Raw genomic sequence first — 56,317 nt, forward strand, 5'->3', positions numbered from 1 at the left:
TGGTCGCCGCCGGCGCCCACGCCGCGGCGCTGGCCGCCGGGCCGCGGACGTTCTACACCGCGCCGATCAAGGCGCTGGTGAGCGAGAAGTTCTTCGACCTGTGCGCGATCTTCGGCACCGCCAACGTCGGCATGATGACCGGCGACGCCGCCGTGAACTCGGAGGCGCCGATCGTCTGCTGCACGGCCGAGGTGCTGGCCAACATCGCCCTGCGGGACGGTCCCGACTCGGACGTGCGGCAGGTCGTGATGGACGAGTTCCACTTCTACGCCGACCCGGACCGCGGCTGGGCCTGGCAGGTGCCGCTGATCGAGCTGCCGAAGGCGCAGTTCCTGCTCATGTCCGCGACGCTCGGCGACGTCAGCCGGTTCGAGCGGGACCTGACCCGGCGCACCGGCCGGGAGACGGCGACCGTCCGCAGCGCCGTCCGCCCGGTGCCGCTGTTCTACTCGTACCGGCTGACTCCGCTGCACGAGACGATCGAGGACCTGCTCTACACCAAGCAGGCCCCGGTATACGTGGTGCACTTCACCCAGGCGGCCGCCGTCGAGCGGGCGTCGGCGCTGATGAGCATCAACGTCTCCACCAGGGCGGAGAAGGACGCGATCGCCGCCGAGATCGGCAACTTCCGGTTCACCACCGGCTTCGGCCGCAACCTGTCCCGGTTCGTCCGGCACGGGATCGGCGTGCACCACGCCGGGATGCTGCCCAAGTATCGCCGGCTGGTGGAGCGGCTCGCCCAGGCCGGCCTGCTCAAGGTCGTCTGCGGCACCGACACGCTCGGCGTCGGGGTCAACGTTCCGATCCGGACGGTGCTGTTCACCGCACTGTCCAAGTACGACGGTCAGAAGGTGCGGCTGCTCAAGGCCCGCGAGTTCCACCAGATCGCCGGCCGCGCGGGCCGGGCCGGCTACGACACGGTCGGCAACGTGGTCGTGCAGGCTCCCGAGCACGTCATCGAGAACGAGAAGGCGCTCGCGAAGGCCGGCGACGACCCGAAGAAGCGGCGCAAGGTGGTGCGCAAGAAGCCGCCGGAGGGCTCGATCGGCTGGGGCGAGCCGACCTTCCAGCGCCTGGTCGAGGCCGAGCCCGAGCCGCTGACGTCGAGCTTCACCGTCAACCACGCGATGCTGCTGAACGTGATCGGCCGTCCCGGCGACGCGTTCGCCGCGATGCGTCACCTGCTGGAGGACAACCACGAGGACCGGCCAGTCCAGCGCAGGCTGATCCGCCGGGCCATCGCGATCTATCGGGCGCTGCTGGCCGCCGGCGTCGTGGAGAAGCTGGCCGAGCCCGACGAGCAGGGCCGCACGATCCGGCTGACCGTCGACCTGCAGCTGGACTTCGCGCTCAACCAGCCGCTGTCCCCGCTCGCGCTCGGCGCCATCGACCTGCTCGACCGCGAGGACCCCGCCTACCCGCTGGACGTCCTGTCGGTCATTGAGTCCACTTTGGAGGACCCACGGCAGGTGCTGTCCGCGCAGCAGTTCAAGGCCCGCGGCGAGGCCGTGGCCGCGATGAAGGCCGAGGGCATCGAGTACGACGAGCGCATGGCGCTCCTGGAGGACGTCTCCCACCCCAAGCCGCTCGCGGAGCTGCTGCACGCCGCGTACGAGACCTACCGGCGTGGCCACCCGTGGGTCGCGGACTACCGGCTCTCCCCCAAGTCCGTGGCGCGCGACATGTACGAGCGGGCGATGACGTTCGTCGAGTACGTCGCCTTCTACCAGCTCGCTCGCGGCGAGGGCCTCGTGCTGCGCTACCTCGCGGACGCGTACAAGGCGCTGCGCCAGACCGTGCCGGAGGAGGCGAAGACCGAGGAGCTCGCCGACCTCACCGAGTGGCTGGGTGAGCTGGTGCGCCAGGTCGACTCGAGCCTGCTCGACGAGTGGGAGAAGCTGACGAACCCGGACGCCGAACCGGAGTCCACTTCGGACGACCAGGCGCCCGCGGTCACCACGAACACGCGGGCGTTCCGGGTACTGGTGCGCAACGCCCTGTTCCACCGCGTGCAGCTCGCCGCCCGCCAGGACTACGACGCGCTCGGTGCGCTGGACGCCGAGTCCGGCTGGGACGCCGACGCGTGGGCGGACGCGATCGAGCCGTACTTCGACCTGCACGAGGAGATCCGCACCGGCTCGGACGCGCGCGGGCCGCGTTTCCTCGTCATCGAGCAGGAACCCGAACGCTGGCTCGTCCGCCAGATCTTCGACGACCCCGCCGGCGACCACGACTGGGGCTTCACCGCGGAGATCGACCTGGCGGGCTCCGACGAGCAGGGCAGCGCCGCGGTGGTGATCACCGCCGCGGGTCAGCTCTGAGGAGTCAGTTCCGCGCGTGCTCGGTGAACCAGCCGACGGCGAGCTCGGCGACCTGGCCCAGCGCGCCCGGTTCCTCGAACAGGTGGCTCGCGCCAGGCACGACGGCGAGCTCGGTCCGGCAGCGCATCCGTTCTCGCGCCTGGACGTTGAGCTCCAGCACCTGCTCGTCGCGTCCGCCCACGATCAGCAGGGTGGGCGCGTCCACGGCGGCCAGCCCGTCGCCCGCGAGGTCGGGCCGCCCGCCCCGGGAGACCACCGCGGACACCTTCACGTCCGGTGCCGCGGCCGCCCGCAGGGCCGCCGCCGCACCCGTACTCGCGCCGAACAGGCCGATCGGCAGCCCGGCGAGCCGTGGGTCGTCCCGCACGAGCGCGACCGTCGCGCGCAGCCGGGACGCCAGCCGGTCGATGTCGAACACGTTCGCCCGGTCGCCGGCCTCGGTCGCGTCGAGGAGGTCGACGAGCACGGTGCCGAACCCGGCTTCGTGCAGCGTCGCGGCGACCGACCGGTTGCGCGGGCTGCGCCGCCCGCTGCCGCTGCCGTGCGCGAAGACCACCATGCCCGCCGGCCGCGGTGGCACGATCAGGTCGCCGGGCAGGTGGCCGGCGACGACGACCTGTTCATCGATGCGTTGCGCGTCCTCAGTGGACCGCCCGGCGGGTTGGGCCGCCGCGGCGAGCAGGTCGCGCACCTCCTCGTCACCGACCTGCCGGAAGTCGTCGTACCACTGCCCCACCGCGAGGAAGCGGCGCGGCGTCATGCCGCACACGACGTCGTCGGCTATCTCACGCAGGCGCGCCACCGTGTCGGCGGGCGCGACCGGGACCACGAGCACGATCCGCCGCGCGCCGAGCCGGCGCGTCACGCGGATCGCGGCGACGACCGTGGCGCCGGTGGCGATGCCGTCGTCGACGACGATCACCGTGCGCCCCTCTAGGCTCGGCCGCGGACCCGGCCGAAGCGTGGTGGCCCGCCGCTCGATCTCCGCGCGCTCGCGTGCGATCTGCTCGTCGAGATCCGGCCAGGACAGCCCCAGCTCGGCCAGCACGGCCTCGTTCCGGACGGTCACGCCGTCCTCGCCGACGGCGCCGACCGCGAGTTCCGGGCGCTGCGGCGCGCCGATCTTGCGCACGAGCACGATGTCGAGCGGGGCGTCGAGCGCGGCCGCGATCTCGGCGGCGACGGGCACGCCGCCGCGCGGAAGGCCGACCACGACGGGGTTCGCCGCGCGGAGATCAGTCAGGTGCTCGCCGAGCCTGCGGCCGGCGTCCACCCGATCCCGGAAGCGCATGACGTCACCTCCACGTTTCAGTGTCCCCCGTGGCACCCGGCGGCTAAACCCCTCGGTTTCCTTGCCGGTCACGACGGCGATCACTAGAATCGAACCTATGAGCGATATCTGCTCGTGCCCGTACTGCGGGCGCCCGGCCGTCGGCGACGACGCCGAAGACGTGGACCACACCGAGGCCGCACCCGACGACGCGTACTCCCGCGAGGCCAACCTGACGCCGGTGAGCCGCCGCCGCGAGGCCGCGAGCCTCCGTTAGGGCTTGCGCGCCTCGACCAGGTCGTCGAAGTCGCGGGCCACTACGGCTGCTCCTCGAGCCAGGTGCCGACCAGGTAGGCCTCGATGGAGTCCGGGCGGTCACGACCCTCGGCCCGGTGCACGGCGAGCAGGTCGAGCACCTCGTCGCGGGTGAACCAGCGGGCCTCGAGCAGCTCGTCGTGGTCGACGGCCACCGCGTCGGACTCGGCGACCGCCCGGAAGCCGACCATCAGCCCGGATGGGAACGGCCACGCCTGGGACGCCTGGTAGCGCACGGACGAGACGGGCACGCCGGCCTCCTCCACCAGCTCGCGGCGTACGGCGTCCTCGAGGCTCTCGCCGATCTCGACGAAGCCGGCGAGCGTGGAGTAGGCGTTGGGCGCGGCGCCCCGGTGCCGGGCGAGCAGCACGCGGCGGGGCGCGGCGGGTGCCTCGACGAGCATGATCACCGCGGGCTCGATGCGGGGGAACAGCAGCCGCTCGCACGTGCGGCAGAAGCGCTGATGACCGGCGTGGCGGATCTCGGTGGGCGTGCCGCAGGCGCCGCAGAAGCGCTGGTTGCGGGCCCAGTGCAGCATCCCCCGCGCGTAGGCGAGGGTGGCCGCGTCCTCGGCGTCGAGCGTCCGGAACAACGCGCGCACGTCGGTGACGGCATCCGCCTCCGCGGCGCGCAGTGCCGCCGACTCGTCCAAATCGGACAGGTCGACGGCGAACACGCCCGCCTCGCCGTCCGTGCCGAGAAAGACCGCGTCGGGCCCGGCCTCGACCGTGACGGGCCGCCCGTGTGCGGTGAGGCAGGCGTCGCGACGGAAGGCCAGGGCGCGCGTGCCCGGGCGCGCCCGCACGCGGGCCACCCAGTCCGGATCACCGCGGCGGGCCCCGGCGCGATCGAGCTGCAACCCGTTGTAAGGCAAGGTGTCGTTAGCTCGCACGCGTGCAACCCTAGGCTCATGGAGATCGACCCGAACTGTGCCGTCGCCCACGGGCAGGGGGACGCCATCGCGCACGGCTACGAGAGCGCCACGCCCGAGACACGCACGCTGGTGGCGGTGTTCGCCTCGCCGGTGGCGCACTTCCTCATCCGCTACGGCCGGGACCTCGGCTACCACACCACGCTGGTGGAACCGGAACGCGGTCGCGTGACGAACGACGAGAACGCGGAGACGACCGTCCTGACCGCCCTCCCGCCGAGCATCGACGGCGACACGGACGTCATCGTCACCGACCACCACCGGCCTGAGCTGGGCGTCTTCCTGCGGGACGCGCTGGCACTCGACGTGCGGTGGGTCGGCATCATGGGCAGCCCCCGGCATCCGGGACCGCACCTCTCCGCGCTCAAGGAGCTCGGGGTGGCGGACGAGGACATCGCCCGGGTGCACCGGCCGATCGGGTTGAACATCGGGTCGCGGACGCCGGCGGAGATCGCCATCGCGACCCTGGCGGGGTTGATCGCGGACCGGAACGGCAAGCCGGGCGGGTTCGACTTCTGACCTGTCGACAGCCCTCGGTCGCTCGCGGCGATCTTGTCGGGCGTCGCCCCTGCGCTGGATTCTCGGGGGCCGGAGCCGTCGTCGATCTTGCTCTTGGTGCGTCCTCGCTGGTGAGACCGCTCGTGGAGTTGGCCAAGCGGACGCGGCCGGAGGATGGCCTTCGCCTTGCTCGTCACAGCTTGTTGCCTGTACTTGGGTGGCGAGGTAACTTGCTAAGCGCTTGCTTACCTACCCCCCACGTTGGAGGAACAGCACTGTGGCCCACTCCCGTGTCGCGATCGTGACCGGTGCCGCTCGGGGCATCGGGGCGGCGGTCGCCCAGCGACTTGCGCAGGACGGAAACGCCGTCGGCGTCGTCGATCTCGACGAAGGGTCCTGCGCCGCCACCGTCGAGGCGATCACGAACAAGGGCGGCCAGGCGATCGGGATCGGCGCCGATGTCACCGATGCCGCGGCCGTGCAGCAGGCCGTCGAGAGGGTGGCGGGCGAGCTCGGGGCGCCCACCATCCTCGTCAACAACGCCGGGATCACACGCGACAACCTGCTGTTCAAGATGACCGAGACTGACTGGGACTCGGTCCTCGGCGTGCACCTGCGCGGCGCCTTCCTCATGAGCCGCGAGGTCCAGAAACACCAGACCGAGCAGGGCTGGGGCCGCATCGTCAACCTCTCCAGCACCTCCGCCCTCGGCAACCGCGGGCAGGCCAACTACTCCGCCGCCAAGGCCGGCATGCAAGGGTTCACCAAGACGCTCGCCATCGAGCTCGGCAAGTTCGGGGTGACCGCCAACGCGATCGCGCCGGGGTTCATCGAGACCGAGATGACCGCGGCCACCGCGAAGCGGCTGGAGATCGACTTCGAGGACATGAAGAAGGCCGCCGCGGCCGCCACCCCGGTGCAGCGCGTCGGCCAGCCGGGCGACATCGCCGCGCTGGTCTCCTTCCTCGCGGGCGAGGAGTCCGGCTTCATCTCCGGCCAGGTGATCTACGTGGCCGGCGGACCCAGGGACTGAGGACATGCGCACCTTCGCGAACCTCGACGAGCTCGCCGGCGCCAAGGGCGAGCTCCTCGGCACCGGCGACTGGCTCGAGATCACCCAGGACCGGATCGACCAGTTCGCCGACGCCACCGGTGACCACCAGTGGATCCACGTCGACGCGGACAAGGCCAAGGCCGGGCCGTTCGGCACCACGATCGCCCACGGGTACCTGACGCTGAGCCTGATCCCCATGCTGGGCAAGCAGATCTACTCGGTCGACGGCATCAAGATGGGCATCAACTACGGCCTCGGCAAGGTCCGCTTCCCGTCCGTCGTGCCGGTCGGGTCGCGGGTGCGGGCCAACGTCGAGCTGGTCGACATCGTCGACAAGGCGCAGGGCAAGCAGGTGACCGTCCGGACGACGATCGAGATCGAGGGTGGCGAAAAACCCGCCTGCGTCGCCGAGTCGATTGCGTTGTACGTGCCGTGACCCCCGACCGGCTGCGCGAGCTGACACGCGAGTTCCTGGCCGCCAACGATCCGTCCGCCATGGACCGGATGGACTTCCTGCGGGCACGCTTCGACGCGGGCCTCGCCTGGGTGCACTTCCCCGAGGGGCTGGGCGGGCTCGGCCTCGCCCGGGAGATGCAGAACGTCGTCGAGGCCGAGCTCGCCGGCACGCCCGACAACGACCCGCGCCGGATCGGCATCGGGCTCGGCATGGCCGCTCCGACGATCCTCGCCTTCGGCACCGGCGAACTGAAGAAGCGCCTCATGCGTCCACTGTGGACCGGCGAGGAAGTGTGGTGCCAGCTGTTCTCCGAGCCGGGCGCCGGCTCCGACCTCGCCGCGGCGGGCACGCGGGCGGTGCGCGACACCAAGGACGGCGTGGACGGCTGGCGGGTCACCGGCCAGAAGGTGTGGACCTCCAGCGCGCACACCGCGAAGTGGGCGATCCTGCTCGCCCGCACCGACCCGGACCTGCCCAAGCACGCCGGCCTGTCCTACTTCGTCCTCGACATGACCCAGCCGGGCGTCGAGGTGCGGCCGTTGCGCCAGATCACCGGCGAGGCCGAGTTCAACGAAGTGTTCATGACCGACGCGTGGATCCCGGACACCGACCGGCTCGGCGAGGTCGGCGAGGGCTGGAAGGTCGCGCAGACCACGCTGATGAACGAGCGCGTCGCGATCGGCGGCCGGCCGACGCCGCCCGAGGGCGGCATGATCGGCACGGTCGCGAACACGTGGCGGGAGCACCCCGAGGTGCGCACGCCGGAAATGCACGACCGGCTGCTCGACCTGTGGGTCCAGTCGGAGGCGTTCCGGCTGGCCGGAATCCGGCTGCGCCAGCAGCTCGCGGTCGGCTCCCCCGGCCCGGAGGGCTCGGCCATGAAGCTCGCGTTCGCGCGGCTCGCGCAGCAGCTGTCCGGCCTCGAGCTCGAGATGCTCGGCGAGGAGGGCCTGCGCTACGACGACTGGACGCTGCGCCGGCCGGACATGGTCGACTTCACCGGGCGCGAGGCCGGCTACCGGTACCTGCGGGCGAAGGGGAACTCGATCGAGGGTGGCACCTCCGAGGTGCTGCGCAACATCATCGCCGAGCGCGTGCTCGGGCTGCCCGCCGAGACGCGGGTCGACACCAAGGTCGCCTGGAAGGACCTGCCGCGGTGAGTGCTCCAGTGAACCTGCTCTACACCGACATCGAGGATCAGCTCCGCGCGAGCGTGCGGGACCTGCTGACCGACCGCGCGCAGCCGGCGTCCATCCTGGCCCGCTGCGAGACCGACAAGCCGTACGACCTGGACCTGTGGCGCACGCTCACCGGTGAGCTCGGCGCCGGCTCGCTGCACGTGCCCGAGGAGCTCGGCGGTCAGGGCGCGTCCACGCGCGAGATGGCCGTGGTGATGGAGGAGCTCGGCCGCTCGGTCGCGCCGGTGCCGTTCCTCGGCAGCGCGGTGCTGGCCACGACCGCGCTGCTCGGCGTCGAGGCGACCGACGCGGTGCGCGAGCTGCTCGACGCGCTCGGCGCCGGCCGCTCGGTCGGCGCGCTCGCGGTCTCGCTCGGCACGGCCCCGGCCGGACCGTTCCCGTCCACTGTGGAGTACGACGGCGACACGCTGCGCGGCTCGGTCCGCTCGGTCGGCGACGCGCTCGCCGCGGACGTGCTGGTCGTGCCGGCTACCGGACCGGAGGGCCCACGGCTGTTCTCGGTGCCGGTCGGTCAGGCGGGGGTCACCGTGGCACCGGTGGTGTCGCTCGACCTCACCCGCCCGGTCGCGGACGTCTCGTTCGACGGCGCCACCGCCACCGCGCTCCCGGGTGTTGCGGAACCCGCGCTGGACGGTGCACTGTGGACGGCCGCCGCGCTGCTGGCGTCCGAGGAGGTCGGCGTGACCGACTGGTGCCTGACGACCACGGTGGCCTACCTCAAGGAGCGCCACCAGTTCGGCCGGCCGGTCGGCTCGTTCCAGGCGCTCAAGCACCGGCTCGCCGACCTGTTCCAGGAGCTCGCGCTGGCCCGTGCCGCGGCCCGGGCGGCGGCCGCCACGCCGGGCACGTCCGACGAGGCGCGGCTCGCCGCGAGCCTCGCGAACTCGCTGTGCTCGACGGTCGCGGTGCACGCGGCGGAGGAATGCGTGCAGCTGCACGGCGGCATCGGCATGACGTGGGAGCACCCGGCGCACCTGTACCTCAAGCGCGCCAAGGCCGACCAGCTCGCGCTCGGCACGCCGGGCCGGCACCGCCGGCTGCTCGCCCCGCTCGCGAACCTGCCGGCGTGACCCAGCTGCCGATCCCGGACGAGCTGTGGCCGGACATCCGGCCGGCGGCGGCGCGCCGGCTGATGGCCGCGGCGGTCGAGTCGTTCGCCGAGCGCGGCTATCACGCGACGACGACCCGGGACATCGCGACCGCGGCCGGGATGAGTCCCGCGGCGCTGTACGTGCACTTCCCGGCGAAGTCGTCGGTGCTGTTCGCGATCAGCCGCAGCGGTCACGAGCGAACGCTCGCGATGGTCGAGTCGATCGTGTCCGCCGACCCCGATCCGGTCGTCACGATGCGCGCGCTGGTGGAGAAGTTCGTCGCCTGGCACGCGAAGCGGCACGTCGTCGCCCGGGTGGTGCAGCACGAGCTGCACGCGCTGCCGCCCGCCGACTACGAGCTGGTCGCGGACCTGCGGCGGCGCACCGAGCGGCTCGTCCGGGAGGTGATCACACGCGGCGTCGAGCAGGGCGCGTTCGCGGTGCCCGACGTGCGGACGGCGGCGCGGGCGGTGCTGTCGCTGGGCATCGACGTCGCCCGCTGGTACACCCCGGTCAGCAAGCCGACGCCGGCGATGCTCGGCCGGCAGTACGCCGATCTCGTGCTGAGCATGCTCGGCCACCGGGGATAACAGGGAACAGGACAGTCCGTTCGTCGGTGCCGCGAGTGATCTACGTCATGCTTCGCTGGCCCCATGAGGGCCGTGTCGCGCACGTTCAGCGTTGTTGCCGGAACCGCCGCCGTCATGCTCGCCGCACCGGCGCTCGCCTGGGCGACCCCACCGCCCGCCCTGCCGGCGAACTTCACCGCCGCGGACGGCAAGTGGCAGCCGGCCTTCGACTACGACGGCGATGGCTGCTACCCCACCCCCGCGATCGGCCCGGACGGCACGCTGAACCCGGGCCTGAACCCGTCCGGCGCGCTGAACGGCAACTGCCACGACCGGTCGGACCTGGACAACACCAACTCGTACTCGCGGTCCACGTGCAACAACGGCTGGTGCGCGTACCTCTACGACCTGTACTTCGAAAAGGACCAGGCGGTCGCGGGCTGGGACCCGTTCGGCCACCGGCACGACATCGAGCACGTCGTGGTGTGGGTCAACGGCGACGCGGCCAAGTACGTGTCGGTGTCCCGGCACGGCGACTACGACACCTACCCCAGCTCGCAGGTCGGCTTCCAGGGCACGCACGCGAAGGTCGTCTACCACAAGGACGGCGCGACGACGCACTGCTTCCGGCTCGCCGGTATGAACGAGCAGCCGGAGAACGACTACGGCACGTGGCAGTACCCGGACCTGGTGAGCTGGGGCGGCTACCCGGCCGGCATCCGGGCCAAGCTGACCTCCGCCGACTTCGGCGAGGCGAGCCTGGGCATCAAGGACAGCGCGTTCGCGAACAACCTCGCCGAGGCCAAGCCGTCCGGCATCCCGTTCAACCCGAACGCGTGACCGCCTCTCCGAAGTCGACCCTTGTGGTCACCTTGGCCTGATGCCCTCCAGGTCCGCACGCACGTGTGGCTGGATGCGTCCCGTTCCCCTTGGGTGCGGTTGCGAGGCATTACATTTGCGTTCGTGGACGTTGAGGCGGAGCGGCTGGTCGCGGCCATTGATGTCGGCGGCACCTCGATCAAGGCCGCGCTGGTCGCCGAGGACCTGCGCGTCGTGCACGCCCACCGCACCCCGACCCCAAGGGTGGACGGCAGCGTGGACGTCGGGCAGATCGCCGCGCTGATCGAGGAGCTGCGGACGACCGCCGGTGCCGCCGTGGTGTGCGGGGTGGGGGTCGCGGCGCCGGGGATCATCGACGAGGAGCACGGCATCGCGCGGGCCGCGGTCAACCTCGGCTGGCGCGAGCTGCCGCTGCGCGCGCTGCTGTCCGAGGCCGCCGGCATGCCGGTCGCGCTCGGCCACGACGTGCGGACCGGCGGGCTCGCCGAGTTCACCGTCGGCGCGGCGACCGGGGTGCGCAACGCGATGTTCATGCCGATCGGCACGGGCATCGCGGCGGCCGTGCTGGTCGACGGCCACCGGCTGGACGCGGACGGCTACGCGGGCGAGATCGGCCACGTCGTCGTCGATCCACAAGGGACTATTTGTGGCTGTGGCGTCCGCGGCTGTCTGGAGACCGTCGCCTCCGCCATGCACATCGCGCGCCGCTACGGCGAGGTGAGTGGCAAGCCGGTGACCCGGGCCGCGGACGTCGCCGAGGCGGTACGGGCCGGCGACCCGCATGCGGTGGCCGTGTGGGACCGCGCGATCGAGGGGCTCGCCGCCGCGCTGACGATCGCGAGCACGCTGTTCGCCCCGGAGATCGTGGCGATCGGCGGCGGTCTCGCGGAGTCCGGCGACACGCTGCTGGCCCCGCTACGGGAGGCGCTGGTCGGGCGGACGACCTTCCAGCGGGTGCCGAAGATCGTGCCGGCCTCGCTGGGCGACAACGCGGGCTGCATCGGGTCGGCGATCATGGCCTGGAAGACCGTCACGTGATCCTGACCGTCACGCTGAACGCGGCGCTCGACGTCACCTACCACGTGCCGGCCCTGGTGCCCGGCGCCACGCATCGCGCGTCGCCGACCGGCACGCGGGCCGGGGGCAAGGGGGTCAACGTGGCCCGGGTGCTGCACGCGCTCGGCCACGACGTGCAGGCCACCGGGTTCGCCGGCGGCGACACCGGCGCGGCGATCCGGGCCGACCTCGCCGCGTCCGGGATCCGGGAGGCGTTCGTCGAGCCGTCCGCGGCGGCCCGCCGGACGGTGACCGTCGTGTCCGAACAGGACGGTACGGCGACGGCGTTCAACGAGCCCGGACCTCGCTTGTCCATCGAGGACTGGACCTGGTTCGTGGGCCGGTACCACGAGCTGGCCTCGCGCGCGGACGTCGTGGTGCTGTCCGGCAGCCTGCCGCCCGGACTGCCCGACCACGCCTACGCGCAGTTGCTCGGGGCGACGCCCGTGCCGGCGATCCTGGACACCTCGGGCGCGCCGCTGCTCGAGGGCGCCGCCGCGCGGCCGCACGTCGTGAAGCCCAACGCCGACGAGCTGGCCGTCACCGGCGAGGCCGACCCGCTCGCGGCGGCGCGGCGGCTGCGCTCCGCCGGTGCCGGCGCGGTGGTCGCCTCCCGGGGTGCGGACGGCCTGGTCGCGGTCACCGGAGAGGGCTGCTGGCGCGCGGCCGCGCCGGAACCGCTGCACGGCAACCCGACCGGCGCGGGCGACGCCTGCGTGGCCGCGCTCGCGGGTGGAGTCGCGGCCGGCGCGCCGTGGCCGGCCGTGCTCGCGGACGCGGTCGCGCTGTCGGCCGCCGCGGTGGCTCGCCCGCTGGCCGGTGACGTGGACACGACGACCTACCGGCGGCTGGTGCGTCTGGTTTCGGTGGAGGAACTCGATGCTGACCTCGACCGCTGAGATCGTCGGCGCCGCGGCCGACGCCGGCCGCGGGGTGGGCGCGTTCAACGTCATCCAGCTCGAGCACGCGTCGGCACTCGTCGCCGGCGCGGAGTCGGCCGGGACGCCGGTGGTGTTGCAGATCAGCGAGAACGCGGTGCGCTACCACGGTTCGCTGGAGCCGCTGGCCCTCGCCACGCTGGCGGTGGCACGGGCCTCGTCGGTGCCGGTGGCGGTGCACCTGGACCACGCGACGGACGTGTCGCTCGTGCACGAGGCGGTGCGGCTGGGGTTCGGCTCGGTCATGTACGACGCGTCCACGATGTCCTATGCGGACAATGTGGCGTCTACTTCGGACGTTGTGGCACGCTGCCATGCGGCGGGCGTCTACGTGGAGGCGGAGCTGGGCGAGGTGGGCGGCAAGGACGGCGTGCACGCGCCGGGCGCGCGGACGGATCCCGCGGACGCCCGGGCCTACGTGGCGTCGACGGGCATCGACGCGCTGGCGGTGGCCGTAGGCACGTCACACGCGATGCTGACCCGCGACGCGGCGATCGACCTGGACCTGATCGCCCGCCTGCACGAGACGGTGCCGGTCCCGCTGGTACTGCACGGCTCCTCGGGTGTCCCCGACGCGGACCTCACCCGCGCGGTGCGGGCCGGCATGACAAAGATCAACATCGCGACGCAGCTGAACAAGACGTTCACGGCCGCGGTCCGCGGGTACCTCGCCGCACACCCGGACGTGGTGGACACCCGCAAGTACCTGGCCGCCGCCCGAACCGCGGTGACCGCGGAGGTGGCCCGGCTGCTGGGCGTGCTCGGGGCGTGACAACGGCGCCATCCGCGGCCCGAAGTTGTCCACAGGCCCCGACGGAACGCCTTGACCAGCCCATTTCCCGATAGAATGGACCTGAGGGGGTGCCCCCGGAGCGGGTGGGGCCGCGATCCACGGGGCCGCGTCTGACGGCCCGTTCTCGGCGGTTAGAAGTTCCATCTCGCCGGCAGGTCCGCGCCGCAGACCGCGCAGATGAAGTCGCCGTCCTTGACCAGGTTGCGTTCGCCGCACGCGGGGCAGCGCCGAAAGATCACCGGGTCCGTGAACTCGCCCGGGTGCGGCACGCCCGCGCGTTCGAGTGCGGCGGCGACGGCGGGCCACGAGTCCGGGTCCGGGCAGTAGCCCGTCGACTGGTTGCTGACCTCGCGCACCGTCCACCCGCCGCCGTCACGGCCGAAGGCGATCTCACCGGCGCTCAGCACCTCCCTGCCGGCGGCGCAGGCCACGTGCTCGCTGCGGCGCGGCGCCAGGCGCAGGACGCCCAGGAGGTCGACGACGAACGTGAACGGCTCCGTCGCCTCGGCGCCGTGCGCGGTCAACCACGACGCCAGGTCAGCCGGTGTCGTGATAGGGCGTCCTGCGGTGTCCGGGCGCACCGAGGCCAGCACCTCGTCCGGGCCGATGTAGCGGTACACGCGCGGCACGGTAGCGGATTGGCGCTTATATGCTTTCTCATCTATATTGACGGCATGGCATCTATATTCGAGGTGCTGGCCGAGCCCCGCCGCCGGGAGATTCTCGACATCCTTCGCGGCGGCGAGCGGCCGGTCGGTGACCTGGTCGAGCGGCTCGCGCTGACCCAGCCCACGGTGTCCAAGCACCTTCGCGTGCTGCGCGGCGCCGGCTTGGTGGAGGTGCGGCAGGACGCGCAGCGCCGCCTGTACCGCCTGCGCCTGGAGCCGCTCACCGAGATCGACGCGTGGCTGGCGCCCTACCGTCGCATGTGGACGGACTCCCTGGATGCCCTGGAACGGCACCTCGACGAGATGGAGGACCAGTGACCGAACGAGCGACCCTGCAGACGATCGACGGGAAGCCCGTGCTGCGCTTCGAGCGGCGGCTGCGCCACTCCCCCGCCAAGGTCTGGCGCGCCGTCAGTGAACCGGCCGAGATGGCCCACTGGTTCCCCGCGAAGGTCGAGACCGAGTTGCGGCCCGGCGCGCCGATGCGGTTCGTCTTCCCGGACGAAGCTCCGGTGGACGACGGCGGGGACGGCGAGGTGCTCGAGGTCGACCCGGAGAAGGTCTACATGTTCCGCTGGAACGCCGACGTGCTGCGCATCGAGCTGGTCCCGGACGGCGACGGCTGCCTGCTGGTGTTCACCCACACCATCGGCGGCGGTCCGACCGGGCGGCTCGGTGCCGGCCGGACCGCGGCCGGGTGGGACCAGTGCCTCGAACAGCTCGTGGCCCGGCTCGGCGGGACCGTGGCCGAACCCCGGACCGACTGGCTCACGCCGATGTCCGGCTATATCAAGGAGTTCGGTCTCGACGAGGGCACCGTCCACGAGACCGGCGACGGCTGGGAGCTACGCTTCGCGCGCGATCTCGTGTGGAAGCCGCCCGCCGACGTGTGGGCGCTGATCGTCGAGGATGCCGCTCCCGGGCCCGGCGGCGAGCCGCCGCTGCGCGCCACCAACGGGTACGTGCCCCCCGGGCGGCTCACCGAGGTCGACGAGCCACGCGTACTGGAGTACGAGTGGCTGCACGGCGGCACGCCCGCCGGCACCGTGCGCTGGGAGATCGTCTCCGACGAGAAGCTCGGCGTGCGCGTCGAGCTCACGCAGACCGTCCCGGCGCGGCTGGCCGACGTGCGCGCGACCGCGCTCGGCGCCTGGCACGTGCAGCTCGAGCTGTTCTTCGGCGCCATCCACGGCGAGATCCGCCCGTGGCCGGCGGACCGCGCCGAGGAGCTCGCGAAGGAGTACGCCGACCGCCTCTAGACGGCCGCGATCGCCTCCCGCCACAGGGCCAGGCCCTCGTCGACCTGGTCGGCGGTGACCACCAGCGGCGGGATCATCCGGACCACGTTGCCGGCCGCGCCGCAGGTCAGCAGCAGCAGCCCGGCGGCCGCGGCGGCCTGCTGCACGCGGGCGGCCGTGGCCGCGTCCGGCTCGCCGTCGCGGTCGACGAACTCGTTGCCCAGCATCAGGCCCAGGCCGCGGACATCGCCGATGGCCGGCACGTCCGCCGCGACCTTGGCGAGGCCCTCGCGCAGCCGCGCGCCCATCTTGTCGGCGTTCTCGACCAGGCCCTCGGACTGCACGACGTCGAGCGTGGCGAGCGCCGCCGCACACGCGACCGCGTTGCCGCCGTACGTCCCGCCCTGCGAGCCCGGCCACGCCTTGGCCATGAGGTCGCGCGGCGCGGCGATCGCCGACAGCGGGAAGCCGCTCGCCAGGCCCTTCGCCGTGATGAGCACGTCAGGCCGCACGCCGAAGTGCTGGTGGCCCCAGAACTTCCCGGTCCGCCCGAAGCCGGTCTGCACCTCGTCGATGACGAGCAGGATGCCGTGCCGGTCGGCGCGCTCGCGCAGACCCTGCAGGAACTCGGTGTTCGCCGGCACGTAACCACCCTCGCCGAGCACCGGCTCGACGAAGAACGCCGCGGTCTCCGCGGGCGAGGAGATCGTGGCCAGCACGTAGTCGAGCTCGCGCAGCGCGAACCGGGTCGCCTCCTGCTCCGACCAGCCGTACCGGTAGGCGGTGGGGAATGGCGCGACGGTGACACCGGCCATCAGCGGCGCGAAGCCGGCGCGGAACTTGGTCGCGGACGTCGTCATCGAGGCGGCGCCGATCGTGCGCCCGTGGAAGGAGCCGTGGAAGACCACGACGTTCGCGCGGCCGGTCGAATGGCGCGCCAGCCGCAGCGCCGCCTCGACGGCCTCGCTGCCGGAGTTGACGTAGAACATCGTGTCGAGGCCCTCGGGGAGGACCGCGCCCAGCCGCTCGGACAGGGTCAGCAGCGGCCGGTGCATGACCGTCGTGTACTGGCCGTGGATCAGCTTGGCCGCCTGCTCCTGGACCGCCCTGACGACCTTTGGGTGGCAGTGGCCGGTGCTCGTCACGCCGATGCCCGCGGTGAAGTCGAGATACCGGCGCCCGTCCTCGCCGTAGAGGTACACGCCCTCACCGCGTTCGGCGAGCACGGGCGTCGCCTGCTTGAGAATCGGGGACAGCTCAGCCATCAGCACTCCTCGTCCGGGATTGTCGACAATCCTACGGGGGAGCCTAGGCTAGTGACCTCGGGCGATCCACTCCTCCAGGTGAGGCGCCTCGGCCCCGATCGTGGTGTCGTCCCCGTGGCCGGTGTGCACGACGGTCTCAGGCGGCAGTGTCAGCAGCCGCTCGCGGATCGAATGGACGATCGTCGGGAAGTCCGAGTAGGACCGGCCCGTGGCGCCGGGCCCGCCGTTGAACAGCGTGTCGCCGGTGAACACGACGCCGAGCTCGGGCACGTGCAGGCAGATCGCCCCCGGCGCGTGGCCGGGCGTGTGCAGCACTCGGACGTCCGTGCCCGCGACGCGCAGCGTGTCGAGGTCGGTGAGCTCGGCGGACGGTCGCGTGTCGGGGTGCGCGAGCCGCCAGAGAGGGTCGTCGGCCGGATGCAGCAGGACCGGCGCGCCGACCTTGGCCGAGAGCGCGGGCGCGGCGTTGACGTGGTCGTCGTGCGCGTGCGTGCAGACGATCGCGACGATCTCGCGTCCGTTCGCGGCGACGGCGATGGCCTCGGCATCGTGGGCGGCGTCGACGACCAGGGCCTGCTCGTCGTCGCCGAGGAGCCAGACGTTGTTGTCGACATCCCAGCTGCCGCCGTCGAGGTTGAACGTGCCGGAGGTGACGATCTTCTCGATCCGGGCCGGCACTAGAAGACCACCACCGAGCGCAGCACATCGCCGTCGTGCATCTTGGTGAACGCCTCCTCGACCTGGTCGAGCGCGATGGTCTCGGTGACGAACGCGTCGAGGTCGAGCCGGCCCTGGCGGTAGAGGTCGATCAGGTACGGGAAGTCGCGCGAGGGCAGGCAGTCGCCGTACCAGCTGGACTTGAGCGAACCGCCGCGCGAGAAGAAGTCGATCATCGGCATGTCGAGCCGCATGTCCGGCGTGGGGACGCCGACCAGCACGACCGTGCCGGCGAGGTCGCGGGCGTAGAAGGCCTGCTTCCAGGTCTCGGGACGGCCGACCGCTTCGATCACGACGTCCGCGCCGAAACCACCGGTGAGCTCCTGGACGGCCTCGACGACGTCGGCGTCCTTGGCGTCGACCGTGTGCGTGGCGCCGAACTTCCTGGCCCACTCGAGCTTGCGCTCGTCGAGGTCGATCGCGATGATCTTCGTAGCGCCGGCGATCGAGGCGCCCGCGACCGCCGCACTGCCGACACCGCCGCAGCCGATGACCGCGACGCTGTCACCGCGCGTCACGCCGCCGGTGTTCACCGCGGCGCCGAGGCCGGCCATGATCCCGCAGCCGAGCAGCCCCGCGGCGGCGGGGCTGGCCTCCGGGTCCACCTTGGTGCACTGTCCGCTGTGGACGAGCGTCTTCTCGGCGAAGGCGCCGATGCCCAGTGCCGGCGAGAGCTTCGTGCCGTCGGTGAGCGTCATCGGCTGCTCGGCGTTGAAGGTGGCGAAGCAGTACCAGGGGCGGCCGCGCAGGCAGGCGCGGCAGGTGCCGCAGACGGCGCGCCAGTTGAGGATGACGTAGTCGCCGGGCGCCAGGTCGGTCACGCCCTCGCCGACGGACTCGACGGTGCCGGCGGCTTCGTGGCCGAGGAGGAAGGGGAACTCGTCGTTGATGCCGCCCTCGCGGTAGTGCAGGTCGGTGTGGCAGACGCCGCAGGCCTGGACCCTGACCACCGCCTCGCCCGGCCCAGGATCGGGCACGACGATCGTCTCGATCTCGACGGGCGCGCCCTTCGCCCTGGCGATGACGCCCCGAACCTCCTGAGCCATGTGCCACCTCGTCTCCGTGCACCGATACGTAGGTGTACTTCTACCAGGCCGGCGGCGCCGGTTGTCGGGCCGAGTTTCGCGACCAGCCGGAATTCGGCGCCTCCCGGGTTGTCCACAGAGTCGCACCTCGGCGGGTGAATCTTGTCGGTGGGCCGGTGAGGTGGTGATCGGGGGCCGGAGGCCAGGTGGTTGGCTGCGCCGTGGATCAGCGGCGACCTGGCCCGAATGTGGCTCGCGGCCGGCGGGGATGCTCGGCTTCGTTGCTCGGCTCCGCCTCCGTTGTGCGGTTGGCGCTCAACCGCTCACCAGGGGCAGCAGGTTGGGGCGCCAGACGCCGTCGTGTTCTCTTGCTGTCTTCAGGCGTTCCCCGGGGACCTCGCCGTAGGTCGTTGTCCGCTGCCTTGCCGGGCGGCCTGCCTTGTGTGCCAGCGCTTCCAGATCGGCGATCGTCTTGTAGCTGCCGTTCTCCGAGCCTGCCATCCGGCTGATCGTTTCCTCCATCAGCGTGCCGCCCAGGTCGTTCACGCCGCCGCGCAGCACGTCCACCACGCCCTGCTCCCCCAGTTTCACCCAGCTCGTCTGGATGTTGGCGATTCGCCCGTGCAGCAGCAGGCGCGCCAGGGCGTGAACCGCGCGGTTCTCCAGGTGCGTCGGGCCGGGGCGGGCTATGCCGGCCAGGTAAAGGGGGGCGTTGGTGTGGACGAACGGCAACAGGACGAACTCCGTGAAGCCGCCCGTCCGTTCCTGCAGTTCCCGGATCAGTTTGAGGTGTGCGACCCAGTGCGACGGGTTGTCGACATGGCCGTACATCATCGTCGAGGTCGTCGGCATACCCAGGTCGTGTGCCGTCGTCACGACCTCGATCCACGCGTCAGTCGGGAGTTTCCCCTTTGTCAGGATCCACCGCACGTCATCGTCCAGGATCTCTGCCGCGGTGCCCGGTAACGAGTCCACTCCGGACTCTCGGGCAGCCGTCAGCCAGTCGCGGATGGACATGTTCGTGCGCGACGCGCCGTTCACGACCTCCATCGGGGAGAAGGCGTGTACGTGCAGGCCCGGCGCGCGCTTCTTGACCTCCGCCGCGATGTTGAAGTACGCCGTTCCGGGCAGGTCCGGGTGGATGCCACCCTGCATGCAGACCTCGGTGGCGCCCACCGTCCACGCCTGGACCGCCCGCTGGCCTACCTGGTCCAGCGACAGGGTGTAGGCGTCGCTGTCCGTACGGCGCTGGGCGAACGCGCAGAAGCGGCAGCCCGTGTAGCACACGTTCGTGAAGTTGATGTTGCGGGTGACCACGTACGTCACCTCGTCCCCGACGGCGTCGGCGCGCACGGCGTCTGCCAGGGAAGCCAGGGCCTCGATCTCCGCCCCCGGGGACGCCGACAGCAGCGTGAGCGAGTCCTCATCGGACAGTCCACTCGGGTCGGACTCGGCGTGCCGCAGCGCGGCGGCGAACGACGAGCGGAGGCGGTCCGCCGGGCCCGAGGCGCGCGACGGCAGTGACGTCACCCGCGCGCGCAGCTCCTCCCAGTCCCCGTACACCGAGTCGAAGTCGTCGCGCCGGTCGCCCGTGCGGCCCACCGTGTCGATCGAGGCGTGCAGGTCCGTGCGGCCCGAGTCGGCCAGCGCGACCTCCGGCTCCTGCCAGGGGCGGCCCACCGGTGTCGCGCCCGGGACGGCCAGGCCGGTCACCGGGTCGGCCAGCGCGGCGACGTGACCGGCCACCCGCGGATCCAGCCACGGCTCGCCCCGCCGGACGTACTCGGGGTAGATCGGCAGCCGTTCGGCCAGCCGGAAGCCGGCCGCCGAGGTGTGCTCGGTCAGCTCGTCCAGGCCAGGCCACGGACGCTCCGGGTTGACGTGGTCGATGGTCAGCGGCGACACGCCACCCCAGTCGTCGACCCCGGCGCGCACCAGCAACGAGTACTCGCCGCCGATCAGGTTCGGGGGCGCCTGGATGCGCATCTTCGGGCCGAGCACCAGCCGTGCGACGGCGACCGTCGCGGCAAGCTCGGCTGCCTCGACGTCCGCCATGCCGGCCATCGCCGTGTCCGGCTTCGCACGGAAGTTCTGCACGATGACTTCCTGGATGCCGCCGTACTGCCGCGCGACCCGCCGGATCGCGAACAGCGAGTCGACCCGCTCGGCCGGCGTCTCGCCGATCCCGATCAAGATGCCGGTGGTGAACGGCACGTTGCTGCGCCCCGCGTCCTCCAGCACCCGCAACCGCACCGCCGGTTCCTTGTCCGGCGAGCCGTAGTGCGCGCCGCCCTTTTCCGACCACAGCCGCGTCGCCGTGGTCTCCAGCATCATGCCCATCGACGCCGACACCGGCTTCAGCCGCTGGAAGTCGCTCCACGACAGCACGCCGGGGTTCAGGTGCGGCAGCACCCCGGTCTCCTCGAGCACCTTGATCGACATGGCCCGGACGTACGAGAGCGTGTCCGGGTAGCCGGCCTCCTCGAGCCACTCCCGCGCGGCGTGCCACCGGTCCTCGGGCCGGTCGCCGAGCGTGAACAGCACCTCCGTGCATCCCAGCTCCGCGCCCCGGCGAGCGATGTCGAGCACCTCCTCCGGGCTGAGGAACGCGGCCGGCACGCGGCCCGGCACGGTGGCGAACGTGCAGTAATGGCAACGGTCGCGACACAGCTTGGTCAGCGGCACGAATACGCTGCGCGAGAACGTGATCACGCCCGGCCTGCCGGTCGCCTCGAGGCCGGCGTCCCGGACCCGCGACGCGGCCGCGAACAGCTGCTCGAGCTGCTCACCGCGCGCGTGTAGAAGCGTCTCGGCCTCGGTGCGGTCGAGCGCCACCCCGTCGCGGGCGCGGCGCAGCGCCCGCCGGATGGCTGACTCACTCGGCACGAAACCCTCGGTCACGGACACCCCTCCTGCTCGCGCGTGGCTGCCGTGCCCCCAAGCTAGCCCTCGCGGCCGACATCCCCGGCGTGATGGTCGTCGCTCTCTCAACGACAACCTCGCCTCGCCCGAGATCATTCCGGCCGCGACACCGATCGGCTCGGTGCCCAGCAGGACGCGGGTCGAGCCGCAGAGGCATCGTTGGTAGCGAACCCGGCCCTCGCTGGTGAGGCGGCTCGAGGCGGTGCGGATGGCGGCCGGACCGATCGCCACGCCGCCGCGCAGCGCCGCCGCGCCGGCCGGCTGCTCCCCCACCTGCGCCAACCGCGACGCCGTGCGCCGCCACCGGGCACGGGCCGCCGCCCACTGACATGCTCCTGACGTGTGCGGGCCGGCGGCGTACTCCCCCGGGCGTAGCCGCGGAGTCCACGCGGCGCTGACGACTTCCACAGCCGATGGGAGGAGTCTGAGGGCCGGAGGTGGAACCATGAACACCGCGATTCGTGCCATGGGCCGCTCGCTGGGGCGGAGCTGGGCCGAGGGCACCAGGATGGAGCACATCGCGTTCGTCGTCGGCGGGGTGTTGTTCGCGAGCGGGCTCGCGCACGTGGTCTATCTGCTCGCGACCGGCGCGTCGTGGGTCGGACCGGTCTCGCTGCGCAAGGCGGCGACCTTCGGGCTGTCGTTCGGCCTCACGCTGGCCACGGTCACGTGGGCCACGCATTTCGTCCGGCAGAACCCGGTCATGCGGCGGGTGCTGCTCGGCGGGTTCACGCTGGCGTGCGTGCTCGAGACGTTCCTCGTGTCGCTGCAGGCGTGGCGCGGCGTGCCGTCGCACTTCAACTTCCAGACGCCGTTCGACGCGGCCGTCGCCGGCATGCTGGCGTTCGGCGGCCTGCTGATCGTCGTGCTCGTGCTGGCGTTCACGCTGTCGGCGTTCCGCGGTGTCGGCCAGAACTCGCCGAGCATGCGGCTGGCCCTGCGATACGGGTTCGTCGTGCTGGCCGCGGCGATGGGCATCGGTGCGGCGATGATCGCGGTCGGCGTGCCGCTGTCGCGGGCCGACCCGCAGGCCGCGTTCGACACGGGCGGTTTTCTCAAGCCGGCCCACGCGGTCACGATGCACGCGATCCTCGTGCTGCCCGGGCTCGCCTGGCTGCTGACGTTCACGTCGTGGGCGGAGTCCGTGCGGATGCGGATCGTGCGGCTCGGCATCGCCGGTTATACGCTCGTCGGTGCGGTCGTGATCGTGGAGTCGATCGCGAGGGTGTCGCCACTGGACGCGCCTCTCGTGCCGACGCTGCTGTCGCTGGCCGGACTCCTCGCGCTGGTCGCGGCGGGCCTGGTCGCGTGCTACGGCGCGCTGTACCGCCGGACTGTCGACAGGGGCGGACAATTCCCGACATCAGTGCACGAATCAGTAACCTGAGGAGATGCCGACGAGGAAGTCGAAGACCGGCCGGACACAGCAGCAGCGCAGCGCCGCGATGCGCCGTCGCCTGCTCGACGCCACCGTCGACTGCCTCGTCCGCTACGGCTACTCCGGCACCACGACGACCCGGGTCACCGAGCTCGCGGGGGTGACCCGGGGCGCGCAGGTGCATCACTTCCCCACCCGCGCGGACCTCGTCTCCGCCGCGGTCCGCCACCTCGCCGCCCGGCGCACCGAGCTCGCCTTCGAGAAGATCGACGCGGTCCGCGACGCGCCCGACCCGCTCGACGCCGGGCTCGACCTGATGTGGGAGATCCACCAGGGCCCGATCCAGTACGCGACTGTCGAGATGTGGGTCGCGGCCCGTACCGACCCCGAGCTGCGCGAGCAGCTGACGGCCGTGGAGCCGGAAGCCCGCGCGGCGCTGATGGAGTTCTCCGCGGCCGCGTTCGGCCGCTACGCCGACAACCCCCGGTTCCGGCACGTCATGTACACCGCGTTGGACACCGTCCGCGGCATCCTCCTACTTGGACTGTCCAACCCGGACAAGGGCCAGCTGGACATGTGGTGGAAGCGTGCCAAGGCGGACCTGCGGCTGCTGATCGACACCGCGCTCGGTCAGCCGGACCGCAGCAACGGGGCGAGGTAGGCGCGGGCGAACGCGCGGACCTCGTCGTCGCTGGACAGCGGGATCGCGCCGTCGGGCATGAGGGTGAACGAGATAGCCAGGCGGACGAACACTTCCGCGATGCCGGCCGGGGTGCGGTCTGCCACCGGCGCGTCCGGGGCCTGGCGCACGAGGAAGTCCCGCGCCGCGGCGACGACCAGGGCGCCGTTGGTGGTCAGGTACGGCAGCAGGGCCTCCGGGTCGGCGGACAGCAGGCGGTTGAGCAGCCGGTCCTCGCGCGCGTAACGCACGCCGACGACGAAGCCCGCCACGAGCCGTTCCTCAGGCGACGCCAGGCCGGCGACCGCCTCCGCGATGCTGCTGAAGAACCGCCGCGACTCGCGGACCAGGACCGCCTGCACGAGCGCGTCCTTGCCGTCGAATCGGCGGTACAGCGTCGCGCGGGAGACGCCGGCCCGCCGCGCGACGACGTCGACGTTCGTGCGCCGCAGGCCGTAGGCGAGGAACTCCGCGAACGCGGCGTCCAGAATGGACTCTCCCACTGCGTCGGTGTCCGGCTCGGCCAGGACGAGCTCCAGCAGGCTCATCCGCTCGGCCCGACCCCGGCGCGGGCGTAGCCCTGGCGGGCGCGCTCGGTGTACTTCAGCCGCGGCGGCACCACGCGCCAGGCGGTACTCACCGCGCGCCGGAACCGCCGGTGGCGGCGCTCGTCGCGCTCGGTCCACCGCTCACCGATGCGCTCGCGCACCGCGGGCGGCAGCGTGCCGACCGACAGCCACCACAACGGCTTCGCCGTCGGCTTGCGCGCGAGCCGGTACAGCGGCGTCGGCACGAGCGGGAACGTCGCCGGCGGTTCCTTCGCGAACTCGATCAGCCCGCGCGCGGCCGGCGTGATCACCAGCTCCTCCCGGCACATCCGGTCGAAGTACTCGAGGAAGCTCGCCCAGTCCGGCGGCACCGCCCGGTCGCTCACGCCGTACGCCCGGTACACCTGCCGGGACTCCGCGTAGAGCTGCTCCTTCTCCGCCCACGTCATCGGGTGGTCGAACAGGTCGATCATCTGGAAAAGCGCGTCGAAGATCGTCGCGTGCGCCCAGAAGTACACCTCCGGGTCGAGTGCGTGATAGCGCTTCCCGTGGCCGTCGACACCCTTGATGTGCGTGTGGTAGTCGCGGATCTTGCGAGCGGTGCGCGCGCCGTGCGGCCAGTCGAACGTGACGCCCTGGATCTCCGGCACCGAGCGCAGCACGCGCTCCCACGGCTCGTTGAAGAAGTCCGAGTGCTGCTCCACGCCGGCGCCGAGCCCGGGATGCATGAGCTGCAGCAGGCCGGCCTTGACCAGCAGCAGGTACCCGCGCACCTCGCCCGCCCAGCGCCAGTGCAGCGAGCCCGGCCCCGGCAGCTCGACCGCGGGCTCGGCCCGCGCGGATGCGGTCACGACGGCCTCCTCGACGAGTCGATGAGACATTCGTGAATCTTTGTATCACATCCCGGGTCGGTCAGGCGGCCTTGTAGTCGTAGAAGCCGCGGCCGCTCTTCTTGCCGAGCAGGCCGGCGTCGACCATGCGCAGCAGCAGCGGCGGGGGTGAGTACAGGGGCTCCTTGAACTCGGCGTACATCGACTCGGCGATGGCCTTGGTCGTGTCCAGGCCGATCAGGTCGGTCAGCGCCAGCGGGCCCATCGGGTGCGCGCAGCCCTGGACCATGCCGGTGTCGATGTCCTCCGCCGACGCGAAGCCGGACTCGAGCATGCGGATCGCCGACAGCAGGTAGGGCACGAGCAGGGCGTTGACCACGAAGCCCGCGCGGTCCTGGGAGAGGATGACCTCCTTGCCCAGCACGTTCTCCACGAACGCGTCCGCCCGCTCCTTCGTCGTCTCGCCGGTGAGCAGCGACGGCACGAGCTCGACGAGCTTGAGCACGGGTACCGGGTTGAAGAAGTGGATGCCGATGACCTGCTGGGGCCGCGACGTGGCCATGCCCAGCTTCATGATCGGGATGGACGACGTGTTCGAGGCGAAGATCGCGTCCGCGTCGGTGATCACCTTGTCCAGCGTGCGAAACACCTCGGTCTTGATCTGCTCGCTCTCCGCCACGGCCTCGACGACGAGCTGCCGGTCGGCGAAGTCGCCGATGTCCGCGGTGAACCGCATGCGGCCGAGGGCGTCGTCGCGGTCGGCCTCGGCCAGCTTGCCGTTGCGCACTGCCCGCCCGAGGGACTTCTCGACGCGGGCCCGGCCCGCGGCCAGCGCGTCCTGGTTCACCTCGTTCACCACGACGTCAAGCCCCGCGCGGGCACAGACCTCCGCGATGCCCGACCCCATCAGCCCGCAGCCGACAACCCCGACCCGCACTAGTCCGCCTCCCCGAGATTCAAACCCTTGGTCGCCTTGTGCGACGGAATGTACTGCCTGGTCACGTACTTGTGGCTGGGTTGTGTCACTTTCCCCTGAGGTGCGGTTGGGAAGCCCACGGCCCGGTCGATCCACATGCCCTCCACGATTCAGACGTTTCGCCGGTACTGACCACCGACCTCGAAGAAGGCATCGGTGATCTGGCCGAGCGTGCACACCCTAGCCGCGTCCATCAGCACGCCGAAGACGTTCTCGTCGGCCGCAACCGCGTCACGCAGCCGGCGCAGGGCCTCCCGCGCCTCCCCGGCGTTCTTCTGCTGGAACCCCCGCGTGCGGTCGACCTGCGAGCGCTTCTCCTCCTCGGTGGCGCGGGCGAGCTCGATCGTGGGCAGGTCCTCGGCGTTGTCCTTGCTCGGCAGGAACGTGTTGACGCCGACGAGCGGCAGCGAGCCGTCGTGCTTGCGCTGCTCGTAGAGCATCGACTCGTCCTGGATGCGGCCGCGCTGGTAGCCGGTCTCCATCGCGCCAAGCACGCCGCCGCGCTCCGAGAGCCGCTCGAACTCGGCCAGCACGGCCTCCTCGACGAGGTCGGTCAGCTCGTCGATGACGAACGAGCCCTGCAGCGGGTTCTCGTTCTTCGACAGACCCCACTCCTTGTTGATGATCAGCTGGATGGCCATCGCGCGGCGCACCGAGCTCTCCGTCGGCGTGGTGATCGCCTCGTCGTAGGCGTTGGTGTGCAACGAGTTGCAGTTGTCGTACAGCGCGCACAGCGCCTGCAGCGTGGTGCGGATGTCGTTGAAGTGCATCTCCTGCGCGTGCAGCGAGCGGCCGGAGGTCTGCACGTGGTACTTGAACTTCTGCGAGCGCTCGTTCGCGCCGTAGCGCTCCCTCATGGCCACGGCCCAGATCCGCCGGGCGACCCGGCCGATCACGCTGTACTCGGCGTCGAGGCCGTTGGAGAAGAAGAACGACAGGTTCGGCGCGAAGTCGTCGATGTCCATGCCTCGGGCGAGATAGGACTCGACGTAGGTGAACCCGTTGGCCAGGGTGAAGGCCAGCTGGCTGATGGGGTTCGCGCCGGCCTCGGCGATGTGGTAGCCGGAGATCGACACCGAGTAGAAGTTTCGGACCTTGTTGGCGATGAACCACTCCTGGATGTCCGCCATCATCCGCAGGCTGAACTCCGTGGAGAAGATGCACGTGTTCTGGCCCTGGTCCTCCTTGAGGATGTCGGCCTGGACCGTGCCGCGGACGTTGGCGAGCGCCCACGCGGTCAGCTCCGCCCGCTCTTCGTCGGAGGGCTGGCGGCCGTGCTCCGCCGCGAACTTGTCGACCGTCTGGTCGATCGCGGTGTTGAGGAAGAAAGCGAGGATCGTCGGCGCCGGACCGTTGATCGTCATCGAGACCGATGTGGACGGTGCGGTCAGGTCGAAGCCGTCGTAGAGCACCTTCATGTCGTCGAGCGTCGCGATCGAGACGCCCGAGGTGCCGATCTTGCCGTAGATGTCCGGCGGGGTGTCCGGGTCGTGCCCGTAGAGGGTGACCGAGTCGAACGCCGTCGACAGGCGGGTGGCCTCGGAGCCCTCGGACAGGTAGCGGAAGCGGCGGTTCGTGCGGAACGCGTCGCCCTCGCCGGCGAACATGCGGGCCGGGTCCTCACCGTCGCGCTTGAACGGGAACACGCCGGCCGTGAACGGGAAGTGGCCCGGCAGGTTCTCCTTGCGCAGGAAGCGCAGCAGCGAGCCGTCGTCGTCGAACCGGGGCAGCGCCACCCGCGGCACCCGGGTGCCGGAGAGCGTCTCGCGCCACAGCTTGGTGTGCAGCTCCTTGTCGCGCACGCGCACGACGAGCTCGTCGCCGGTGTAGTCGTCCTTGACCTGGTCCCAGCGGTCGAGCAGGTCGGCGGTGTCGCGGTCGACGCGCCGCTTCGCCTCCTTCACGAGCCGGTCGATGTCCGACGTGGACGCGCCGGCCCGGTCGAGGGCCGTCCGGGCGTGGCTGAGCGCGGACTCCTCGCGTATCGCGGCCACCTGCTCGTCGGTGTGCGCGTGGTACGCGCGCACGGTCTCGGCGATGTCCGCGAGGTAGCGCACCCGCTGCGGCGGCACGACCGTCGCCGCCCGGGTGGACACCTTGCCCTCCGGGCGGGCGAGTGTCGGCTCGCCGGCCGCCAGCCCACGGTCGGCGAGCAGGTCGCGCAGGTGGTGGTAGAGGGCCGTGACGCCGTCGTCGTTGAAGGTGGCGGCGCTGGTGCCGTAGACCGGCATGTCCTCCCACGACTCGCCGAAGGCCTCGCGGTTACGGACCAGCTGGCGAGCGACGTCGCGGCGGGCGTCCTCCGCGCCGCGGCGCTCGAACTTGTTGATGGCCACGACGTCGGCGAAGTCCAGCATGTCGATCTTCTCGAGCTGGGAGGCGGCGCCGAACTCGGGCGTCATCACGTACAGCGAGGTGTCGACGAACGGGACGATGGCGGCGTCACCCTGGCCGATGCCGGGTGTCTCGACGATGACCAGGTCGTTGCCGGCCGCCTTGGCCGCGGCGATCGCGTCGGTGAGGTGCTCGGGTACCTCGGTGACCGCGCCACGCGTGGCCATCGAGCGGAAGTACACCGAATCGCCGTCCCCGCCCGGGACACCGGCGATGCCACCCAGCGTGTTCATCCGGATCCGGTCGCCGAGCAGCGCGCCGCCCCCGCGGCGGCGGCTCGGGTCGACCGCGAGCACGGCGATGCGCAGCTTGTCCTGCTGGTCGAGGCGGAAGCGGCGGACGAGCTCGTCGGTGAGCGAGGACTTGCCGGACCCGCCGGTGCCGGTGATGCCGAGGACCGGGACCCGGCGGCGCTCCCCGGCCTCGCGGACCTGCTCGAGGGTGGCCTCGGCGAGCTTGCCGGCCTCGAGCTTGGTGATGACCTGGGCGAGCGCGTCGTGCTGGCCGGCGTACAGCGCGTCGAGGGAGGGCTCGGGCCGGTCGGCGAGGTCGGTGTCGCAGGCCTCGATCATGGAGTTGATCATCCGGGCGAGGCCCATCTCCTGGCCGTCGTCGGGGGAGAAGATGCGGGCGACGCCGCGCTGGTGGAGCAGGTCGATCTCCTGGCGGACGATCACGCCACCCCCGCCGCCGAAGACCTTGATGTGGCCGGCGCCGTGCTCGTTCAGCAGCTCGACGAGGTAGGTGAAGTACTCGACATGGCCGCCCTGGTAGGCGCTGATGGCCACGCCTTGCACGTCCTCCTGGATGGCAGCGCGCACGACCTCGCGGACGGAGCGGTTGTGGCCGAGGTGGATCACCTCGGCGCCCTGCGACTGGAGGATGCGGCGCATGATGTTGATCGCCGCGTCGTGCCCGTCGAACAGGCTCGCGGCGGTGACGAACCGGACGGGGTGCACGGGGCGGTGCAGCGCTCGGGTGGCCATAAGAATAGTTTGATGTCCTACTTTCCTACGTGCAACCAATGTGGTACGCGTCTCGTCAGCCGGTCATCAGGATCCGCGCTCGACCTGCGATGATGTCGCGATGGTTCCGGAATCGGTCCGCCGCATGCTCGATGACGACCTCGCGTCACGCTCGCTGGGCATGACACTCGTCGACGCCGGCACGGGCTACGCGGTCGTCCGCATGACGATCACCGACACCATGGTCAACGGGCACGACATCGCCCACGGCGGATACGTCTTCCTGCTCGCCGACACGGCCTTCGCGTGCGCGTGCAACAGCCACGGCCCGGTGACGGTCGCCGCGGGTGCCGACATCACGTTCGTGGCCTCCGCCCGCCTGGGCGACGAGCTGGAGGCCCGCGCGGAGGAACGCGTGGTCTACGGCCGCAGCGGCATCTGCGACGTGACCGTCCGCCGCGGCGACGAGGTGGTGGCCGAGTTCCGCGGCCGCAGCCGGACGCTGCGCGGCTAACCGAGGATCGCTGCGGCGAGCGTGTGCAGGCCTTTCTCCAGGCGCACGGTCTCGCCACGCTCGAGCAGCCGGAGGATCGGCTCCGCCTGCAGGCCGGCGAGCAGCAGGTCGGCGAGCAGCGGGGCGTCGAGATCCGGCCGCTCCGCCGCGATCAGCTCGCTGATGTGGCCGTGCCAGAACGTGTAGACGGGGTGGTCCCCGCCGTGCGCGCGCGGCGCGACCTCTTGCCCGAGTGCGGCCAACAGGCCCTTGTTGCGACCGATGACGTCGACTACCGCGGACAGGAACGCCAGCAGCCGCTCCCGTGGCGAGGCGCCCGGGCCCAGCGGCGGCGGGCCGGTCTCGACCTCGTCGCGCAGGCCGAGCGCGCGTTCCTGCATGAGCGCGATCATCAGGCCCATCCGGCTGCCGAAGCGGTGGAACACGGTGCCCTTGCCGACCCCGGCCGCCGCCGCGACCTGCTCCATCGTGACCTCCTCCGGGCGGTGCCGGGAGAGCAACTCCTCGGTCGCACGCAGGATCGCGCGCCGGTTGCGTGCCGCGTCCACACGTTCCTTGACCATGCCACCCTCACGCTCGACAAGTGGACCGATGGTCCAGTACGGTAAGTTGACCGCGAGTCCAGTTGAGGAGGATAGCGTGCGGCGAGTCCGCTATCACGAATACGGCGGCCCTGAGGTGCTGCGTGTCGAGGAGGCCGAGGTCCCCGAACCGGGCCCAGGCCAGGTGTGCATCCGGGTGTCGGCGATCGGCGCCAACTTCGTCGACGCCAAGTTCCGTCGTGGTGCGGGCGCGATCTTCCAGCGACCGTTGCCCGCCACCCTGACGGGAGACGTCGTGGGCACCGTCGAGGCCGTCGGCACGGACGCGGATCCGGGGCTGGCAGGCAGGCGAGTCGCGGCGCTGTCGCCGGACGCGTTCGCCGACCAGGTACTGGCCGACGTCGCGGACCTCGTCGTCGTGCCTGACGGGCTCGACGACGCCGCGGCGAGCATGCTCCCGTCCGCGGCGCCGGTGGCCCTGGGCACGTTGCTGGCCGGCGGCCTCACGCCGGGCGCGACCGTGCTGGTCCACGCCGCGGCCGGCAACATCGGCCATCTCGCCACCCAGCTCGCGAAGCTGCGCGGCGCGGGGACGGTCATCGGGACGGCCGGATCCCCCGCCAAGCTCGACTTCGTCCGGGCGCACGGCGCGGACGTCGCCGTCGACTACACCGACGACGCCTGGCCGAACGCGGTACGCGCCGCCGCCCCGGGCGGGGTGGACGTCGTCCTCGACTCCGTCGGCGGGACGACGACCCTGCGCGGTGTCGAGTTGCTGGCTCCGTTCGGCCGGCTCGTGGTCTACGGTGCGGCGCAGGGCGTCGTGGACGTACCGGTGCGCAGCCTGTACACGATGCGGTCGGTCACCGGCTTCTCGTTGCTCGCGTGGCAGAAGGCCCGGCCCGCGGAGTACGCCGACGCGATGACCGAGCTGGCCGGGCTGCTCGGTACCGGCAAGCTTCGCTACACCGTCCACATCAGACTCCCGCTCGCGGAGGCGGCCGAGGCCCACCGGCTTCTCGACGCGCGCGCTCAGCTCGGCCGGATCCTGCTCGTACCCTGAGCGGTCAAGTCCGCGCCGCGGCGATCTTCAGGACCGCGCCGGACCGCGCCGGCGGTCAGGTCAGCGCGAGGAACACCGCGCCGCCCACGAGCGGCCCCAGCAGCGCGCCGACCGCGACCTGCGTGGCCGTGTGGTCCGCCACCGCCACGCGCGCCCAGCACACCAGGGCCACGAGCAACGCCAGCAGCAGGAACCACGGCCCGTAGACGAACGACAGCATCGCGACCGCTCCCCCGGCGACAGTCGCGTGCACGGACACCTTCCACCAGCGCGTGATCACCAGGCAGACCGCCAACGTGATGATCATCGCCCACGCCAGCGCCACCAGCTCCCGCGGCGCCCCGGCGACGAGCATGACGACCATCCCGGCGAGCGCGGACGCCAGGCACACCAGCAGCGGCACCGTGCGGTGCGCCCGGTCACGCACCCAGTGACCGTCCCACCGGCCGCGCCGCGCGCCGTGCACGAGGAAGGCCATCGGCAGCACGCAGAAGAAGATCGCGACCACCGCGATCCAGCCGAGCGTGGCCGGCACGTCGTATCCGGTCGCGTGCCACGCCACGGCGAGCGGCAGCGCCACCGCCACGACGGCCGGCGACAGCAGCTCGGTCACGACGAGCGCGGTGCGACGCGCGGTAATGTCCATGGTGGTTGATGATTCCCTGCCCGAGGAGCGTCGATGAACGCCGGTGACACCGCCCCCGACTTCGAGTTGCCGGACGAGACCGGCAATCCCCGCAAGCTGAGCGGGTTCCTGGAGACCGGACCGGTGGTGCTGTTCTTCTACCCGGCCGCGATGACCAAGGGCTGCACGGTCGAGAGCTGCCACTTCCGCGACCTGGCCGCCGAGTTCGAGGCGGTCAAGGCCCACCGGGTCGGCATCAGCCCCGACGACGTGGCGAAGCAGCAGGCGTTCAGCGCGAAGCACGACTTCGACTTCCCGCTGCTGTCCGACCCGGACGGCACGGTGGCGAAGCAGTTCGGCGTGCGGCGCTCGTTCGGCCCGCTGCTGACCCGCCGCCAGACGTTCGTGATCGACACCGACCGCACGGTGCTGGAGGTCGTCAAGAGCGAGCTCCGCATGGCCGTGCACGCCGACCGCGCCCTCGAGGTCCTCCGCGCCCGCTAGTCAGTCGTAGATCGCGTCCTTGGGGATCGCCGAGTCGTTCTTCAGGGCCTCGAACAGCTGCTGGGACTTGTTCTCGTCCCACTGGGTCGCCGAGCCGTCCGTCACCGGGACCGTCGTGGTGACCGTGCCGCCGTCGCCGATGCCGCCCATCGCGAAGCCCAGGCCCGCAAGGTTGTGCAGGTGGTCGCCGTCGTCGACGGTCAGCGCGTCCGGCAGCTCGGTCAGCAGCGGGATCACGTCGAACGGGTTCAGGAACGTGGCCGGGCTCGAGATCTCCGCCGCCAGGGCGCCGATGAACTTCCGCTGGTTCGCGACCCGGTCGAGGTCCGACCTCGGCGTCGCCGCGCTCTTGCGGGTGCGGACGAAAGCCAGCGCCTTCGGGCCGTCCAGGACCTGCTTCCCGGCCTTGATCGTCACGCCGGTCGCGTTGTCGTGGATCGTCTTCGGCACGTCGATCTCGACGCCGCCGACCGCGTCGACCATGTTCGCGAAGCCGGCGAAGTTGATCTCGGCGTAGTGGTCGATGCGCAGCCCCGTCGCCTGCTCGACGGTTTGCACGAGCAGCTTCGGCCCACCCAGCGCGAACGCGGCGTTGATCTTGCTGACGCCGTGTCCGGGGATCTCCACGTTGGAGTCACGCGGCAGGCTGACCAGCGTCGCGGGCGTGTCGTTGTCGGGGAGGTGCGCGACGAGCATCGTGTCGGTGCGCTGACCGCCCGCGTCACCGGTGACGAGCTTCTTCTTCTCCTCCGGCGTGAGCCCCTCGCGGCTGTCCGACCCGACGATCAGCCAGTTCGTCCCGGCCGCCTCCGCGGGCCGGCCCGGGTAGTCGGCGAGCGCGGCGACGCGGTTGAGCGACGTGTCGAGCCAGAAGTACGTGCCACCGAGGATCACGAGCAGGATCAGCAGGATGATGCCGATCGTGCGGCCGGGACGGCGGCGCTTGCGCAGCCGCCGTGGGTGCGATGGCGGGTAGCCCTCACCGTAGGAGGGGCCGTAGTCGTCGGGTGGCTGCCCGTCGTAGCGGCCCGGTGGGCGCCGGTTCGGCGGCGCCTCCCTCGGCGGCATGGGCAGCGCCCTGGTCTCGTGGTACGCCGGCCGCCGGCCGGGGGCAGCCGGGCGCCCTTGACCTGGCGCGCCGTACCCGGGCCGTCGTGGCGTTCCCTGGTGGCCGTAGCTCATCTCCCCACCTTCCCGTCGATACCCAAGACGTGGGGATCGCCGTCGAGGTTGCCCAGTGGTACGCGGGACACCGTAGGGGACAAACGTCAAATGGGAATCCCCAACCCGCCGGGACACGGCTTGGCCAGGGCACTTGCGATGATGTGGTCCACCTCGGTGATACCCAGCACGCCCAGCGTGAACCGTCGGACCAGTAACCGCCACTCGCGTGGCCGGCGGAGCATGGCGTGTCCCTCGTCGCGCACGTCGAAGCGGCACACCGCGTCGGTGACCTCCTTGGCGCGCACCGCGTAGGCGTACGACAGCTTCGGGTCGGTGACGGTGTCCCGGTCGCCGTGCGCGATCAGCACGGTTCGGCCGGCGAGCTGGTCGACCGCCTCGTTCTCGGGGGTCCACGGCGCGAGCGCGCACACGGCCGCCACCGCGGGGTCCCCGGCCACGTGCAGCGCCACCCGCCCGCCCATCGAGTGACCGACCAGCACGACGGGCGCGCCCGGATGAACCCGCTGGATCTCGTCGAGCGCCCAGCGGGCATCCGCGACCGGATCGAGGTCCGGCGCGTTCCAGCCGCGGTACCTGTTGCGCAGCGCCCAAACGGCGAGACCCGCGTGGTGGCCGGCGGCTCGCAGGTCGCGGGCGAACGGGAGCATGCGCAGGTAGGCCGGGCGCAGCCGGTGGGACCGTGCCTTGCTGGTCTCCTGGCCGCCGTGCAGGACGAGGACGACCGCGGTCGCGTCGCCGCCGAAGCGCCGCAGGCCGGGCGCCGTCACGTGGCGACCCGGCGGGACTCGACGAGCGCCGCGATGCCGTCCAGCACCCGGCGCAGCCCGAACTCGAACGGGTCCTCCGCCCGCTCGAGGTCCTCGTCGCGCCACACACCGGTGAGCGCCGGGTACGTGGCCGGGTCGAGGTGGCCGCCGATCAGCGGCGCGAAGCCGCCCCCGGAGCCGCGTGCCGCCCGCGTGTCGCCGGCCAGCTGCTGCGCCACACCGCGGACGTAGCCCGCGACCAGGCCGACCACCGCCATCCGCTCGCCGCCGGAGAGGTCGGAGCCCTCGAGCACGCGGAGGACAGCGTCGAGCGCGGCGGCTTGGTTGGGCCCCATCGCGCCACGGGTCAGCACGGCACGCAGCAGCCACGGGTGGCGGCGGTAGCCCTCGAGGCTCGCGCGGGCGTAGCGCTCGAGCCCGTCGCGCCAGCCGGTTGCCCCGCTCACCGCCGGGGCCTCGCCCATGACGGCATCGAGCATGAGGTCCTGCAGCTCCGCCTTGGCCGGGACGTACCGGTAGAGGGACATGGTCCCGATGCCGAGCCGGTCGGCGACGCGGCGCATGGACACGCCGTCGAGGCCCCCGGCGTCGGCGAGCTCGACCGCGGCGGCGACGATCCGCTCGAGCGTCATGCCCGGCTTTCGCCCGCGACTCGGCGGCGGCTTGGTGCCCCAGAGCAGCTCCATGCTGCGCGCGGCGGTGGCCGGGCCACCGAAGCTCGCCGCGGCCGTGTCGTCCTCGGTCATCTCGATCTCATCGTATGGTGCTAAATTCGCGTACACTGTACTCACTTTTGGGATGGCGCGACCACGTGGCGGGCTTCCGCTGACTACGCTCCTGGCGTGACCGTGGCGGGTGTGCTGCTGGCGGCCGGGGCCGGGCGGCGGTTCGGGCTGCCGAAGGCACTCGTGCGGCACCGCGGGAGGCTGTTCGTGGAGCAGGCGGCGCAGGTGCTGCACGACGGCGGGTGCGATCCGGTGGTCGTGGTGCTGGGGGCGTCCGCGGCCGAGGTCCGGGCGGCGGCGTCGCTGCCCGGTTCCTCTCTTGTGGACAATCCAGAGTGGACGAGCGGGATGGGCTCGTCGCTGCGGGTGGGCCTGGCGGCGCTCGCGTCGGCCACGGCCGAGGCCGCGGTGATCCTCCCTGTGGACACGCCGGGCGTGACGGCCGCGGCGGTGCGCCGTTTCGTGGCCCTGGCCTCCCCCGACGCGCTGGCGCGGGCGACCTACGACGGCCGCCCGGGCCACCCGGTGCTGATCGGCCGCTCCCGCTGGGCCGACGTCGCGGCCATGGCGACCGGGGACGCGGGGGCGCGGGAGTACCTGGCCGCGCACCCGCCGCTGGCAGTCCCGTGCGAGGACATCGCCGCGGGTGAGGACGTGGACCGCCCGTCGGACCTGCCCGGCTGACGCCGGACTCCGGTCAGGCCGGGCCGATCAGGCGGCGGCCGCCTGAGTCGAGAACTGGGTCCGGTACAGGTCCGCGTACCTGCCCTCCGCCGCCAGCAGGGTCTCGTGGTCGCCGCGTTCCACGATGCGGCCGTCCTCCACCACGAGGATCTGGTCGGCCGCGCGAATCGTCGACAGGCGGTGCGCGATGACGATCGCCGTGCGACCGGCGAGCGCCGAGGTCAGCGCCTCCTGCACCGCGACCTCCGACTCCGAGTCCAGGTGTGCGGTCGCCTCGTCGAGGATCACCACCCTGGGCTGCGCGATCAGCAGGCGCGCGATCGTCAGCCGCTGGCGTTCGCCGCCGGACAGGCGGTAGCCGCGCTCGCCCACGACCGTCTCCAGGCCGTCCGGCAGCGACTCGACGAGGTCCGCCAGCCGCGCCTGGGTCAGCGCCGCCCAGATCTCCTCGTCGGTCGCGGACGGCCGCGGGTAGGCGACGTTCGCCCGGATCGTGTCGTGGAACAGGTGACCGTCCTGGGTCACCACGCCGACCGTGTCGCGCAGCGAGTCGAACGACAGCTCCCGTACGTCCACATCGGACAGCCGGACCGCGCCGGACTCCACGTCGTAGAGCCGGGGCACCAGCGACGCGATCGTCGACTTGCCCGCCCCGGACGGCCCGACCAGCGCGACCATCTGGCCCGCCTCGGCCTGGAACGACACCCCGTGCAGCACTTCCTGGCCGCCCCGCTGGTCGAGGACCGCGACCTCCTCGAGCGAGGCCAGCGACACCTTGTCCGGTGCGGGGTAGCCGAACCGCACGTCCTCCAGCGTGACCGACACCCCGCCCGCCGGCACCGTCCGCGGATCCGGTGACTCCGTGATCATCGGCCGCAGGTCGAGCACCTCGAACACCCGCTCGAACGACACGAGCGCGGTCATGATGTCCACTCGCACGTTCGCGAGCGCGGTCAGCGGCGAGTACAGCCGGGTCAGCAGCAACGCCAGCGCCACGACCGTGCCGGCCTCGAGCTGGCCGGTGAGCGCGAGGTACCCGCCGAGCCCGTAGACCAGCGCCTGCGCCAGCGCGGAGACCAGCGTCAGGCTGGTCATGAACCACCGCGTCAGCATCGCGGTCTTCACGCCGATCTCCCGCACCCGCGCGGCCCGGCCGCCGAACTCCTCGGCCTCGGCTCGCGGGTGGCCGAACAGCTTTACCAGCGTGGCACCGGGTGCGGAGAACCGCTCGGCCATCTGAGTGGTCATCGACGCGTTGAGCGTGGCCGACTCCCGCTGCATGTCGGCCATCCGCTTGCCCATCCGCCGCGCCGGCAGCACGAAGATCGGCAGCAGGATCAGCGCCAGCGCGGTCACCTGCCACGACAGCGTCAGCATCACGCCGACCGACAGCACGAGCTGGATGACGTTGGTGACCAGCCCGGCGAGCGTCGAGGTGAACGCCCGCTGCGCGCCCATCACGTCGTTGTTCAGCCGCGACACGAGCGCGCCCGTCCGGGTCCGGGTGAAGAACGCGACCGGCATCCGCTGGACGTGCTCGAACACCGCCCGGCGCAGGTCGTAGATCAGCCCCTCCCCGATCCGCGACGACTGCCAGCGCTCGACCAGCCCCAGGCCCGCGTCGAGCACCGCCACACCGGCGATCGCGACCGCCAGCCACACCACCACCGACACGTCGTGCCCGCCGACGATCGCGTCCACGACCTGCCCGGCCAGCAGCGGGGTGGTCACCGCGAGCACCGCCGAGATCATCGTCAGCACGAGGAACACGGCGAGCTTGCCCCAGTGCGGCCGGGCGAACCGGAACACGCGCCGGATCGTGCCCTTGTGCAGGCCCTTCGGCGCGTTCGCCGCACGTATCGCGCCATACATCAGCGTCCAGGCGTTGTCCACGACTGCCCTCTCTCTGCCCCGTTTCCCCGAACCAACGCCCGGCGGCGCGCCTCGCTTCCCGGTTCTCCGGACAGCGAACGCGCTCGGTAACCTGCCCGCGTGGAGCAGACCGGGCAGCGCGCGCGCCGCTTCGACCTGCTCTTCTACCTGGTGAGCCTGCTGTTCGCCGCCGCGACCGCCGCCTTCTCCGAGTTCTACGGCTACCGCGTGTGGGGCAACTTCGCCACGGCCGGCTACCTGCTCGCCGCCGCACTCACCGGGTTCGGCCTATTGTCGCGCAAGGGTCCGACACTTTCCGCGGCGCTGCGTTCCCGCTGGACCGCCGTCGCGGTCGCGGGCCTGCTCGCCGGTGTGGTGCCGCTGCTCGTGCTGATCTTCCGCCGGGCGCCGGACTTCCGGTGGGGCCGGTGGCCGTGGTCGTTCCCGGCCCAGCCCGAGGTGTGGGTCGTCGAGCGGTCCGCGGAGCTGCTGCTGGCGCACGGCACGCCCTATCCCGACCTCGACCTGCTCGGCCGCGCGCCGCACCCGGACGACTACACGCCCTACGGCCCGTCGATGACCGTCTTCGGCCTGCCCCGCGCGCTGTTCGGCGACGGCGCGTTCACCGACGCCCGGGTGGCGTTCGCCGTCGCGACCGTACTGATCATCGTGCTCGCGTTCGCGATCATGGGCCGGCCGCGGGTGCCGGTGGCAGCCGCGCAGCTCGCCGCGATCAGCCCGCTCACCCTGCTGACCGCCGCCGTGGCCGGCGACGACCTTCCGGTGATCGCGCTGATCGTGCTCGCGACCGCGCTGGTCTACCGCGGCCGCCCCGGCTGGGCGGGCGTGGTGTGCGCGCTGGTGGTCACGATGAAGCTCACGGCCCTGCCCGCACTGGCCGTGCTGGCCGTCGCGGTGTTCGTGCGCCGCAAAAGGGTCGCGGACCTGGCGATCTTCCTCGGCGGGACGCTCGCCGCGAGCGCGGTGATCGTGGTGCCGGTGTTCCGGGTGGACCCGGCGGCCTTCGTGGAACACGTGATCCTCTATCCGGCCGGGCTCGGCCGGGCCGGGTCACCGGCGGCGAGTCCGTTGCCCGGGCACCTGATCGCACAGCTGGGACCGGTGGGCCACGCCGTGTCGCTGGCGCTGCTCGCGGTGGCGGCCTGCGTGATCGTCGCGTGGCTGATCGTGCGCCCGCCGCGGGATCCGGCGGGTGCCACGCTGCGGATCGCCGTCGCTCTCGGCACGGCGATCATCCTCGCGCCGGCCACGCGCTGGGGTTACCTGGTCTACCCGTTGGCGCTGCTCGGCGCGATGATCGGGTTCGCTTCCGTCGGCGGAACGGCGCCGGAGCGCCGGACGGACCGGGCAACCGCGGGACCGGCCGACGATCTGGCCGTGAACCCCGACTCCCGCGGTAGCCAACCCTGAGACGGAACCTACTTCTTCTTGGTCCGGGTGGCGCCCCCACGGCCCCGCAACGTCACTCCCGACTCCGACAGGACCCGGTGGACGAAACCGTAGGAACGGCCCGTCGATTCGGCCAGGGCGCGGATGCTCGCGCCCTTCTCGTACTTCTTCTTGAGGTCCGCGGCAAGCTTGTCACGCGTGTTGCCCGTGATCCGCGCGCCCTTCTTCAGATCAGCCACGTCGTCCGCCTTCCGTAGCGTGTGACGGAGGTTTCTGGTAACACCTGCCGAGGCAATGATCGAACACGACCGCGTGGAATGCCAGACGAGATCGAAAATAGCTATGAACACGCGTGGCCACGAGGACCCGCAGGGCCCGGGATTAGGCCAGTTGAACGAGTTCCAGGTAGTCGGCGGACCAGTGATCTTCGGTGCCGTCGGGCAGCAAGATCACCCGTTCGGGCGCAAGTGCTTCCACCGCACCGGGGTCGTGAGTCACGAGAACTACCGCGCCCGCGTAGTTGTGCAGTGCCTCGAGAACGCGCTCGCGGCTGGCCGGGTCGAGGTTGTTGGTCGGCTCGTCGAGCAGCAGCACGTTGGCGGCGCTGGAGACGAGGCCGGCCAGCGCGAGCCGCGTCTTCTCGCCGCCGGACAGCGTGCCCGCCGGCTGCTCGAGCTGCTCGCCGGAGAACAGGAACGTCCCCAGCAGCGAACGCAGTTGCTGCTCCGGCGTGTCCGGCGCGGCGTGTCGCACGTTCGCCCACACGGTCGCCTGGTGGTCGAGCGTCTCGTGCTCCTGCGCGTAGTACCCGATGCGCAATCCGTGTCCTGGCACCACTTTTCCGGAATCCGGGCGTTCCATGCCACCGAGCAACCGCAGCAGCGTGGTCTTGCCCGCGCCGTTCAGGCCGAGCACGACGACGCGGCTGCCGCGATCGATCGCGAGATCGACTCCGGTGAAGACCTCAAGTGAGCCGTAGCTTTTCGACAGTCCCTCGGCGGTGAGCGGAGTCTTGCCGCACGGGGCCGGTTCCGGGAAGCGGATCTTGGCGACCTTGTCCGCCTGGCGGACCTCCTCGAGCCCGGACAGCAACCGCTCCGCGCGCCGCGCCATGTTCTGCGCGGCCACGGCCTTCGTCGCCTTGGCCCGCATCTTGTCCGCCTGGGCCTGCAGCGCGGACGCCTTCTTCTCCGCGTTGGCCCGCTCGCGGCGGCGGCGCTTCTCGTCCGCGGCGCGCGCGTCGAGGTAGCGCTGCCAGCCCATGTTGTACAGGTCGACCTGGCCGCGCATGGCGTCGAGGAACCAGACCTTGTTGACCACGTCGGCGAGCAGCTCGACGTCGTGGCTGATCACCACGAGGCCACCGTTGTGCGCCTTGAGGAAGCCGCGCAGCCAGTTGATCGAGTCGGCGTCGAGGTGGTTGGTCGGCTCGTCGAGCAGCAGCGTGGTGCCGGATCCGTTGCCGCCGCCGGACTCCGCGGCGGCGAACAGGATGCGGGCGAGCTCGACGCGCCGGCGCTGACCGCCGGACAGGGTCTCGAGTTGCTGGGCGAGCACCCGGTCGGCCAGGCCGAGGTTGGCGCAGATCCGCGCGGCCTCGCTTTCCGCCGCGTAGCCGCCGAGGGCGGCGAACCGCTCCTCGAGCCGGCCGTAGCGGCGGACCTCGCGGTCGCGGCGATTGTCGTCGGCGTGCTCGGACATCGCCGACTGCGCCTTCTCCATGTCGCGCAGGAGCTGGTCGAGCCCGCGCGCGGAGAGCACGCGGTCCTTGGCGGTGACCGCCAGGTTGCCCTCGCGCGGGTCCTGGGGCAGGTAGCCGAGCTCGCCCGCCCGGCGCAGCTCGCCCGCGTAGGGCTCGCCCTCGCCCGCGAGCACGCGCAGGGTGGTGGTCTTGCCGGCGCCGTTTCGGCCGACGAGGCCGATCCGGTCGCCAGGCTGGACGCGCAACGTCGCGTCGGAGAGCAGGATGCGCGTGCCGGCGCGCAGTTCGAGGTCCGTGGCGGTGATCATGCGGAGGCTCCGTGAGGGTGGTTTCGGGCAGGGCTCGTCCGCCCGCCGACCGTGGTCGGCAGGCTCGCCCGCGGCCTAGCTCGTACGAACCACCACGCCGACGAGTGTACGGGTCGCCGGCAACCGGGATTGGTGACCCTCGCCCCGCCGCCCTGTCCGCTAAGCACCCGCTTAGCTAGAGTCTGCGCCTATGACCCCAGACTTCGACGGCAAGGTCGCGCTGGTGACGGGTGCCAGCCGCGGCATCGGACATGCGATCGCGGCGGAGCTGGCGCGTGGCGGCGCGGCCGTGACGATCTCGTCCCGCAAGCCGGACATGATCGACGCGGCGGCCGAGGAGCTACGCGCGGAAGTGCCTGGCGCGAAGGTGCTCGCCGTACCCGCGAACACCGGGCGCGACGAGGACCGCGAGGAGGTCGTGCGGCGCACGATGGACGAGTTCGGCCGGCTCGACGTGCTGATCAACAACACCGGGATCAACCCGACCTACGGTCCGCTCGCCGAGGCCGACCTCGCCGCCGTGCGCAAGATCTTCGACGTGAACGTGGTCGGCGCGCTCGGCTTCGTGCAGCTCGCGCTGAAGGCCTGGATGGCCGAGCACGGCGGCTCGATCGTCAACATCGCCTCGGTGGCGGGCCTGCGCTCGTCCGGGGTGATCGCCGCCTACGGGGCGAGCAAGGCCGCCCTGATCCGGCTCACCGAGGAGCTGGCCTGGCAGCTCGGCCCGGGCGTGCGGGTCAACGCCGTGGCCCCGGCGGTCGTGAAGACCAAGTTCGCCGAGATGCTCTACACCGAGCGCGAGGAACAGGTGGCGAACGCCTACCCGATGAAGCGGCTGGGCGACCCCAAGGACGTGGCCGAGCTCGTGGCGTTCCTCGCCTCCGACCGGGCCGGCTGGATCACCGGCGAGACCGTCCGCGTCGACGGCGGCATGCTCGCCACCGGCACGCTGGGCTGACCTCGCCCGAGGTCAGCGATCGCAGGCTTCGACCAGCGTCGCGAGCCCGGCGACCGACTTGCGCAGGTCCGCGCGGACGGCGCGGCCGATGGCCCGGCCGACCGGGCCGAACACCGGGCGGCCGGTCACCTCGGCGTCGATGGTGATCGTCGACGCGTCGCCGGCGTCCGCCTGGATGCGCAGCTCGAGGGCGACCTTGACCCCGCCCACGCCGCGGCCGGAGATCGTCAGCGCGGCCGGTGGCGCGTAGCGCTCGACGTGCCACCGGATCCGGTTGCGCAGCCCCATCACGGCGACCACCGAGGTGAGGTCCGTGCCCTCGGTGATCTCCGCGGGCACCTCGCCTCGCCAGCCCGCGTGCAGCGTCAGCCACTCGCCGAAGCGGGACAGGTCGGCCGCGGCGGCCCAGGTCCGCTCGGGCGACGCCGGCACCGACGCGGACGCGTGCACCTTGGCCACCGTTCCTCCTTCCCGTCCTACCCGTTCCGGCGGTCATTCCGGCTGTGGTTCCGGCCGTGGTTCCGGCCGTGGTTCTCGAGGACGACCTCGGCGCAGCGTGCCCGGCGCGCGGCGTCGGCGAGTACCGAGCGGCGTGGTTCCGGCACGTCGAGCACCCGCGGCTGCGCGAGCGCGAACAGCTTCGCCAGCCGCGGGTCGGCGCGCAACGCGTCCAGCGCCCGCTCGTCGCCGCCGAGCACCACACCATCCAGTTCGGACAGCCGGGGCATCAGGACCGCCGCCGCGTCGTCCGCCGCGGCCCGCAGCGCCTCCCGCGCCTGGCCCGCGCGGCGGCGGGCGAACCGCTGCTGGGACCATCCGCCGGCCGCGCTGCGGCCCTGCACGAACCGGCGGTCCGTGCGCGACGCCTCGACCACGCCGCCGTAGGCGACGCCCGTGCTGTGCCCGCCGAGCCGCACCAGCAGCAACCCGATCCGGCGTGGTACGAGCAGGTGCGCGACGAGCGGTTCGACGTCGAGCCCGCCGGCCGAGCCCGTCCCGGGCAGCGGCGGGAACGGCACCGCGCACGTGGCGGTCGTGCCGTCGGTGGCGGTCACCACCACCTCGGCGGGACCACGAGCCGTGTGTGCCACTCCCCCGTGCCGCGTGCCGAACCGCTCGTACCAGCCCGCCAGCCGCTCCGGTTCCACCTCGACCGCGTGCCCGCCGCCGGCCACCGCCCTGGCTCTGCCCACCTACCGACGGTAGCGCGGACGGCCGACCGGCCACACAGGACGGCCGCCGCCGGCGAGTGCCGGCGGCGGCCGCTGCGTGCCGTCAGGACGTCACGGCGTGACGTACCCGTTGATGTGCAAGGAAACGGCCCGGACCGAACCGGTGTCCACGCCGGCGAGGTCGAAGGCGCTGAACGTCCAGTTCCCGTCCGCCGAGCCGCGCAGGCCGGCGAACGGATCGGCCGGCTGCCACGTGCCGGAGAACGGTGCCTGCGACGAGGTCACCGACGCGAAGGGCGTCGTCGCCTCGTCGGAGAAGACGACCTGGCACATGTTGTTGCCGCTGCCGCCGGCCCGGCTGAACACGGTCGCGCTGGCCCCGGACGGCGAGGTGAGGATGCCGACGAGGTCACCGACGAACGTGTGGTCGAGGCCGACCGTGGTCGAGTGCTCGGTCGTGTCGCAGGCCGTGCCGTCGATCGAGAGCGCGACCTTCGACGCCGGCCCGATGCCGCTGACCGGAATCGTCACGCTGGCGCCCACCGTGCTGTTGTCCGGGATGGCCACCGCGGGCCCCGCATACGCGAAGTCCACAGTGGTCGGTGACGGCTCACCGACGTCCACGGAGAACTTCCCGGTGGTCGGCGAGTACGCGCCGGCGAAGGTGACCCGGGTGTTCAGCACGATCGGGGTCCCCACCTGGTGCGTGGTGGGCACGGTGAGCCGGTAGGACTTGGTCACCGTGGCGCCCTTCTCGATGGCACCGTAGGACTGCGCCCGCGGGGTGATCGTCACGCCCGGCGTCGGGCTGGTCAGCACCACGCTGGTCGACACCGCGGTGGCGTCTCCGTTGTTGGTGACCGGCAGGTCGACGGTCGCGCTGTCACCCGGGTTCAGGAACTGGCCGCCGCCGTCCGGCGTGATGGTCGGCGCCGCCGCCTGCGCGAGCGGCTGCGGGCTCGCGCCGGTGAACGCCAGCACCTTGTCGGCCAGGACCACGCCGTGCCCGCTGCGCCCGTCCACGCCCGGCTCGCCGATGTCGATCGCCGTGCTGGTCAGCGCCTCGCGCACCTCGGCAGGGTCGATGCCCGGGTTGCCGGACAGGACCAGGCCCGCGATCGCCGCGGCGTGCGGGGCGGCCGCGGAGGTGCCGAAGAACGGGTCGAAGCCGCCCACGCTGGTGCGGACGCCGTCCGCGGCGGTGATGTCCGGCTTCTGCCGCACCTCGCCACCCGGGATCGGCGTGCCGTCGGCCTCGAAGAACACCTTGCGCGGGCCGTCGGAGGTGAACCGCTCGAGCGCCGAGGACGAGTCGAACGCGTTCGGGAACGGTCCGCTCGGGTTCGGCGGGTCGCCCGGCTCGAGGTCGAACGGCAGCGGTTCGTGCGCGGGCGCCGCCGCCACGCTGAACGCGCCGCGCGTGGCCGAGTGGCCGAACGTGACGCCCGGCGTGTTGAATGCCTTGAGGCCGTCGGACGAGTCGGAGAACCGGCCGCGCAGCGCGGACAGCGACAGGTACTTGTCGTCCCCGCGGAACTTCACGACCGCGAGCCGCAGGCCGCTGCCACCGAATCCCGGCGTGTCCACCCGCTCGAAGGCGTCCTGGGTGCCGGTCTGGTAGTCCTGGCTCATCGCGACGACGTTGCCGTTGCGGTCGAGCAGGTACAGGTCGTAGTCGTTGTTCGACGCACCCAGCGGGTCCGCCCAGTTCAGCAGGACGGGCACGCCGGCGGACGAGGCGTCGGAGATCGGCTCGAACACCTGCGTGTTGCTCGACGGGTCGAAGTCGTGCGCGTAGCCGGCGAACTTGCCGATCACCTGGCCGGAGTTGACGAAGTCGCCCTCCCAGTGCGCGGCCGTCCCGTCGCCGGTGTTGCCTTCGTTGCCCGCCGAGGAGAAGTACAGCGCGCCGTCGGCGGTCACGTCGTTCACGGCCTGGGCGATGATCCAGTCCTGGAACGGCGCTTCCTTGAAGTAGATGACGTCGTCGACGATGATGTCGCAGTTCAGGTCGAAGCGGAGCGCGCGGATGTTGTCCGCGAAGCTCGCGTCGCCGTTGAAGGCGCTGGCGAAGCCGAGCGCGGCATTGGGCGCCACGTCGTGGATGATCTCCAGCATCGCGGTGCCCTCGTCGCCCGAACCCTCCTGGGTGGGCAGCACGTCGACGGCCGGGAGCTCGCCCGCGGCCTGCGAGGCTGCCAGCGAGTCGACACCGTCGGACAGCGCGCAGATCTTCGCGCCGACGCCGGTGACGCCGACCTGGTCGCGCGAGGTGTCCGCGTTGTGCGCGCGGTCTCCCTCGCTGTCGATCGCGCCGGCCCGGTTCGTCAGTGCCGCCCGGGTTTTGGCCTCGATGCGGGCCGCCTTGGCCTCTTTGGACTCCGGCTTGGCCGGCTGGGCGTTGCGGTCAAGCTCGTGCGCGGTCATCGCGCCGCCGGCGACCTCGATCTTGCGGACGTCCTTGCGCGCGGCGATCGCGTTGATCGCCGCGAGCGGCACGTCGGCGCGGATCGTGCCGTACCGGGTGGAGACCGACTTGAGTGTGGCGCCGCTGTTGACAAGCGCTTTCTTCAGGTCTTCCGACACCGTGGCCCGGATGTCGACGACCGTCTTGCTGCCGGTGACCTTGACGCCGCTCCGCAGCTTCGGCACCGCGGCGGCCATGGCCGTGCGGTTGCCCCGCGCCCTCATCTCGACGAGCAGCTTGCTGTCCACTTTGGCGTTCGACCTGGTCGCGACCTTGATGTCCTGGAGCGCGCCGATCTGGCGGGCCGCGTTCTCCTGTGCCGCGGCGGCCTTCTGGTCCTCCGGGGGTGGTGCCGCGGCGGCCGGGCTCGCCAACTCCACGACGGCGAGCAGGGCTGCTGCTGAGGTGATCAGGACTCGGGACCTTCGTGATGCGTGTGCAGGTTTACGCACGGATACCCTCCGCGAATCGGCCGTGCCCCGACACACGGACATCCCAACCGGGTAAGCCCGGCCGCGATCAACCTATGGTTCGGTCGTTTCCGACACAGCGGCCATTCGGCTTAACCACACCACGAGTGTGTTACCAATTGCCGACTGTTAGCGATTCACAGAACGAATGCGTCTGACCACGGCTGTGCACTGCGGCCGGAGAGAGCCTCCAGCAAGTTCGCGGCCTGACTGTCCGTAAGCGACGCGACGAAGTCGATCACCGCCCGTCCCCGGGCCAGTTCGCGGATTCCGGCCGTGCCCTGCGGCGGCTCGCCGACCGCGCCGACCAAAGTGGACATATCGGTCTCGGCGAGCGTGCGGTACTCGTGCTCGGCGAGCGCGACGAGGTCCTGCAGCCGGCGCGGCAGCCGGTTCGACTCGTAGCGGTCGGTCACCCACTGCTCGAGCGCCTGCACGAGCGAGGCGAGCAGCCGGGCCTGGCCGCGCTGGTGCAGCGCGAGGTCCGGACGCAACAGCACGAACCGGCGGTGCACGAACTTGAGCACCTGGACCTCGTGCCACTGCGCCGGTGCGAGCTGCACGTGCCCCGAGCGGGTCGGCGGGTCGAGCGTCACGCCCATGCCGGCGACGAGCCGGACGGTCCACCCGGAGGAGAACCGGCCGATCGCCTGCTCGGCCTCCGCCGAGCCGTCGAACGGGGTGGCGAGGAGGTTGTCGACGAGCTCGGTGCGTACCCGGGCCACCGCGGCGACGAACGCGTCGTCGTCGACGATCCACGAGTCGCGCCGGTGCAGGCGGCGGCGCAGCACCTCGAGCGAGTAGCCGGGCCGGCGGCTGTGCCTGAGCAGCAGGGCGTCGTCGAGCTCGGCGAGTTCGAAGGCGCCGGTGAGCCAGCGGCCGAGCTCGGTCGCGACCGGGGCGTGCTGCAGGACGCCGATGCGGTAGAAGTCCTCGAGGTCGTGGATGGCGTAGGCGATGTCGTCGGCGGTGTCCATGACGGACGCCTCGACCGTCTGCTGCCACGTCGCGAGCCGGGCGGCGAACGGCTCGCGGGCCTGCACCATGTCGTCGAGCTCGGTGACGTAGACGGAGAACTTGCTCGACCCGGTACCCGGCTCGTCGGCCGGCTCGGAGGCACCGCGCGGTGGGCTGGGGAGCTCCCGTGGATGCGGCTCGGGGTGGGAGCGGCGGGTCCACGGGTACTTCAGCATCGCGGCGCGCACGGCGGCGGTGAGGTCCAGGCCGGCACCGGCCGGGCCGGCGGTGTCGGTCGTGGTGACGATCCGGAAGCTCTGGGCGTTGCCCTCGAAGCCGTCCGGCAGGCCGAACCGGTGCCGGGCGAGCCGGTCGAGCTCCTGCTCCCCGAGGTGGCCGAACGGCGGGTGCCCGAGGTCGTGCGCGAGCGCGGCCGCCTCCACGACGTCGAGGTCGCAGCCGCCGAGCTCGGCCAGCCGCGGAGCGACCGCGGGGTCGGCGCACATCCGCTCGGCGATGGCGCGGGCGACCTGTGCGACCTTGAGGCTGTGGGTGAGGCGGTTGTGCAGCAGGCCGGAGCCGCTCGCGCTGACGACCTGGGTGACGCCGCCGAGGCGGGCGAAGAAGGGGGACGCGACGATGCGGTCGCGGTCGGCGCGGAACGGGCTCGCGGCGAGATCGCCGGACGTGCTCTCCGACTTGCGCGCCTCGCGTCCCTCACCCATGCCAGCTGACCCTACTGTGCTGGGATCTTCGGGTGACGGACGCGGGCGAGGTCGGGGCAGCCGGGGCCGACGTGGTGGTGGCCGGCGCCGGGCCGGCGGGCCGGGTGCTGGCCCGCGAGTGCGCGCTGCGCGGGCTGCGCACGGTGCTCGTCGCGCCGCGGCCGGACGCGCGCTGGCCCGCGACGTACGGCCTGTGGCTCGACGAGGCGGAGCTGCTCCCCCCGGGCGCGGGCTACGTCGTGGCCAGGGCCCGGGTGCTCGCCGGTGGCGAGCGGTGGCTGGAGCGGGCGTATGCCGTGCTGGACAACGACTCCGTGCGGAACGCGCTCACCCATCCGGACGTCGTCGTGCGGGCCGGCCGGGTCGAGGAGGTGACCGCGCCCGTGATCGTCGACGCGACGGGGGCGCGCTCGCGCGGCGGCGTCGAGCAGACCGCCTACGGCCTGCGGGTGCCGGCCCCGGTCGCCGCGCGGGTGGTCCGGCCGGGCGAGGTCGTGTTCATGGACTGGCGCCAGCCCGGGACCGGCCCGCCGACCTTCCTCTACGCGGTCCCGCTGCCGGACGGCCGGGTGCTGCTCGAGGAGACCTCGCTGGCGCGCCGGCCGGGCCTGCCGTTCGCCGTCCTTCGCGAGCGGCTGCTGGCCCGGCTGGCCGAGCACGGCGTGGACCCCGGCCGGACGGAGGCGGAGGTGGAGCGGGTGCGCATCCCGCTGGACGCCGGCGCCTCGGCCGGGGCCGGGCGGGTGGTGCGGTTCGGCGCGGCGGCCGGGCTCGTGCATCCGGCGTCCGGGTACGGCGTCGCGGACGCGTTGCGGCTCGCGCCTGCGGTGGCCGGAGCGATCGCCACGGGCGGGGCGGTGGCGGCCCGGCGGGTGGTCTGGCCGGCGCGCGCACGGGCGGTGCACCGGCTGCGGCGCGCGGGGCTGCGGACGCTGCTCACGCTCGACCCCGACCAGACGGCGGAGTTCTTCGGCCTGTTCTTCGCTCTCCCGCCACACCGGCAGCGGGCGTACCTGTCCGGCCGCGACGACCTCGCCGGCACCGCGGCCGCGATGGCCGCGCTCTTCGGTGCGGCGCGGTGGCCGCTGCGCCGGCGGATGGCGCTCCGGCGATGAACGATCACATGTGTGACGGCCTCGGGCGGAAATCGGGCGAGGCGATGGGCACCGCGGCCTAGACTCGCCGGATGCGGCGCTACTCACCGGGCCAGGTCGCCGAGCAGACGGGGTTCAGCATCGACACCCTGCGCTACTACGAGCGGATCGGCCTGCTCGACGACATCGAACGCAACTCCGGCGGCCGGCGCGTGTTCACCGAGGACGACGTGTCCTGGCTGATGATCCTGCGCTGCCTGCGCGAGACCGGGATGCCGATCCAGCGCATGATCCGGTTCGCGGAGCTGGCGCGCGGTGGGGAGGACACGATTCCGGAGCGGATCGAGCTGCTCGAGGAGCACGATCGGGACGTCGACGCGAAGATCTCGCAGCTGCGGGCCGAGCAGGACCACATCCGCGGGAAGATCGGCTACTACCGGGGCGTGCTGGGTCTCGCCGCCGCCGACCCCACCGGTGGCGCCGAAGCCGACACCGGGGTGCGTGCTAGCCAGGGGTGACGAAGCCCGTCTCGTAGGCCACGATCACGGCCTGCGTGCGGTCCCGGGCGCCCGTCTTGGCGAGCACGTTGCCCACGTGCGTCTTCACCGTCTGCACGCTGACGAACAGCCGCTCCGCGATCTCCACATTGGACATCCCGGCCGCCATGAGGCGGAGCACCTCGGCCTCCCGCTCGGTGAGCCCGGCGTGCGCGAGCCCGCGGGCGTCACGGCCGCCGTGGGTCGCGGCGAGCGCGCGGATGGCCGCGGGGAACAGCAGCGACTCGCCACTCACGATCATGCGGATCGCCCGCACGATGTCCTCGGGCCGGGTCCGCTTCAGCAGGAAGCCGTTCGCCCCGGCACGCAGGGCGTCGTAGACGTGGTCGTCGTTCTCGAACGTGGTGACGACGAGGATCTTGGGCGGGTCGGCCATGGTCGCCACGATGTGCCGGCTCGCCTGGATCCCGTCCACGGCGGGCATCCGCACGTCCATCAGCACGACGTCCGGTCTGTGCTTGCGCACCAGCGGCAGCACCTCGGCGCCGTCGTCGGCCTCGGCCACCACCGTGAGGTCCGGTTCCGCCTCGATGATCGCGCGCAGCCCGGCGCGGATCAGCGCCTCGTCGTCGACCAGCAGCACGGTGGTCTTGCCGGTGCCCGACCCTGTCATCCGCCTGCCCCCGTCCGCAACGGAATCCGGACGCTGACCCGCCAGCGTCCCTCGTGTGCGCCGGCCGTCATCTGTCCACCTAGGACGGTGACGCGCTCGCGCATGCCGCGTAACCCGTGCCCGCCACCGGCCCGTGCGCCGGTCCGCTCACCCAGCGGGTTCTCCAGCTCGAGCTCGAGTCTGTCATCGCCCGCGACGAGCCGCAGCGCGACGGGCACCTTGCCGGCGTGGCGGAGCACGTTGGTCAGCCCCTCCTGCACGATCCGGTACGCCTCGCGGGACACCGCGGGCGGCACGGCGTCCAGCTTTCCTTCCACAGTGGACTCCACGGGCACGCCCGCGGTGTCCAGCAGCCGTGGCAGATCAGCCAGTGTCCACTGTGGCGTGCGGTCGTGGCGTTCCTCGCGGAGCAGGCCCAGTACGTGGTCGAGGTCGGTGAGCGCGGCCCGCGCGGACTCCTCGATGGCGCCCAGCGCGGTACGGGCGAACTCCGGGTCGGCGTCCAGCACCCGGCCCGCGGCGCTCGCCTGGAGGGTGACGACCGACAGCGCGTGGCCGACCGAGTCGTGCAGCTCGCGCGCCAGCCGGTTGCGTTCGGCGAGCTGTTCGGTGCGCCGCTCCAGCTCGGCGAGGCGCTCGGCAGCGGTCGGGCCCAGCAGGGCCGGTGCGAGCCGGCCGAGCAGCACCCCGCAGGCGACCACGAGGTGCACGAGCAGCAGGAGTGCCACGAGCCCGGCGGCCGGCACCCACATGCCGGCCCAGCCGCGGGCGAACTCGATCGGCAGGCCGAGCAGGTGCAGCGCGCCGGTGAACGGCACCGCGAACGACAGCACGACGGTCGGCGGCAGGGTGAGCGTGAGCACGCTGACCACGCCGCCGGCGATCAGGTGCAGCACGAACCAGACGGCCGACCGCCGGCGTGCCTCCCAGGACCGGGCGGGCCGCGCGGCCTGCTCGGGCACGCGGTCGCCGAGCAGCTCGCGGGCCGCGGCGCCCTCGATGACCCGCACGGCCGGGACGAACGACACCGCCACCATCACGACGAGCAGGGCCACGGCCGCCACGGCGGGTCCGACCGCCTCGGGCAGCAGCGACGGCAGCACCATCGCGGCGAGCAGGACGAACGGGACGAGCACGGCGCCGCCGAGGATCAGGTACACCCATCGCCGGTAGGTCGACGGGCGGATCACCGGGCCGAACACCAAGCTCAGCAGTCCCGCGACCGCGCTCATGACCCGATCATCGCAGACGGCGATACGCTGCACGGCGAGCGGACACAAGGGGGTCGGGTGACACAGGACTCGCCGCGTGCGGACGATCCGGAGCGCACGCAGTCGACGGAGGTGGACGGGCCGACGGTGTGGGCGGACCCGGCCGACCAGCCGGCCGTGTCCTCGGAGAGCCCCGCCGGCACGCCCGTCGCCAGCTGGTCGCTCGACGACATCATGCGTGAGGTGCCGGACGGCCCGGAGATCCGCCGTGAGCCCCGGGTCGTGTTCCCCGAGCCGGCCCCGGAGCCGAAGCGCCGCGGCGGCTACTACGCGTCGCTTCTGGTGGCCGTGCTCGTCGTGGCCGGGCTGGTCGGCGGGCTGGTGCTGCTCTCACTGAACCGTCCGGTGGCCAAGGTGTCCGGCGAGGCGACCGGCCTGCCGATCCCGGAGCTTCCGTCGCCGACCCAGCCGGGGCCGCCGCCCTCGACCGTCCCGCCCGAGGGCGACCCGCTGGCCGCGCTCGCCGAGCATCCGCTCTCGACGGCGACGGCCACGATGACGACGATGTCGTGCGCGCTGCCCCGCTTCGACACGGCGGACGAGTCGCAGGCGAGCTTCTACGAGGCGGCGAAGATCTGCGCGGACGACGCGTTCGGCGACCTGCTCCGCGCGGCCGGCCTGCCCGCGGCCGGCGTCCCGGTGGTGTCCGTCCAGGACGGACCCCGGAACACGCCCTGTGGCGCCATCCAGCCGGACGCGCCGCCCGCGCAGTGCGAAGGCACCGTCTACATGACACCGCAGCGGCTGCGAGACGTCGAGGGGCTCGGCCTGTTCCCGGGCAAGTACTTCGGGGTGTTCCTGCGGACCTACGCCTCGGCCGTGCAGTACACGACCGGCCTGACCGAGCTGTACGAGCGGGCGAAGGACTCGCCGGACGCCCCGGGCAACCTCGCGAACCGGCTGGCGCAGCAGGCGACGTGCCTCGCGGGTGTCGCGTCGAGCGCGATGTCCGGCAAGGGCTCGGTGGACGACAACATCACGAACGAGATCCGCGAACGGCTCACGACCACCGACGCCCCGCCGGCAGCGGGCACCTGGCTGGCGAAGGGCTTCCAGTCCCGCCAGCCGGCGTCCTGCAACACCTGGGCCTAGCGGGGCTCACACCGCGGCCGCCGCCGGGCGGTTGCCCGCCGACCGCGACTCCGAGCCCGGGCGGCGGTCCGACCTGGCGAGATACACCACGGCCGCGACGAGCACGCCGAGCAGGATCGTGAGCAGGCCGGAGGCCACCAGCGTCGAGCGGCCGCCGATCGCGCTCACGACCGGGCCGCCGATCAGCATGCCGAGCGCGGCGGACGGCGTGGTCAGCGCGGTGCGGGTGGCGAGCACGCGGCTGAGCACGTGCGGCTCACAGCTGCGCTGGAACAGCGCCGTGCAGATCGCGGTGAACGGGCCGTAGATCACGCCGCCGGCGGCGAATCCGAGCAGGGCGGGCCAGACCGCGCCGGAGATCGCGAACGGCAGCAGCGCAGCGCCCCAGCCGATGATGACGAGCACCACGACCGGCCATAGTGGACGGCTGCGGAGGAGGCCGGCGCCGAGTCCGCCGATCACCGCGCCGATCCCGAACACCGTCCAGAACGCGCCGAGCAGGCCGGGCGAGCCGTGCAGCTCGGCGGCGACGTGGATCGGCAGGGCGACCTCGACCGGGCCGTAGAGGAAGAAGAAGACGCAGGTGACCGCGATCAGGCCGAGCAGGCGCGGCTGCCGCAGGATCGTGCGCCAGCCGCCGGCCGCGGACTCACCCGGTGCGGCGGCCGGTACCGCCGCCGCGGCGTGACGCACCGGCCAGCAGCTCGCCGCGAGCACCGCGAAGCTCAGCGCGTCGAGCCCGATGACCCAGCCGGGGCCGGCGAGCGCGGTCATGCCGCCGGCCAGTGCGGGGCCGACCACGAACGACGCCTGGGTGAACGTCGACACCAGCGCGTTGCCGGCGACCCGGTCCTCGTCCGGCAGCTGCTCGGCGATCAGCGTGTACGTCCCGGCGTGGCCCCAGGCGTGCAGCAGCGAGGAAACCGCGAGCAGGGCGACGTAGCCGGCCGGGACGAGCGCACCCGCCACGGCGAGCACCGCGATCGTGCCGAGGGAGAACGTCCGCAGTGTCGCGTCTACGGCGACCAGGCGGGCGCCGCTGAACCCGCGCACGAACCGGCCGAACACGGCCGCGCCGAGCGTGGCGGGCAGCGAGTAGGCCGCCACGGCGAGCCCGGTCCAGACGCCCTCGCTACCCGGCGGCGCGATCTGGACGGCGAGCCAGGCCACGGCGACCATGCTCATGCCGTCGCCCAGGGCGGACACCGCCAGGCCGGGCAGCACCCGCCGGAGCACCGGCCGGCGCAGCACCCGGCCGTAGGCCCCGAAGCGCCGCGAGCTCGTGGAATCTGTCATGTGCCGACGCTATGCCGCGTCGGGACGCGGATGCTTCTCGAAAACTGATCGTTCGGACGTCAGATGGTGAAGCCGAGGGCGCGCAGCTGCTCGCGGCCGTCCTCGGTGATCTTCTCCGGACCCCACGGAGGCATCCAGACCCAGTTGATCCGGAAGTCGCCCACGATCCCGCCGCCGGGCCCGGCGGTCAGCGCGGCGCGGGTCTGGTCCTCGATCACGTCGGTCAGCGGGCAGGCCGCCGACGTGAGCGTCATGTCGAGCGTCGCGGTGTTGTCGTCCTCGACGCGGATGTCGTACACCAGGCCGAGGTCCACGACGTTGATGCCGAGCTCGGGGTCGACCACGTCCCGCATGGCCTCCTCGATGTCCTCGATCGCCGCGGTGTCCGCCTTCTGCGCGGGCGGCTCGGGCAGCGACTCGACGCCGCGCTCGGTGCCGATCTGCTCTTCCGTGCTGCTCATCAGGCTCCTCCTTCGGCCCGGGCGACCGCGTCCTTGAACGCCATCCATCCGAGAAGCGCGCACTTGACGCGCGCCGGGTACTTCGCGACGCCGGCGAACGCGACACCGTCCTCGAGCACGTCCTCGTCCGGCTCCACCTCGCCGCGTCCCTGCACCATGGTGACGAACGCGTCCATGGTGGCGAGCGCCTCCTCGACCGACCGGCCGGTCACCAGGTCGGTCAGCACCGACGTCGAGGCCTGGCTGATCGAGCAGCCCTGCCCCTCGTAGGACACGTCGGTGACCTTGGCCGAGCCGTCACCGCCGGCGACGGCCACGCGCAGCGTCACCTCGTCCCCGCAGGTCGGGTTGACCTGGAAGGACTCGGCGTCGAACGGCTCGCGCAGGCCACGCCCGTGCGGGTTCTTGTAGTGGTCCAGGATGATCTCCTGGTACATGGACTCAAGATTCACTGGTCCGCCTCATCCGAAGACCTTCTTCACGTGCGCCAGGCCCTCGACCAGAGCGTCCGCTTCGGCGGTGGTGTTGTACAGGTAGAACGACGCACGGGTGGTCGCGGGAATTCCATAGCGCACGACGGCCGGTCGCGCGCAGTGGTGGCCGACCCGGACCGCGATGCCGAGCTCGTCCAGCACCTGGCCCACGTCGTGCGGGTGGATGCCCTCGACGGAGAACGACACCTCCGCGACCCGGCCCTCGGCGGTGGCCGGACCGATGATCCGCACGCCGGACACGTCGGACAGTGCGGCCAGCACGTACTCGGTGAGCGCGTGCTCGTGCGCGGCGATGGCCGGCATGCCGACCGCGGTCAGGTAGTCGATCGCGGCGCCGAGCCCGACCGCCTCCGCGATCGGCGGGGTGCCGGCCTCGAACTTGTGCGGCGGCGCGGCGAACGTCGACCGCTCCATGGTGACCAGCTCGATCATCTCGCCGCCACCGAGGAAGGGGGGCAGCTCCTGCAGTAGCGGCAGCCGGCCCCAGAGCACGCCGACACCGGTCGGGCCGAGCATCTTGTGCCCGGTGAAGGCCACGAAGTCCGCGCCGAGCGAGGCCACGTCCAGCGGCAGGTGCGGCGCGGATTGCGACGCGTCGAGGAGCACCAGCGCGCCGACCTCGCGGGCCCGGGCGATGACCTGCTCGACGGGATTGATCGTGCCGAGCAGGTTCGAGACGTGCACCATCGACACGATCTTCGTCCGCTCGGTGATCACGGAGTCCAGAGTGGACAGATCGAGGCGGCCCTCGTCGGTGATCCGGAACCACTTCACGGTCGCGCCGGTCCGCTGCGCGAGCTGGTGCCACGGCACGATGTTGGAGTGGTGCTCCATCTCGGTGATGACGATCTCGTCACCGGGGCCGACGCGGTAGCCGGGGCCCGCGTCCCCGAGCACCCGGGCGACCAGGTTGATGGCCTCAGACGAGTTCTTGGTGAAGACCACCTCGTCGCGGCTCGGCGCCCCGATGAACGCGGCGACCTTGTCCCGCGCGCCCTCGTAGAGCGCGGTGGCCTCCTCCGCGAGCGTGTGGATACCGCGGTGCACGTTGGCGTTGTACGTCTCGTAGTAGCCGACCAGCGCGTCGAGCACCTGGCGCGGCTTCTGCGAGGTCGCCGCGTTGTCCAGGTACACCAGCGGCTTGTCGCCGTGCACCAGCCGGGACAGGATCGGGAAGTCCTTGCGGATCGTCTCGACGTCCAGGGGTGGGGCTGTGGTGGTGGTCATCCCGGGAACCCTCGATTCTCAGCCGATGCTGGCCGGCTCCTGCTTGCCGGTGAAGCGCACGTAGCCGTGCTCCTCGAGCGCCTCGGCGAGTTCGGAGCCGCCGGACTCGACGATCTTGCCGCCGGCGAACACGTGCACGAAGTCCGGCGTGATGTGGCGCAGGATCCGGGTGTAGTGGGTGATCAGCATGATGCCGACGTCGCCGCCCGCCTTCACCCGGTTGATCCCCTCGCTCACCACGCGCAGCGCGTCGACGTCGAGGCCGGAGTCGGTCTCGTCGAGGATCGCGATCTTCGGCTTGAGCAGTGCGAGTTGCAGGATCTCGTGGCGCTTCTTCTCCCCGCCGGAGAAGCCCTCGTTCACGCTGCGGTCGGCGAAGGCCGGGTCGATGTCCAGGTCGGCCATCGCCTCCTTGACCTCCTTGACCCAGTGCCGCAGCTTCGGGGCCTCGCCACGGACGGCGGTGGCGGCGGTGCGCAGGAAGTTCGACATCGAGACGCCGGGCACCTCCACCGGGTACTGCATGGCGAGGAACAGGCCCGCGCGGGCGCGCTCGTCGACGGTCATCGACAGCACGTCCTCGCCGTCCAGCAGGACCTCGCCGGAGGTCACCTCGTACTTCGG

55 protein-coding genes (1 of these 55 cut by a window edge) are annotated in these 56,317 nt (G+C 72.0%); 25 read left to right on the top strand and 30 right to left on the bottom strand.

Translation table 11 applies throughout. From position 1 onward, the window contains the following. A partial coding sequence (locus VH969_RS04065) for a DEAD/DEAH box helicase (protein WP_331970555.1) occupies positions 1–2,321 on the top strand: 2,321 nt, incomplete at its 5' end. 4 nt (positions 2,322–2,325) lie between these two features. Here the strand turns inward: VH969_RS04065 and VH969_RS04070 are convergent. Further along, positions 2,326–3,612, bottom strand: coding sequence for an alpha/beta family hydrolase (locus tag VH969_RS04070; protein WP_331970557.1), 1,287 nt, complete (start codon positions 3,610–3,612; stop codon positions 2,326–2,328). A gap of 97 nt (positions 3,613–3,709) precedes the next feature. Here VH969_RS04070 and VH969_RS04075 point away from each other — a divergent pair, with 97 nt between their 5' ends. After that, positions 3,710–3,868 (top strand): hypothetical protein, encoded by a 159-nt coding sequence (locus VH969_RS04075; protein ID WP_331970559.1) that lies wholly within the window; start codon positions 3,710–3,712, stop codon positions 3,866–3,868. 40 nt (positions 3,869–3,908) lie between these two features. Here VH969_RS04075 and nudC read toward each other — a convergent pair whose 3' ends face one another. After that, a complete protein-coding gene (gene nudC, locus VH969_RS04080; RefSeq protein ID WP_331970562.1) occupies positions 3,909–4,799 on the bottom strand; it encodes an NAD(+) diphosphatase in 891 nt (296 codons plus the stop codon). Positions 4,800–4,817: 18 nt separating this feature from the next. Here nudC and VH969_RS04085 point away from each other — a divergent pair, with 18 nt between their 5' ends. From VH969_RS04085 to VH969_RS04130, 10 genes are all read left to right on the top strand, one after another. Then, on the top strand, positions 4,818–5,357 hold the full coding sequence (locus VH969_RS04085; protein ID WP_331970565.1) for an XdhC family protein: 540 nt from the start codon (positions 4,818–4,820) through the stop codon (positions 5,355–5,357). A 256-nt stretch (positions 5,358–5,613) separates the two neighbouring features. Then, positions 5,614–6,369, top strand: a complete 756-nt coding sequence (gene fabG / locus VH969_RS04090) for a 3-oxoacyl-ACP reductase FabG (RefSeq protein ID WP_331970568.1) — start codon at positions 5,614–5,616, stop codon at positions 6,367–6,369. A gap of 4 nt (positions 6,370–6,373) precedes the next feature. Next, a complete protein-coding gene (locus VH969_RS04095) occupies positions 6,374–6,826 on the top strand; it encodes a MaoC family dehydratase (protein WP_331970570.1) in 453 nt (150 codons plus the stop codon). Next, entirely contained in the window at positions 6,823–8,007 is a 1,185-nt protein-coding gene (locus VH969_RS04100; protein WP_527249145.1) for an acyl-CoA dehydrogenase family protein, read from the top strand. The genes VH969_RS04095 and VH969_RS04100 overlap by 4 nt, the downstream gene beginning before the upstream one ends. After that, a complete protein-coding gene (locus VH969_RS04105; RefSeq protein ID WP_331970573.1) occupies positions 8,004–9,116 on the top strand; it encodes an acyl-CoA dehydrogenase family protein in 1,113 nt (370 codons plus the stop codon). The genes VH969_RS04100 and VH969_RS04105 overlap by 4 nt, the downstream gene beginning before the upstream one ends. 62 nt (positions 9,117–9,178) lie before the next feature. Next, positions 9,179–9,727: a TetR/AcrR family transcriptional regulator gene (locus VH969_RS04110; RefSeq protein WP_331970841.1), complete on the top strand. Its 549-nt coding sequence runs from the start codon at positions 9,179–9,181 to the stop codon at positions 9,725–9,727. A gap of 63 nt (positions 9,728–9,790) precedes the next feature. After that, on the top strand, positions 9,791–10,546 hold the full coding sequence (locus VH969_RS04115) for an NPP1 family protein (RefSeq protein ID WP_331970575.1): 756 nt from the start codon (positions 9,791–9,793) through the stop codon (positions 10,544–10,546). 123 nt (positions 10,547–10,669) lie between these two features. Then, positions 10,670–11,584 (top strand): ROK family protein, encoded by a 915-nt coding sequence (locus tag VH969_RS04120; RefSeq protein ID WP_331970578.1) that lies wholly within the window; start codon positions 10,670–10,672, stop codon positions 11,582–11,584. Continuing rightward, on the top strand, positions 11,581–12,501 hold the full coding sequence (locus tag VH969_RS04125) for a 1-phosphofructokinase family hexose kinase (RefSeq protein WP_331970580.1): 921 nt from the start codon (positions 11,581–11,583) through the stop codon (positions 12,499–12,501). The genes VH969_RS04120 and VH969_RS04125 overlap by 4 nt, the downstream gene beginning before the upstream one ends. Beyond that, on the top strand, positions 12,482–13,312 hold the full coding sequence (locus VH969_RS04130) for a class II fructose-bisphosphate aldolase (protein WP_331970583.1): 831 nt from the start codon (positions 12,482–12,484) through the stop codon (positions 13,310–13,312). The genes VH969_RS04125 and VH969_RS04130 overlap by 20 nt, the downstream gene beginning before the upstream one ends. A 152-nt stretch (positions 13,313–13,464) precedes the next feature. On the opposite strand, the gene VH969_RS04135 is transcribed toward VH969_RS04130, so the two are convergent. Next, the gene (locus tag VH969_RS04135) at positions 13,465–13,953 is read right to left on the bottom strand and encodes a TFIIB-type zinc ribbon-containing protein (RefSeq protein ID WP_331970585.1); all 489 of its coding nucleotides are present in this window, start codon (positions 13,951–13,953) and stop codon (positions 13,465–13,467) included. Positions 13,954–14,007: 54 nt separating this feature from the next. Here VH969_RS04135 and VH969_RS04140 point away from each other — a divergent pair, with 54 nt between their 5' ends. Further along, a complete protein-coding gene (locus tag VH969_RS04140; protein ID WP_331970588.1) occupies positions 14,008–14,319 on the top strand; it encodes an ArsR/SmtB family transcription factor in 312 nt (103 codons plus the stop codon). Beyond that, a complete protein-coding gene (locus tag VH969_RS04145; protein WP_331970591.1) occupies positions 14,316–15,260 on the top strand; it encodes an SRPBCC family protein in 945 nt (314 codons plus the stop codon). Before VH969_RS04140 ends, VH969_RS04145 begins: the two co-directional genes overlap by 4 nt. Here the strand turns inward: VH969_RS04145 and VH969_RS04150 are convergent. From VH969_RS04150 to VH969_RS04165, 4 genes are all read right to left on the bottom strand, one after another. Then, positions 15,257–16,504: an aspartate aminotransferase family protein gene (locus VH969_RS04150; protein WP_331970594.1), complete on the bottom strand. Its 1,248-nt coding sequence runs from the start codon at positions 16,502–16,504 to the stop codon at positions 15,257–15,259. The two genes, VH969_RS04145 and VH969_RS04150, sit on opposite strands and share 4 nt — an antisense overlap. Positions 16,505–16,552: 48 nt before the next feature. Then, entirely contained in the window at positions 16,553–17,182 is a 630-nt protein-coding gene (locus tag VH969_RS04155) for an MBL fold metallo-hydrolase (RefSeq protein ID WP_331970597.1), read from the bottom strand. Beyond that, positions 17,182–18,267 (bottom strand): S-(hydroxymethyl)mycothiol dehydrogenase, encoded by a 1,086-nt coding sequence (locus tag VH969_RS04160; RefSeq protein WP_331970600.1) that lies wholly within the window; start codon positions 18,265–18,267, stop codon positions 17,182–17,184. Before VH969_RS04160 ends, VH969_RS04155 begins: the two co-directional genes overlap by 1 nt. 294 nt (positions 18,268–18,561) lie before the next feature. Then, positions 18,562–21,114, bottom strand: coding sequence for a bifunctional FO biosynthesis protein CofGH (locus VH969_RS04165; protein WP_414638425.1), 2,553 nt, complete (start codon positions 21,112–21,114; stop codon positions 18,562–18,564). Between the two features lie 499 nt (positions 21,115–21,613). Here VH969_RS04165 and VH969_RS04170 point away from each other — a divergent pair, with 499 nt between their 5' ends. Together VH969_RS04170 and VH969_RS04175 are read left to right on the top strand one after the other, a co-directional pair. Beyond that, positions 21,614–22,555 carry a hypothetical protein gene (locus tag VH969_RS04170; RefSeq protein ID WP_331970606.1) on the top strand — a complete coding sequence of 314 codons (942 nt, stop codon included), beginning with the start codon at positions 21,614–21,616 and terminating at the stop codon, positions 22,553–22,555. A 4-nt stretch (positions 22,556–22,559) separates the two neighbouring features. Then, positions 22,560–23,207: a TetR/AcrR family transcriptional regulator gene (locus VH969_RS04175; RefSeq protein WP_331970609.1), complete on the top strand. Its 648-nt coding sequence runs from the start codon at positions 22,560–22,562 to the stop codon at positions 23,205–23,207. Here the strand turns inward: VH969_RS04175 and VH969_RS04180 are convergent. The 4 genes from VH969_RS04180 to icmF form a co-directional block, all read right to left on the bottom strand. Continuing rightward, the gene (locus tag VH969_RS04180; protein ID WP_331970612.1) at positions 23,177–23,773 is read right to left on the bottom strand and encodes a TetR/AcrR family transcriptional regulator; all 597 of its coding nucleotides are present in this window, start codon (positions 23,771–23,773) and stop codon (positions 23,177–23,179) included. The genes VH969_RS04175 and VH969_RS04180 overlap by 31 nt on opposite strands. Then, positions 23,770–24,624, bottom strand: coding sequence for an oxygenase MpaB family protein (locus VH969_RS04185; protein WP_331970615.1), 855 nt, complete (start codon positions 24,622–24,624; stop codon positions 23,770–23,772). Before VH969_RS04185 ends, VH969_RS04180 begins: the two co-directional genes overlap by 4 nt. A 61-nt stretch (positions 24,625–24,685) precedes the next feature. Then, positions 24,686–25,540, bottom strand: a complete 855-nt coding sequence (locus VH969_RS04190; protein ID WP_331970618.1) for a 3-hydroxybutyryl-CoA dehydrogenase — start codon at positions 25,538–25,540, stop codon at positions 24,686–24,688. Positions 25,541–25,689: 149 nt separating this feature from the next. Continuing rightward, complete coding sequence (icmF, locus tag VH969_RS04195) at positions 25,690–28,959, bottom strand: fused isobutyryl-CoA mutase/GTPase IcmF (RefSeq protein WP_331970621.1); 3,270 nt, start codon at positions 28,957–28,959, stop codon at positions 25,690–25,692. Positions 28,960–29,083: 124 nt separating this feature from the next. Between icmF and paaI the strand changes: the two genes are divergently transcribed. Further along, complete coding sequence (gene paaI, locus VH969_RS04200; RefSeq protein WP_331970843.1) at positions 29,084–29,452, top strand: hydroxyphenylacetyl-CoA thioesterase PaaI; 369 nt, start codon at positions 29,084–29,086, stop codon at positions 29,450–29,452. On the opposite strand, the gene VH969_RS04205 is transcribed toward paaI, so the two are convergent. Further along, positions 29,449–30,015 carry a TetR/AcrR family transcriptional regulator gene (locus tag VH969_RS04205; RefSeq protein WP_331970624.1) on the bottom strand — a complete coding sequence of 189 codons (567 nt, stop codon included), beginning with the start codon at positions 30,013–30,015 and terminating at the stop codon, positions 29,449–29,451. The two genes, paaI and VH969_RS04205, sit on opposite strands and share 4 nt — an antisense overlap. A gap of 76 nt (positions 30,016–30,091) precedes the next feature. On the opposite strand from VH969_RS04205, the gene VH969_RS04210 reads away from it, so the two are divergent. Then, positions 30,092–31,057, top strand: a complete 966-nt coding sequence (locus VH969_RS04210) for a quinone oxidoreductase family protein (RefSeq protein WP_331970627.1) — start codon at positions 30,092–30,094, stop codon at positions 31,055–31,057. A gap of 55 nt (positions 31,058–31,112) precedes the next feature. On the opposite strand, the gene VH969_RS04215 is transcribed toward VH969_RS04210, so the two are convergent. Then, positions 31,113–31,703 carry a hypothetical protein gene (locus VH969_RS04215; protein ID WP_331970630.1) on the bottom strand — a complete coding sequence of 197 codons (591 nt, stop codon included), beginning with the start codon at positions 31,701–31,703 and terminating at the stop codon, positions 31,113–31,115. A gap of 33 nt (positions 31,704–31,736) precedes the next feature. Between VH969_RS04215 and VH969_RS04220 the strand changes: the two genes are divergently transcribed. Next, positions 31,737–32,186, top strand: a complete 450-nt coding sequence (locus VH969_RS04220) for a peroxiredoxin (RefSeq protein ID WP_331970633.1) — start codon at positions 31,737–31,739, stop codon at positions 32,184–32,186. On the opposite strand, the gene VH969_RS04225 is transcribed toward VH969_RS04220, so the two are convergent. The 3 genes from VH969_RS04225 to VH969_RS04235 form a co-directional block, all read right to left on the bottom strand. Then, a complete protein-coding gene (locus VH969_RS04225; protein ID WP_331970636.1) occupies positions 32,187–33,368 on the bottom strand; it encodes an LCP family protein in 1,182 nt (393 codons plus the stop codon). It abuts the gene before it with no gap. An 86-nt stretch (positions 33,369–33,454) separates the two neighbouring features. Then, positions 33,455–34,138: an alpha/beta hydrolase gene (locus tag VH969_RS04230; protein WP_331970639.1), complete on the bottom strand. Its 684-nt coding sequence runs from the start codon at positions 34,136–34,138 to the stop codon at positions 33,455–33,457. Next, positions 34,135–34,884, bottom strand: coding sequence for a TetR/AcrR family transcriptional regulator (locus VH969_RS04235; RefSeq protein WP_331970642.1), 750 nt, complete (start codon positions 34,882–34,884; stop codon positions 34,135–34,137). The genes VH969_RS04230 and VH969_RS04235 overlap by 4 nt, the downstream gene beginning before the upstream one ends. A 96-nt stretch (positions 34,885–34,980) precedes the next feature. Here VH969_RS04235 and VH969_RS04240 point away from each other — a divergent pair, with 96 nt between their 5' ends. Then, positions 34,981–35,547 carry a nucleotidyltransferase family protein gene (locus VH969_RS04240; protein WP_331970645.1) on the top strand — a complete coding sequence of 189 codons (567 nt, stop codon included), beginning with the start codon at positions 34,981–34,983 and terminating at the stop codon, positions 35,545–35,547. A 27-nt stretch (positions 35,548–35,574) separates the two neighbouring features. Here the strand turns inward: VH969_RS04240 and VH969_RS04245 are convergent, their stop codons facing one another. Continuing rightward, positions 35,575–37,440: an ABC transporter ATP-binding protein gene (locus tag VH969_RS04245; RefSeq protein ID WP_331970648.1), complete on the bottom strand. Its 1,866-nt coding sequence runs from the start codon at positions 37,438–37,440 to the stop codon at positions 35,575–35,577. A 99-nt stretch (positions 37,441–37,539) separates the two neighbouring features. Here VH969_RS04245 and VH969_RS04250 point away from each other — a divergent pair, with 99 nt between their 5' ends. Next, on the top strand, positions 37,540–38,850 hold the full coding sequence (locus tag VH969_RS04250) for a glycosyltransferase 87 family protein (RefSeq protein ID WP_331970651.1): 1,311 nt from the start codon (positions 37,540–37,542) through the stop codon (positions 38,848–38,850). A gap of 8 nt (positions 38,851–38,858) precedes the next feature. On the opposite strand, the gene VH969_RS04255 is transcribed toward VH969_RS04250, so the two are convergent. Together VH969_RS04255 and VH969_RS04260 are read right to left on the bottom strand one after the other, a co-directional pair. After that, complete coding sequence (locus VH969_RS04255) at positions 38,859–39,068, bottom strand: helix-turn-helix domain-containing protein (RefSeq protein WP_325160150.1); 210 nt, start codon at positions 39,066–39,068, stop codon at positions 38,859–38,861. 142 nt (positions 39,069–39,210) lie between these two features. After that, positions 39,211–40,839 (bottom strand): ABC-F family ATP-binding cassette domain-containing protein, encoded by a 1,629-nt coding sequence (locus VH969_RS04260; protein ID WP_331970660.1) that lies wholly within the window; start codon positions 40,837–40,839, stop codon positions 39,211–39,213. 190 nt (positions 40,840–41,029) lie between these two features. On the opposite strand from VH969_RS04260, the gene VH969_RS04265 reads away from it, so the two are divergent. Next, entirely contained in the window at positions 41,030–41,797 is a 768-nt protein-coding gene (locus VH969_RS04265) for an SDR family oxidoreductase (RefSeq protein WP_331970663.1), read from the top strand. 12 nt (positions 41,798–41,809) lie between these two features. Here the strand turns inward: VH969_RS04265 and VH969_RS04270 are convergent, their stop codons facing one another. The 4 genes from VH969_RS04270 to VH969_RS04285 all read right to left on the bottom strand — a co-directional run bounded on the left by VH969_RS04270 (position 41,810) and on the right by VH969_RS04285 (position 47,588). After that, positions 41,810–42,256 (bottom strand): type II toxin-antitoxin system Rv0910 family toxin, encoded by a 447-nt coding sequence (locus tag VH969_RS04270; protein WP_331970666.1) that lies wholly within the window; start codon positions 42,254–42,256, stop codon positions 41,810–41,812. 17 nt (positions 42,257–42,273) lie between these two features. Then, the gene (locus VH969_RS04275; RefSeq protein ID WP_331970669.1) at positions 42,274–42,990 is read right to left on the bottom strand and encodes an acVLRF1 family peptidyl-tRNA hydrolase; all 717 of its coding nucleotides are present in this window, start codon (positions 42,988–42,990) and stop codon (positions 42,274–42,276) included. A gap of 90 nt (positions 42,991–43,080) precedes the next feature. Continuing rightward, complete coding sequence (locus VH969_RS04280) at positions 43,081–45,816, bottom strand: S8 family serine peptidase (RefSeq protein WP_527249146.1); 2,736 nt, start codon at positions 45,814–45,816, stop codon at positions 43,081–43,083. A 227-nt stretch (positions 45,817–46,043) separates the two neighbouring features. Beyond that, positions 46,044–47,588: a deoxyguanosinetriphosphate triphosphohydrolase family protein gene (locus tag VH969_RS04285; RefSeq protein ID WP_331970675.1), complete on the bottom strand. Its 1,545-nt coding sequence runs from the start codon at positions 47,586–47,588 to the stop codon at positions 46,044–46,046. Positions 47,589–47,620: 32 nt separating this feature from the next. Here VH969_RS04285 and VH969_RS04290 point away from each other — a divergent pair, with 32 nt between their 5' ends. After that, on the top strand, positions 47,621–48,703 hold the full coding sequence (locus tag VH969_RS04290) for a lycopene cyclase family protein (RefSeq protein WP_331970678.1): 1,083 nt from the start codon (positions 47,621–47,623) through the stop codon (positions 48,701–48,703). Positions 48,704–48,774: 71 nt separating this feature from the next. Continuing rightward, positions 48,775–49,200, top strand: coding sequence for a MerR family transcriptional regulator (locus VH969_RS04295; protein ID WP_331970680.1), 426 nt, complete (start codon positions 48,775–48,777; stop codon positions 49,198–49,200). Here VH969_RS04295 and VH969_RS04300 read toward each other — a convergent pair. Together VH969_RS04300 and VH969_RS04305 are read right to left on the bottom strand one after the other, a co-directional pair. Further along, positions 49,187–49,852: a response regulator gene (locus VH969_RS04300; RefSeq protein ID WP_331970682.1), complete on the bottom strand. Its 666-nt coding sequence runs from the start codon at positions 49,850–49,852 to the stop codon at positions 49,187–49,189. The genes VH969_RS04295 and VH969_RS04300 overlap by 14 nt on opposite strands. After that, complete coding sequence (locus VH969_RS04305) at positions 49,849–51,084, bottom strand: sensor histidine kinase (RefSeq protein WP_331970685.1); 1,236 nt, start codon at positions 51,082–51,084, stop codon at positions 49,849–49,851. Before VH969_RS04305 ends, VH969_RS04300 begins: the two co-directional genes overlap by 4 nt. A 57-nt stretch (positions 51,085–51,141) precedes the next feature. Here VH969_RS04305 and VH969_RS04310 point away from each other — a divergent pair, with 57 nt between their 5' ends. After that, positions 51,142–52,215, top strand: coding sequence for a hypothetical protein (locus tag VH969_RS04310; RefSeq protein WP_331970688.1), 1,074 nt, complete (start codon positions 51,142–51,144; stop codon positions 52,213–52,215). Between the two features lie 6 nt (positions 52,216–52,221). Here VH969_RS04310 and VH969_RS04315 read toward each other — a convergent pair whose 3' ends face one another. The 5 genes in view from VH969_RS04315 to sufC are tightly spaced (at most 59 nt apart) and all read right to left on the bottom strand, a layout consistent with a single transcriptional unit that may run on beyond the window. Continuing rightward, entirely contained in the window at positions 52,222–53,511 is a 1,290-nt protein-coding gene (locus VH969_RS04315; RefSeq protein WP_331970691.1) for an MFS transporter, read from the bottom strand. 59 nt (positions 53,512–53,570) lie between these two features. Further along, positions 53,571–53,972: a metal-sulfur cluster assembly factor gene (locus tag VH969_RS04320; RefSeq protein ID WP_331970694.1), complete on the bottom strand. Its 402-nt coding sequence runs from the start codon at positions 53,970–53,972 to the stop codon at positions 53,571–53,573. Continuing rightward, positions 53,972–54,424, bottom strand: a complete 453-nt coding sequence (sufU, locus tag VH969_RS04325) for a Fe-S cluster assembly sulfur transfer protein SufU (RefSeq protein WP_331970697.1) — start codon at positions 54,422–54,424, stop codon at positions 53,972–53,974. The genes VH969_RS04320 and sufU overlap by 1 nt, the downstream gene beginning before the upstream one ends. A gap of 9 nt (positions 54,425–54,433) precedes the next feature. Beyond that, positions 54,434–55,693 carry a cysteine desulfurase gene (locus VH969_RS04330; protein WP_331970700.1) on the bottom strand — a complete coding sequence of 420 codons (1,260 nt, stop codon included), beginning with the start codon at positions 55,691–55,693 and terminating at the stop codon, positions 54,434–54,436. A gap of 18 nt (positions 55,694–55,711) precedes the next feature. Further along, on the bottom strand, positions 55,712–56,317 hold the 3' portion of the coding sequence (gene sufC, locus VH969_RS04335; protein WP_331970703.1) for a Fe-S cluster assembly ATPase SufC. Its footprint extends 168 nt past the window's final position; only the last 606 of its 774 coding nucleotides appear in the window; its start codon lies beyond the right edge, outside the window; its stop codon occupies positions 55,712–55,714.

Origin of the sequence: Actinophytocola sp. (assembly GCF_036555685.1) — a bacterium.
Taxonomy (GTDB): Bacteria; Actinomycetota; Actinomycetes; order Mycobacteriales; family Pseudonocardiaceae; genus Actinophytocola.

Bases quoted from the DNA above. Each gene is read 5' to 3' on its own strand.
- VH969_RS04225 (WP_331970636.1), bottom strand. From the start codon at position 33,368: ATGAGCTACGGCCACCAGGGAACGCCACGACGGCCCGGGTACGGCGCG.
- VH969_RS04220 (WP_331970633.1), top strand. From the start codon at position 31,737: ATGAACGCCGGTGACACCGCCCCCGACTTCGAGTTGCCGGACGAGACC.
- VH969_RS04295 (WP_331970680.1), top strand. From the start codon at position 48,775: ATGCGGCGCTACTCACCGGGCCAGGTCGCCGAGCAGACGGGGTTCAGC.
- VH969_RS04315 (WP_331970691.1), bottom strand. From the start codon at position 53,511: ATGACAGATTCCACGAGCTCGCGGCGCTTCGGGGCCTACGGCCGGGTG.
- VH969_RS04285 (WP_331970675.1), bottom strand. From the start codon at position 47,588: ATGGGTGAGGGACGCGAGGCGCGCAAGTCGGAGAGCACGTCCGGCGAT.
- VH969_RS04175 (WP_331970609.1), top strand. From the start codon at position 22,560: ATGCCGACGAGGAAGTCGAAGACCGGCCGGACACAGCAGCAGCGCAGC.
- VH969_RS04085 (WP_331970565.1), top strand. From the start codon at position 4,818: ATGGAGATCGACCCGAACTGTGCCGTCGCCCACGGGCAGGGGGACGCC.
- VH969_RS04320 (WP_331970694.1), bottom strand. From the start codon at position 53,972: ATGAGCAGCACGGAAGAGCAGATCGGCACCGAGCGCGGCGTCGAGTCG.
- VH969_RS04160 (WP_331970600.1), bottom strand. From the start codon at position 18,267: ATGGCTCAGGAGGTTCGGGGCGTCATCGCCAGGGCGAAGGGCGCGCCC.
- VH969_RS04150 (WP_331970594.1), bottom strand. From the start codon at position 16,504: ATGGCTGAGCTGTCCCCGATTCTCAAGCAGGCGACGCCCGTGCTCGCC.
- VH969_RS04330 (WP_331970700.1), bottom strand. From the start codon at position 55,693: ATGACCACCACCACAGCCCCACCCCTGGACGTCGAGACGATCCGCAAG.
- VH969_RS04205 (WP_331970624.1), bottom strand. From the start codon at position 30,015: ATGGTCAAGGAACGTGTGGACGCGGCACGCAACCGGCGCGCGATCCTG.
- VH969_RS04130 (WP_331970583.1), top strand. From the start codon at position 12,482: ATGCTGACCTCGACCGCTGAGATCGTCGGCGCCGCGGCCGACGCCGGC.
- VH969_RS04115 (WP_331970575.1), top strand. From the start codon at position 9,791: ATGAGGGCCGTGTCGCGCACGTTCAGCGTTGTTGCCGGAACCGCCGCC.
- paaI (WP_331970843.1), top strand. From the start codon at position 29,084: ATGCTCGATGACGACCTCGCGTCACGCTCGCTGGGCATGACACTCGTC.
- VH969_RS04260 (WP_331970660.1), bottom strand. From the start codon at position 40,839: ATGATCACCGCCACGGACCTCGAACTGCGCGCCGGCACGCGCATCCTG.
- VH969_RS04180 (WP_331970612.1), bottom strand. From the start codon at position 23,773: ATGAGCCTGCTGGAGCTCGTCCTGGCCGAGCCGGACACCGACGCAGTG.
- VH969_RS04170 (WP_331970606.1), top strand. From the start codon at position 21,614: ATGAACACCGCGATTCGTGCCATGGGCCGCTCGCTGGGGCGGAGCTGG.
- VH969_RS04110 (WP_331970841.1), top strand. From the start codon at position 9,179: ATGGCCGCGGCGGTCGAGTCGTTCGCCGAGCGCGGCTATCACGCGACG.
- VH969_RS04305 (WP_331970685.1), bottom strand. From the start codon at position 51,084: ATGAGCGCGGTCGCGGGACTGCTGAGCTTGGTGTTCGGCCCGGTGATC.
- VH969_RS04300 (WP_331970682.1), bottom strand. From the start codon at position 49,852: ATGACAGGGTCGGGCACCGGCAAGACCACCGTGCTGCTGGTCGACGAC.
- VH969_RS04095 (WP_331970570.1), top strand. From the start codon at position 6,374: ATGCGCACCTTCGCGAACCTCGACGAGCTCGCCGGCGCCAAGGGCGAG.
- icmF (WP_331970621.1), bottom strand. From the start codon at position 28,959: ATGGCCACCCGAGCGCTGCACCGCCCCGTGCACCCCGTCCGGTTCGTC.
- VH969_RS04215 (WP_331970630.1), bottom strand. From the start codon at position 31,703: ATGGACATTACCGCGCGTCGCACCGCGCTCGTCGTGACCGAGCTGCTG.
- VH969_RS04075 (WP_331970559.1), top strand. From the start codon at position 3,710: ATGAGCGATATCTGCTCGTGCCCGTACTGCGGGCGCCCGGCCGTCGGC.
- VH969_RS04235 (WP_331970642.1), bottom strand. From the start codon at position 34,884: ATGACCGAGGACGACACGGCCGCGGCGAGCTTCGGTGGCCCGGCCACC.
- VH969_RS04265 (WP_331970663.1), top strand. From the start codon at position 41,030: ATGACCCCAGACTTCGACGGCAAGGTCGCGCTGGTGACGGGTGCCAGC.
- VH969_RS04140 (WP_331970588.1), top strand. From the start codon at position 14,008: ATGGCATCTATATTCGAGGTGCTGGCCGAGCCCCGCCGCCGGGAGATT.
- VH969_RS04070 (WP_331970557.1), bottom strand. From the start codon at position 3,612: ATGCGCTTCCGGGATCGGGTGGACGCCGGCCGCAGGCTCGGCGAGCAC.